Annotated in this window: 33 protein-coding genes and 1 rRNA gene (1 of these 34 running past the window's edge); 25 read left to right on the forward strand and 9 right to left on the reverse strand. The window is 43.0% G+C overall.

Annotated elements, in window-relative coordinates; all coding sequences use genetic code 11:
* The 16 genes from rrf to ACIQCO_RS03360 form a co-directional block, all read left to right on the forward strand.
* A 5S ribosomal RNA gene (rrf, locus tag ACIQCO_RS03285) occupies window positions 1-95 on the forward strand; the annotation flags it as partial.
* Window positions 96-208: 113 nt separating this feature from the next.
* Window positions 209-664, forward strand: a complete 456-nt coding sequence (locus ACIQCO_RS03290; protein WP_400425931.1) for a DUF4183 domain-containing protein — start codon at window positions 209-211, stop codon at window positions 662-664.
* Window positions 665-729: 65 nt separating this feature from the next.
* Window positions 730-1,065, forward strand: a complete 336-nt coding sequence (locus ACIQCO_RS03295; protein WP_400425933.1) for a DUF4183 domain-containing protein — start codon at window positions 730-732, stop codon at window positions 1,063-1,065.
* Between the two features lie 1,027 nt (window positions 1,066-2,092).
* Window positions 2,093-6,709, forward strand: coding sequence for a type VII secretion protein EssC (gene essC / locus ACIQCO_RS03300; RefSeq protein WP_400425935.1), 4,617 nt, complete (start codon window positions 2,093-2,095; stop codon window positions 6,707-6,709).
* The gene (locus ACIQCO_RS03305; protein ID WP_400425937.1) at window positions 6,702-6,953 is read left to right on the forward strand and encodes a methyltransferase; all 252 of its coding nucleotides are present in this window, start codon (window positions 6,702-6,704) and stop codon (window positions 6,951-6,953) included. Before essC ends, ACIQCO_RS03305 begins: the two co-directional genes overlap by 8 nt.
* Before the next feature lie 97 nt (window positions 6,954-7,050).
* Window positions 7,051-7,722, forward strand: coding sequence for a hypothetical protein (locus tag ACIQCO_RS03310; RefSeq protein ID WP_400425939.1), 672 nt, complete (start codon window positions 7,051-7,053; stop codon window positions 7,720-7,722).
* Window positions 7,723-7,727: 5 nt separating this feature from the next.
* On the forward strand, window positions 7,728-9,182 hold the full coding sequence (locus ACIQCO_RS03315; RefSeq protein ID WP_400425941.1) for an Mbeg1-like protein: 1,455 nt from the start codon (window positions 7,728-7,730) through the stop codon (window positions 9,180-9,182).
* Window positions 9,183-9,200: 18 nt separating this feature from the next.
* Window positions 9,201-9,392 (forward strand): hypothetical protein, encoded by a 192-nt coding sequence (locus tag ACIQCO_RS03320; protein ID WP_400425943.1) that lies wholly within the window; start codon window positions 9,201-9,203, stop codon window positions 9,390-9,392.
* Between the two features lie 82 nt (window positions 9,393-9,474).
* The gene (locus tag ACIQCO_RS03325) at window positions 9,475-9,777 is read left to right on the forward strand and encodes a WXG100 family type VII secretion target (RefSeq protein WP_387317984.1); all 303 of its coding nucleotides are present in this window, start codon (window positions 9,475-9,477) and stop codon (window positions 9,775-9,777) included.
* 243 nt (window positions 9,778-10,020) lie between these two features.
* Complete coding sequence (locus ACIQCO_RS03330; protein WP_400425945.1) at window positions 10,021-10,323, forward strand: pore-forming ESAT-6 family protein; 303 nt, start codon at window positions 10,021-10,023, stop codon at window positions 10,321-10,323.
* Between the two features lie 87 nt (window positions 10,324-10,410).
* Window positions 10,411-11,742, forward strand: a complete 1,332-nt coding sequence (locus ACIQCO_RS03335; RefSeq protein ID WP_400425947.1) for an FHA domain-containing protein — start codon at window positions 10,411-10,413, stop codon at window positions 11,740-11,742.
* A gap of 121 nt (window positions 11,743-11,863) precedes the next feature.
* Entirely contained in the window at window positions 11,864-12,652 is a 789-nt protein-coding gene (locus ACIQCO_RS03340) for a PP2C family protein-serine/threonine phosphatase (RefSeq protein ID WP_400425949.1), read from the forward strand.
* Window positions 12,649-14,604, forward strand: coding sequence for a protein kinase domain-containing protein (locus tag ACIQCO_RS03345; protein WP_400425951.1), 1,956 nt, complete (start codon window positions 12,649-12,651; stop codon window positions 14,602-14,604). The genes ACIQCO_RS03340 and ACIQCO_RS03345 overlap by 4 nt, the downstream gene beginning before the upstream one ends.
* Before the next feature lie 2 nt (window positions 14,605-14,606).
* On the forward strand, window positions 14,607-15,236 hold the full coding sequence (locus ACIQCO_RS03350) for a hypothetical protein (RefSeq protein ID WP_400425953.1): 630 nt from the start codon (window positions 14,607-14,609) through the stop codon (window positions 15,234-15,236).
* A gap of 15 nt (window positions 15,237-15,251) precedes the next feature.
* The gene (locus ACIQCO_RS03355) at window positions 15,252-19,685 is read left to right on the forward strand and encodes an Ig-like domain-containing protein (RefSeq protein WP_400425955.1); all 4,434 of its coding nucleotides are present in this window, start codon (window positions 15,252-15,254) and stop codon (window positions 19,683-19,685) included.
* A 221-nt stretch (window positions 19,686-19,906) separates the two neighbouring features.
* A complete protein-coding gene (locus ACIQCO_RS03360; RefSeq protein WP_400425957.1) occupies window positions 19,907-20,776 on the forward strand; it encodes a processed acidic surface protein in 870 nt (289 codons plus the stop codon).
* 210 nt (window positions 20,777-20,986) lie between these two features.
* Here ACIQCO_RS03360 and ACIQCO_RS03365 read toward each other — a convergent pair whose 3' ends face one another.
* The 7 genes from ACIQCO_RS03365 to ACIQCO_RS03395 all read right to left on the reverse strand — a co-directional run bounded on the left by ACIQCO_RS03365 (window position 20,987) and on the right by ACIQCO_RS03395 (window position 35,055).
* Window positions 20,987-23,842, reverse strand: coding sequence for a GAP1-N2 domain-containing protein (locus tag ACIQCO_RS03365; protein ID WP_400425959.1), 2,856 nt, complete (start codon window positions 23,840-23,842; stop codon window positions 20,987-20,989).
* The gene (locus ACIQCO_RS03370) at window positions 23,839-25,107 is read right to left on the reverse strand and encodes a TRAFAC clade GTPase domain-containing protein (RefSeq protein ID WP_400425961.1); all 1,269 of its coding nucleotides are present in this window, start codon (window positions 25,105-25,107) and stop codon (window positions 23,839-23,841) included. The genes ACIQCO_RS03365 and ACIQCO_RS03370 overlap by 4 nt, the downstream gene beginning before the upstream one ends.
* A gap of 11 nt (window positions 25,108-25,118) precedes the next feature.
* Window positions 25,119-25,757: a beta-mannanase gene (locus tag ACIQCO_RS03375; protein WP_400425963.1), complete on the reverse strand. Its 639-nt coding sequence runs from the start codon at window positions 25,755-25,757 to the stop codon at window positions 25,119-25,121.
* Between the two features lie 36 nt (window positions 25,758-25,793).
* Window positions 25,794-27,068 (reverse strand): vWA domain-containing protein, encoded by a 1,275-nt coding sequence (locus ACIQCO_RS03380; RefSeq protein WP_400425965.1) that lies wholly within the window; start codon window positions 27,066-27,068, stop codon window positions 25,794-25,796.
* Window positions 27,069-27,081: 13 nt separating this feature from the next.
* Complete coding sequence (locus ACIQCO_RS03385; RefSeq protein WP_400425967.1) at window positions 27,082-29,442, reverse strand: hypothetical protein; 2,361 nt, start codon at window positions 29,440-29,442, stop codon at window positions 27,082-27,084.
* 366 nt (window positions 29,443-29,808) lie between these two features.
* Window positions 29,809-33,201 carry a tubulin-like doman-containing protein gene (locus ACIQCO_RS03390; protein ID WP_400425969.1) on the reverse strand — a complete coding sequence of 1,131 codons (3,393 nt, stop codon included), beginning with the start codon at window positions 33,199-33,201 and terminating at the stop codon, window positions 29,809-29,811.
* 78 nt (window positions 33,202-33,279) lie between these two features.
* The gene (locus tag ACIQCO_RS03395; protein WP_400425971.1) at window positions 33,280-35,055 is read right to left on the reverse strand and encodes a VWA domain-containing protein; all 1,776 of its coding nucleotides are present in this window, start codon (window positions 35,053-35,055) and stop codon (window positions 33,280-33,282) included.
* Window positions 35,056-35,275: 220 nt separating this feature from the next.
* Between ACIQCO_RS03395 and ACIQCO_RS03400 the strand changes: the two genes are divergently transcribed.
* Genes ACIQCO_RS03400 through ACIQCO_RS03410 form a run of 3 tightly spaced genes read left to right on the forward strand, consistent with a single transcriptional unit; the run spans window position 35,276 to window position 38,154 of the window.
* The gene (locus tag ACIQCO_RS03400) at window positions 35,276-35,431 is read left to right on the forward strand and encodes a hypothetical protein (RefSeq protein WP_156351169.1); all 156 of its coding nucleotides are present in this window, start codon (window positions 35,276-35,278) and stop codon (window positions 35,429-35,431) included.
* Window positions 35,409-36,356: a hypothetical protein gene (locus ACIQCO_RS03405; RefSeq protein WP_400425973.1), complete on the forward strand. Its 948-nt coding sequence runs from the start codon at window positions 35,409-35,411 to the stop codon at window positions 36,354-36,356. Before ACIQCO_RS03400 ends, ACIQCO_RS03405 begins: the two co-directional genes overlap by 23 nt.
* A gap of 16 nt (window positions 36,357-36,372) precedes the next feature.
* Window positions 36,373-38,154 carry a hypothetical protein gene (locus ACIQCO_RS03410; RefSeq protein WP_400425975.1) on the forward strand — a complete coding sequence of 594 codons (1,782 nt, stop codon included), beginning with the start codon at window positions 36,373-36,375 and terminating at the stop codon, window positions 38,152-38,154.
* 39 nt (window positions 38,155-38,193) lie between these two features.
* On the opposite strand, the gene ACIQCO_RS03415 is transcribed toward ACIQCO_RS03410, so the two are convergent.
* Window positions 38,194-38,496 carry a DUF4359 domain-containing protein gene (locus tag ACIQCO_RS03415; protein ID WP_400425977.1) on the reverse strand — a complete coding sequence of 101 codons (303 nt, stop codon included), beginning with the start codon at window positions 38,494-38,496 and terminating at the stop codon, window positions 38,194-38,196.
* Window positions 38,497-38,832: 336 nt separating this feature from the next.
* Here ACIQCO_RS03415 and ACIQCO_RS03420 point away from each other — a divergent pair, with 336 nt between their 5' ends.
* On the forward strand, window positions 38,833-39,750 hold the full coding sequence (locus tag ACIQCO_RS03420; RefSeq protein ID WP_400425979.1) for a CPBP family intramembrane glutamic endopeptidase: 918 nt from the start codon (window positions 38,833-38,835) through the stop codon (window positions 39,748-39,750).
* 55 nt (window positions 39,751-39,805) lie between these two features.
* Here the strand turns inward: ACIQCO_RS03420 and ACIQCO_RS03425 are convergent, their stop codons facing one another.
* On the reverse strand, window positions 39,806-40,402 hold the full coding sequence (locus tag ACIQCO_RS03425) for a hypothetical protein (RefSeq protein WP_400425980.1): 597 nt from the start codon (window positions 40,400-40,402) through the stop codon (window positions 39,806-39,808).
* Window positions 40,403-40,997: 595 nt separating this feature from the next.
* On the opposite strand from ACIQCO_RS03425, the gene ACIQCO_RS03430 reads away from it, so the two are divergent.
* The 5 genes from ACIQCO_RS03430 to ACIQCO_RS03450 all read left to right on the forward strand — a co-directional run.
* Window positions 40,998-45,269 (forward strand): S8 family serine peptidase, encoded by a 4,272-nt coding sequence (locus ACIQCO_RS03430; RefSeq protein WP_400425982.1) that lies wholly within the window; start codon window positions 40,998-41,000, stop codon window positions 45,267-45,269.
* A gap of 290 nt (window positions 45,270-45,559) precedes the next feature.
* Entirely contained in the window at window positions 45,560-49,954 is a 4,395-nt protein-coding gene (locus ACIQCO_RS03435; RefSeq protein ID WP_400425984.1) for a S8 family serine peptidase, read from the forward strand.
* Window positions 49,955-50,217: 263 nt separating this feature from the next.
* The gene (locus tag ACIQCO_RS03440) at window positions 50,218-54,408 is read left to right on the forward strand and encodes a S8 family serine peptidase (protein WP_400425986.1); all 4,191 of its coding nucleotides are present in this window, start codon (window positions 50,218-50,220) and stop codon (window positions 54,406-54,408) included.
* 222 nt (window positions 54,409-54,630) lie between these two features.
* Window positions 54,631-56,868, forward strand: coding sequence for a glucosaminidase domain-containing protein (locus ACIQCO_RS03445; protein WP_400425988.1), 2,238 nt, complete (start codon window positions 54,631-54,633; stop codon window positions 56,866-56,868).
* 161 nt (window positions 56,869-57,029) lie between these two features.
* Window positions 57,030-57,671 carry the beginning of a phosphotransferase gene (locus ACIQCO_RS03450; protein ID WP_400425990.1) on the forward strand. 1,239 nt of this gene lie beyond the right edge of the window, so 642 of the gene's 1,881 nt are visible here — the first part of the coding sequence; it begins with the start codon at window positions 57,030-57,032; the stop codon falls past the right edge of the window.

A 57,671-nucleotide genomic window follows, 5' to 3' on the forward strand; every position in this document is an offset into this window, starting at 1 on the left:
TCACACCCGTTCCCATACCGAACACGGAAGTTAAGCTTCTCAGCGCCGATGGTAGTTGGGGCAGGCGCCCCTGTGAGAGTAGGACGCTGCCAGGCAAAAAAAGAGACAACCTGATAAAGGTTGTCTCTTTTTTTGTTATATATAGGATAATTTCTCTTTCAATCCCCAATCGATTTCATACACTGATTATCACGGAGGGGATCATTAAATGACAAATCGGAAGAAAAAACTAAAAAAAGAGTTAGAAGAATGGCAGGAATTAAAAAATAGCATGAAAGTAAAGATTGAATGCAAACCCCATATTGAAGTGAACCCAACCATTATTGGCTGCTCCCCCATAACACCCTCTGATGTTTACATCATTCCCATCGTTAATCGCTATTTCTATATTTCCAAAGAGGATATTCAGTTGACGAATGGGACAGTCATTCCTAGCACATTGTTTTCAGGCGACGATGGAAACCTGGTGAAGGAATTCACCATTTTTAACCCGAATGGTTATAGTAATCTCTATATCAATGGTGTTATGCAGGAAGGAAAACTGTATGGGATTAGTCTCGATTCCATTTCATTCAGACCTGTTGCTCAAACGATTTTTGCCGGGACTCCGATTATTGTGGAATCCGTCGGCTTTATATGGAAACAGATTGGCCAAAATGGTTGAAAGAATCATAGGATAAGCCCGTCCCTTTACCTCTAGAAGTGCATTTACTAATAGGAGGTAAAGGAATGGAGGTGAAGAATATGGCACTTTCGCTTATTAATATCCATGTGAACGTCACTGGCACATCAACAAGATTTTTTGATGTTTTAGCAGCAACTTTAACGGTGACAAATGGGACAACCGTACCCGCAACAGATTTCTTGGATGACAGTGGTACTGCTGCAACTGCATTTCCTGTCGTAGCCAATGGATACTATAATCTATATATTAATGGTGTGCTGCAGGAAGGAGGTTCTTATACCGTTTCGGCAACAGAATTAACTTTTAATGGTGTAACCGGCACACTTTCTGCTGGTACTCCATTAGTTGTCGAAGCCGTTGAAGTGGCTACAGAGATTTAATTCAATAAAGAAAGAGACTGGTGTTTGTCAGTTAGCTCCCGAGTTTTTAAAATGGGGACCTGCTGTGTGAAAGAGTGGGATAAGCCCATCACCAATATATCTTGGTGATTATGGGGTTCGTCCGCTGTTTAGCTTCAGCGCCTGCCCAAAGGCGCTGAAGCTTTTCTTCTCCTCTTTGGTCCGCTTAAGCGTAACTATGAGCAGTTCGTTGTGGCAGTAGAGGAGAAAAAGCTATGAAATGGTAACCAATGAAGGTTATTGATGACCGAAACACCTGAAAAAAGGGAATGGAAATTATCTAGTGTAAATGATTTAATTACAAAATTTTAGACGTTCTCTTATGAACCGCTCTTATGAACCGTAACGACATGATTTCCTTCGAAAAGGGCTTTATAAACCGCTCTTATGAACCGTTACGACATGATCTCCTTCAAAGCGGGCTTTATGAACCGCTCTTAAAAAAGTAAAAAGTGGTAACCAATGAGGCCAATTGGAACCCGTCCGGCCTCGAAATCTAATAAAAAGGTATCCAATAGAGCCTATTGGAACCCGTCCGCCTCGAAATCCAACAAAAAGGTATCCAATAGAGCCTATTGGAACCCGTCCGGCCTCGAAATCTAACAAAAAGGTATCCAATAGAGCTTATTGGAACCCGTCCCGCCGAAAAATCCAATAAAAAGATTCCCAATTACCTTAATTGCAACCCAAACTCAGAGTTTTTTTACCCTTCACCATTACCCGCACCTTCACAAGCCCCCACCGATGACCTCTTCTCCCTTCAGCTAACAAAAAGACCGGTGTAAAAACGGTCCCTTAGTCCCATTACTAAAGGAATTTAGCCCTATCAAAAAAATGATATGATAAAGAAGTAAAAATTTAGGAATCCCAATTGTTAACATAAACATAATTCCAATGGACGGTATTGCAGCAAGGAGATACCTATCTCCATACGCCATTAAACCTATAAACAATGTGAAAATATACATTATACGATAATAGATTCAAGCTGACCGGGGAGAGATTTAATGTGATTTTAACATTATTTGACAGAAAAAAAGCACTCACCTTTGTATTGCCAGAGCGGGTGACAGGTCGTTATGTCCTTTCTACGGAAGATGAAAGTGGCAGCAAAATCGAGCTGATGGCGGTTGAGGCTGAAGACGGACAATGGTTCATAAAGTCCAATAAATATGCGTACATAAGTAATGCCGAGGGTCAAAAGCAAAACAAACAGCCGGTGGAACCATTCAAAACCTATACGATTAAGCGTGAAAATGAAAAGCCGTCGCTTTTATATGCAGAGCCATCGAAACAAGATCAATATATATATACAAAGCACTACGTTACTTCAAATGAGGTAAAAATCGGCAGGTCGAAAGACAGTCAAATTTGTTTTGCCAATAAATTAGTGTCCAATTCCCACTGTGTCATTGAATATGACAAAAACGGCAGAGCGGTTGTCCGTGATCTAAAAAGTTCCAATGGTACATATGTCAACGGAGAAAAGATCACCGAGCGCACCCTTAAAATCGGCGATTGTATCTACATAATGGGCTTAAAAATTATTTACAACGGGAAACTGCTGTCGTTAAACAACCCGCATCAGCTAGTTCTTTTGGAGCGCAATGCGTTTCAGCCGTTTGCTGCCGAAAAGCCAACAATAACGGAAGAGGAAGAGCTAGATGAATTTCAACAGGAGGAGGAAGCTGAAGAGCTTTTTTACCGCTCTCCTCGTTTTAAAAGAGAAATCGCTACGTCAGAAATCAAAATTGATCCCCCGCCACAGCCAGCGAACCCTGAAGAAACCCCGTTGATGCTGCTACTAGGGCCGTCGCTCACAATGGGAATGGCCTCTTTATTTATGGGTCTGTTTACTTTACAAAATGTCATGTCATCAAATGGGAACATCATTCATGCAATGCCGATGTTGGTGATGTCCTTTAGTATGCTTGTTGGGACGATACTTTGGCCGATTTTAACGAAACGGCATGAGAAAAAGACCAGGATAAAACGTGAAAAAATCAGACAGGAAAAATATCGCGCCTACTTAGTGGAAATGGCGAAGGTCATCGAAGAAGAACAGAAGCGGCAAAGTGAGATTCTGCATGAGAACCATGTCCCGATTGGGCATTGTATCGCTAGGATTCAAGCGCGGCAGCGAAATCTGTGGGAACGGACCCTTGGCCAGAATGACTTTTTAAAGCTGCGTTTAGGTCTTGGCAATTTGCCGCTCAATGCTGACATCAAGTTTCCGGAAAAACGCTTTACTCTTGAGGATGATGAGCTGCAAGCAGAGCTCTATAAACTGGCAGATACGCCTAAGGTCTTAACGGATGTACCCGTTACGTTCTCACTCTTAGAGGAAAAGGTCAGCGGGATTATTGGCAGCAGGGAAAAGGTAAAGGACTTTGTCGAGGGGCTGATTTTTCAATTAACAGCCTTACATAGTTATGATGAATTAAAATTGGTGTTTGTTTACGATAAACGAGAACAGGACATGTGGGATTTTGTAAAATGGCTGCCACATGTGTGGGATGATACGAAAACCATTCGCTTTATGGCCACTGATGCCAAGGAATTAAAAGAGCTGTCAGCTGTACTGGAAAAAGAAATTTCCCAGCGGCTCGAGCAAGCGGACGAATCAGCAGTCCCAAACTATGTTATTTTTTCGATGGATAAAAATTTAGCAGCAAAAGCGGAAATGTTCACAATGATGTTAAAAGCAAACCAGAGCATCGGCTTTAGTCTGATGACCCTTTATGATGAATTGAAAAACTTGCCGAAGGAATGTTCAGCGGTCATTGAACTGGATGACGAAGCGGCAAAGATTTTTGATAAAGATGATATTACAGGGCAATATACGGCATTTCGCCCCGATATCTATTTGCAGGAGGACCCGGAGAAACTTGCCATTCAGCTTGCAAACATCAAACTTTCTTCATTAAATAAGGCATATGCGCTGCCGGAGATGCTCACCTTTTTAGAAATGTTTGGTGTTAGTAAGATTGAGCATCTAAATGTGCTGACAAAATGGAAGGAAAATGATCCGGTAAAAACTCTGGAAACACCAATCGGGGTTGATCAAGCGGGGGAATTATTCAAGCTCGACCTCCATGAAAAATTCCACGGTCCGCATGGACTGATTGCCGGGATGACCGGATCCGGGAAAAGTGAGTTTATCATGACGCTTATTATGTCACTTGCGGTAAATTATCACCCAGATGAAGTGGCGTTTATTTTAATTGACTATAAGGGCGGCGGCATGGCGAATGCGTTTGTAAACCTGCCGCATTTAGCAGGAACGATTACCAACCTCGACGGAGCCGCTGTGAAACGTTCGCTGATTTCAATTCAAAGTGAGCTGAAGCGGCGCCAGGCTATTTTTAGCGAAACGAGCAAACGGGTCAATGAAAGCAATATCGATATTTATAAATACCAAAAGCTATACCGTGAAGACCGGGTCAGTGAACCGCTGCAGCATTTATTTATTATTTCTGATGAATTTGCCGAGCTGAAAACGCAGCAGCCGGAATTCATGGCACAGCTTGTTAGTGCAGCCAGGATTGGCCGCAGCCTTGGGATTCACTTAATTCTCGCGACGCAAAAGCCGTCCGGGGTTGTCGATGACCAAATATGGAGCAACAGCAAATTTAGAATCAGTTTAAAGGTGCAGGAGAAGGCGGACAGCATGGAGGTCATTAAGCGGCCGGATGCTGCCGAGCTCTCGACAACTGGGCGCTTTTACCTCCAAGTCGGATTTAATGAAGTGTTTATGCTCGGGCAGTCAGCCTGGGGCGGTGCGCCGTATTATCCAGAGGAAAAATTGGAGCAGCGCCGTGATGACAGCATCGTTGTCATCGATCATCTCGGCCGCGTTCTAAAGAGCGCCCGGATCGACAAGCGAAACACCCTGATGAAGAATCCGCCGAAGCAATTGGATGAAATCACGAATTACCTAGCCCATTTGGCGTCTCAAGAACAGGTGAAAGTGAAACAGCTCTGGCTCGAGCCGATTCCAAGTCAGATCTATTTGGAAAAATTGCTTGAAAAATACAACGTGCAATTTGAGCAAAGCTTTGCCTTAAATCCGCTGATTGGCGAGTACGATGACCCGGCAAATCAAAGCCAGCACATCCTGAGACTGCCGTTAACAGCGGAAGGGAATACCGTCCTTTATGGTGTCGCCGGCAGCGGAAAAACTACTTTCTTGGCGACGATGATTTATTCACTTATGGAAGAGCACACACCGGAAGAGGTCCATCTATACCTATTAGATTTTAGCAGTGAAACATTAAGCTGGTTCAAAGAAGCGCCCCATGTCGGTGATGTCGTGCTGTCACATGAAAGCGAGAAGGTTACCAACCTATTTAAAATGTTAACGAAGGAAATCGAACGCCGGAAAAAGTTACTTTCCAATTATGGCGGCGATTTCGGCACTTACAATCGCTCAGCCAATCAAGCGCTCGCTTCGATTGTTGTCGTGATTCATAATTACGCTGCTTTTTCGGAGATGTATGAGGATTATGAAGAAGCCATTTCTTTCTTGACACGCGAAGGACTCAAATACGGAATTTACTTTGTCGTTACTGCAGCAAACACGGGAGCAATCCGCTATCGTTTGCTGCAAAATTTCAAGCAGCTGTTAGTCCTGCAATTGAACGACACAACGGAATACTCAGGTGTATTAGGCAGTGTTGATGGTGTCTATCCTTCGAAATATAAAGGACGAGGCATTTTTAAAACGGGCAGTGTGTATGAATTCCAGACCGCTCTGATAACCGATGACACAACGGATATGTATCGCTTTATGACGAATTATTGCTTGGAGAAAAGCAAGGGGTGGCAAAAGGCGAGGGCAAGAAGGATTCCAATTCTCCCGGAAAAAGTCGATCGCGACTTTTTTGCCGCCGGCGAACTGAAAACCACTCAGCCGGGAAATGTACCAGTAGCGGTTGAGAAAAACACGCTGGCGATTTCTTATTATAACTTTAGCGACTCACTAGTCAATCTTGTGCTTACAGGCAGCAGTGATGAAGAATGCACTCAGTTTATCCAAGGTGCAGCCGAAGTGCTTGCGGCGAGCGGGGAGAGTGAAGTAATTGCGATTGACCCGTTACATAACTTCCGGACAGATTCGAACCGGAACTATCGCTATGTGACCGGAGCCCAAGCAATCGAAGAGACGGTTGTGTATCTATTTAACACCCTTGTCTACCGTAATAACACGACAAAGGATGCGGTCGCGGACGGTGCGGCTCCGCCGGTATTTGAGCCCATTTTCTGTGTGATTGATTCGTTCATTGTGATGAATAACAGCTTATCAGCAGATGGTAAGGATAAGCTGACGGTGTTTTTAGAGAAGGGCAGCTCGCTCGCCGTCCATCTCATCATTGGCGACCAGGCCGACCGTATCAACTCGATTTCCTATGAAAGCTGGTTTAAAACTCAGGTTTCGCAAAGCGATGGAATTTGGATTGGCAGCGGCATTACCGATCAATATGTATTGAAGACAAATAAGACCACGAGCGAGATGTATCAGGAAATACCGAACGACTTTGGTTATGTGATTAAGAAAGGGAAGCCGGTATTAGTGAAGCTGTTATCTTCGGCAGCTGTGAGTGAGGAGGAATTGATTTATGGATAAGGTGTTAGTGGAAGTATTTATCCCTGCTGCCAATCAAACATTTGATACCTTCCTCCCGCTCAAAAGCCCGCTTCACGAAGTTGTGCTGTTACTAGCGAATACGATGACCGAATTGTCACAAGGGTATTTTACCGGAACGGAACAGACTATTCTTTGCAGCCGGTATACAGGGGAAATCTTTAATATTAACAGCACTGTTGAAGAACTCGGCTTCAAAAATGGGACAAAGCTGATGCTGCTATGAAAAAAGAACTTGGGAAGGAAGGTGTCCGATGAAAACCAATAAAAGGATTATGATGATCATCCTACTAATCCTTGTCGTGATAGGAGGAACGGGTTGTATGAATTCAGAAGGCAAAATTCTAAATTATTTAGAAGATAAATATGGTGAAAAGTTTGTTGTTGAAGGTAAAAAAGAGGGCAGTATTTTATTTTCGAAAATGTATGGAAAAGATAAATTATTTGTTTATCCAAAAGGAAAACCTGAATTAATTTTTGCAGCGGGACAAAGTCGTTCAGATGAAGTTAACTATTATGATGGGTATATTTCCGCTGTTTGGGGAGATGAATTGACGAATAGCTTAAAAGAAGAGTTAAAAGGAAAGCTTCCTGAAGGAAGTGTTTATCGGGTTTTTGTCAATTCGCAAGAAGACGATCCCAGTATGAAGGATATGTCTATTTATGATTATCTAAATAGAGAAAACAAAAATCTCATGGTGGTTTTAGAGGTTGCGATTAAAACTACTAAGGAACCAAATTTAGATGAGTATCGTGATGGTTTATATCAGGCTTTTGAAATAATAAAGAATTTACAATCAAAATACTACACACTTTCCGTAGGGGTGGTTGATAAATCTGAAGATATTCAAGAATACATTAGAACTTCAAAAGTTAATAATATACCGTGGTCAAACCTTGATGCTAAAGTCTATGGCTATTTAGTAGTTGATGATTATGATGATATTAAAAGTCCGGAAGAATTGATAAGCAAGTATAAGCCCGTTAAGGAGTAAACGCTATGACCCTATCAAATTTAACGGATCAGGATAAATATATATTATTGCAACTTTCGTATCTAGATATTCCTAAATCTTTCTCAGATAATAAGAAAAAAACTTTGGATGAAATATTAAATAGGATGAGTACCTTAGATGATTATAAAAAGGATGAATCCTTTAAAGCAGTCTACAAATATATAACAAGCCCAAAAGGCAGCAACCTGGCCAATATTCAATTAACTGGTTACCAAAACAACAACCCATCATGGAAAGAGGCTTTTCAAGGTAAGTTTAATTCCGGCTTTGTCGGTTATGGTTTGCAGGATGAGGAAGGGAACGCCACCGCATTATTTAGAGGCAGTGAAAACCCCTTTAATCCACTGAATTTTTTGACAGACTGGACCTCCAATATTGAAGCAGGTATCGGCCAGGAAATCCAGCAGCAGAAAGAAGCAGCGCAATTCTATAAGGATTATATTTTAGGGGCCGAGGGCGACTCCTTTGTCATGGGACACTCCAAAGGCGGAAATTTAGCCAATTATGTGTTAGTTAATTATTTCAATAAGGATGAAAAACTCAAATCCTATGTTGTCAATGGCGCTCCGATTAACTGGTGGATTCTCTCAAAGGAACAGAAGGAGATTTTAAAAAGCGAGAGGAATATGTTTATCGTTCATGAAGACGATGCGGTTTCACAGCTAGGGCATGTACCCTATGTCAACAAGACGGTAAAAACAAAGAATAAGATGGGTAAATTGGCAGTGATCTCAGCAGTCCTTGCTTATGGTGTCCTTGCCCTCGATGCCCATGACTTGAAGGCAGTTGAGTTTGATGAATTCGGAAACTTCATTGGGGCATCTGACGGGGCATCTGGCGGCCGAATGGCTGGAAACTTTGTTTTTTCCGGGATTATGCTTCCCTTATCCTTTGAGGCTCTTACGGATAAAGCAATGGCATCCGTCAAACAGGCCGTGTTCCAAATGTTGATTGTTACAGGGGCAACAGCGGTGGAAATGAAGAACAAACTTGATGAGAAGCTGCTGCAAATCAAAATAGAGTGCATTCGCAATATTTTTACAGTCATGAAGGTTTCACAGAAATTAAAGCAGGAAATAAGCCAGTTTTTCGACCAATTCATTGATAAAGCAAAGTCGTTTGCTGCAACGCTATGGGGGAAACTTACCGGCGGTCACGGTTTTGCAGTGGAACCGATTCTAAAAGTTGATCTTTCGAGGCTCGCTTACTATTCTTCGAGATTACAAGCATTAAAGCGTAGAACGCAGCATGTGAACAGCATGATTGATAGTTTGTATCGTGAGGCCGATCTATTGGATTTGGGGCATGTGTTAAAGGCAGATATGCTCACGACCTTTCATTTCAGACTCAATGATAATATCCAGTATCTTAACAGGACAATGGAATTATTGGAAAAAGGCGAGGCGGCATTACTGAGAAAAGCAGAAGCGATTCGCTAGTTTAAGGGGTGTGTTTCTATGGATGCAAAGGTGAAAAATAAGATTGATAGCATTATTGCCGAACTTAATGCGCTTGCCCGGGAGCTTGATGATATCTCGCAAGGTATTAACCGGGAATTCAAGGGGATAGGTGCCGTTAATTGTGCTTCAAGTCTGCAAAGCGCGGCAGGGAAGTACAGGGCGGTTATTCATGAGTTGAGAAAGATGTAAGGAAAAGGGGCAGTATCGATACTTTGAGAATTGGCCAGCTCCAGGGCGCTTGCGCTTTTCTATTTGAAAGGAGGTGATATGGATGGCTCGATCGATTATGGTTGATCCGGCGAAGCTTGAAAAGGCGGCAACGGGCATTGATCAGCAGGCCGCTGATTATGAAAGGCTTTATAAACAGTTGTTTACAGAAGTAGAGGCAATGGGTGCTGCATGGCAAGGGGCAGATAATCTTGCTTACGTGACCCAGATTAAAGGATTTACCGATGATTTCATGAAAATGAAGGCAAAAATGGATGAGTTCTCTCATTTCCTGAAGACATCAGCAAAAACGTATCGCGACACGCAAAATGAGGTTATTAGCGGTGCGAAACGATTATCGAACTAATTTATCTTTGCATCTAATGGGTGTTTTTAAAATAGCTGTGTTAAAGCACATTGTTGATTTTGACCCGAATGTTGATTGGAGTGGAAGGCGCGAGACTCCTGCGGGAGTAGCGGGACAGGTGAGACCCCGCAGGCGCTTGATTCGCCGAGGAGGCTCACCGCCCGCCCCGCGGAAAGCGAAGCGCCTGGAACGGAAATCAACATTCACATCTAACACAGCCTTTAAAAAAAGGGGGTGGACCAAATGACGATTGAGGGAGTTAAAATTTCACTTGGTGAGGTTAGTAAAACGGCCAACCAAATCAGAAATTTAAACAACAACTTGTATGTTAGATTACAAGATATTAAGAAAGAAATGAATGCGCTGAGCCAGACATGGAATAGTGATGCATCCAATACGATTCGTGCCAATTTCAACGCATTTTCGGCACGGTTTGATAACTATCGTGAAGTGGTGGAAAGTTACTCGAAATTTTTGGATGTGACAGTCACCAATTACGATGCCACAGAAGCGGCGATTAACAATAACGCCAGCCAATTTAAGTAATCGTCAAATCCATGGAAGGGCAAAAGCTGTCATGAGCAAGCAGCCCTTCCATGCTAATAGGAATCCAACAAAAGGGGTCGGACAGCCTTGATCAAACAAATGAATTTAAATGTGGAGAATTGCCGTGAATTTTTATTTTTTAAGGTGGACGGCGATGTAGAAGTGGCCACGAATGAAATTGGCTTGCTGGAAAATAGCCAAGTCTTCGGTTTGCTGTCGATGGTTGTCATCGAAAAAGAGAAGGATGTTTATTTTAGGTATGATTTGTCTGCATGGGAAAATATCAGACCGCTATTTTTTAAAGGATTCTCAAAGGAACGGTTACACAGGTTTCTAACAGATATAGTAGAAACTCTTCTTCATTCAAAAAAAATCGGTCTGCAGCTGGGGAATATTGTCGCGGATAAAAGATATATCTATATCGACCCATTAGCAGGAAGACCGTTATTTTTCTATATGCCGATTAAAAATAACCAATATGAAACCGGCACCGTTAAGGACTTTTTAATAAGTTTACTTTGGATGGCACCGTATGACGAGGAGGACGATTTGTCTTTCTTTATGAAAATTCATAATTACCTTGTTCAGGCAGAGGAGATTGATTTGCTGGACTTTAAAGAAACGTTAGAGGCGCTTGCGAGTGTTCGGGACGAGTCTGTCCAGCCGCAAAATGATTATAGGGAACCTCTGGGGAAGAAATCAACTGGTGGTTCCACTGGAAAAAGCTCCCCTTCAAGGCCGGCAAAAAAGCAGCCCGCCGGAAAAAGGGCTAGTTTCTATAGCCCAGGCAAAGGTGAAGTTCTTCTTGAAGATCAAAATGAGGGTCAAGTCTCACATAATCGGAGTGTGACGCACGACAAGCAAACAGGCCAAAAGCTTGAAATTGAGGAAGAAATTCAATACAAACGGGTAACAAGAACGGAGCTTGGGGAAACTCGAGCCGCTGGGGAAGTGGCGGCAGCATTGGCTGCGACTCAAATTAATGTCGTTCACCAAAATGGGCAGGGAATTTTCGTTGAAATTGAACATCAGGATGAAGGAACAACCGTTTTAGGTGTGGCCGACGAAGAATCTCGTGTTTTAGCTGTGGCCGATGAAGGCACGACTACACTGGGAATCGATGCTCCCCAGCCGTTCCTATTAACTGTCGCGAATCGCGAGAAAGTCGGGATTGCTAAGGATGTATTTAAGCTTGGCCGTGATGCTAAGAATGTCGACTATATTTCTAATAATAAAGCGGTTGGCCGAGTCCATGCCCATATCCTAACCGAGGATGGGGAGTACTTTTTAAAAGACAACCGCTCGACAAATGGAAGCTTTGTCAATGATATCAAACTCGCCAGGAATGAAAAGGTGAAAATCAAGCATGACGACCGAATCACGCTTGCCAACGAAGAGTTTATTTTTAAGGTATATTAAAAAAATTTGAGCTTATTAGATCGCAGCTTCAGATTCGCCGATAGAACCGTGAAATTCGCCGATAGAACTGCTAAATTCGCCGATAGAACTCTATAATTCGCTTAAGAAAGGCGGTGAATGCATGTCATTTCAAATTGCTTATCATACAGACGCTGGAATTAAAAAGAAAACGAATCAAGATGCCTTGCTCATTAAAACAGCAAAATCGCCTAAGGGAAGAATCGGTCTGTTTGCCGTTTGCGATGGTATGGGCGGACTTAGCCAAGGTGAATTGGCGAGTGCCACTGTCATCAAGGGGGTGTCAGACTGGTTTGAAACAGAGCTTTCCGAGCTGCTCTTGTCAGACAACGAGCAAATTGAAACGGATATCCAGCAGCAATTAGCGGAAAGTGTAAAGGCGCTGAATCGAAAAATTTTAGCGTATGGAGATGAGAAGAGGATTAAGCTGGGAACGACAATCACAGCGTTATTGATAGTTGAATCCAAGTATTTTCTTTTACACGTCGGCGACAGCAGAGCCTACCGGATTCGAGACGGCCTTTTTCAATTAACAAACGATCAAACGCTAGTGGCCCGGGAGCTTGAACGCGGTAATATTACCGAAGAGCAAGCGAGAATTGATCCGCGCCGCAATGTCTTGCTGCAATGTGTCGGTGCCTCACCGGAGCTGGACCCTGTCATATCACAAGGTGAAGTAAAAGAAGGTGATCTGTTCATGCTCTGCACGGATGGCTTTTACCATGAAATCAGCGAGGATGAGATATTCACTAGTCTCAGACCGGCCCGTTTTTCAAAAGAGAAGCAGATGAAGGAAACGCTTGTCAGGCTGGTCGACTTGGTAAAGAAACGCATGGAAAAAGATAATATTTCCGTATTAATAACGAAAGTAACTGCGGGTGAAGTATCTTGATTAAAATCGGCACCATTATTGATGAACGTTATGAAATTTTAAAAGAAATCGGCCGCGGCGGCATGAGTATTGTTTATCTTGCGATGGATAACAGGCTCAAGAAATCGCTGGTCATAAAGGATATCCGCAAACGCGCCAATAAGAATGACGAATTACTTGTCAACAGTCTTGTCGTTGAGGCGAATATGCTAAAAAGATTGGACCACGGCGCCTTGCCGCGCATTTATGATGTTATTGACCGCCAAGGCGAAATTTACGTGGTGATGGATTATATTGAAGGCGAATCGCTGAAAGAGAAGCTGCATCGTGAGAAAACGGCTTCAGCTGATGAGGTCATTGATTGGGCGAAGCAGTTAAGTGATGTCCTCGGCTACTTACATACGAGAAAGCCAAATCCGATCATTTATCGCGATATGAAGCCCGATAATATCATGCTGACCCCAGAGGGGAAAATCAAGCTGATCGACTTTGGAATTGCCAGAGAGTTTAAAACAGAAAATACGACTGATACTACGAATCTCGGCACAAAAGGGTATGCCGCTCCCGAGCAGATATCCGGTGCTCAGACGGATGCGAGAACCGATATTTATAGTTTAGGTGTGACCCTCTACCATTTAGTGACAGGAAAAACCTTAAATGATCCGCCCTATGAATTAAAGCCGATTCGAACGTGGAATTCTTCTCTGCCCGAGGGGCTTGAGCATATTATTTCTAAATGTACCCAGGCAGAGCCGGGGAATCGTTATCAAAGCTGTGAAGAGCTAACCTATGATCTAGTGAATATCAACAAATTAACACAGGGCTATAAACGGAAGCTTTTTAAAAAATTGGCTGTCTTTCTGATTCCGGCCGTTCTGTTCCTCGGATTTTCGACGACCTCTGTCATGGGCTATAAAGGGATGAAGAATGAACAGCTCCAAGATTATTTAAGTTTAATTAATGACGCAAACAGCTATCTCCAAAACGGTCGCGATTCGGATGCGATAAAAATTCTTGAAAATGCCATTAAGCTAGATAAGAGCAAGGCCATGGCCTACAACAATTTACTAGATATTTATATTCGTAGAGGGGAAGCAGATAAAGGACTATCGAATATTGAACGATATATCGATGAAGGCTATGGCAATGTTGACAGCAATAACGAGGTTCTGTTCAAAGTAGGGATGACGTATTTCGATGTCGAAAAGGATTATTTCCGTGCCCAGGAATTTTTTAACAAAGTGGAGGTAAAGGCCAAGCCGGAGGTCGAGTACTACAGGTCTTTAGCGACAACGATGGGGAGTTTAAATATTGACTATAAAAAGTTTGCCAATGACTTGGACGATTTTGAAAAATTCACCGATAAAGCGCGCAATGATGCTAAAAAAATTGCCAACTACAATTCATTGGCAAATATTTACTTGTCCTATAAAGCACAAATTCCAAATGCGAACACAAGGGCGATTCAATTGATCGACAGAGCGAACAATGTGTTAGCGAAATTAGATGATGATGTCCTCGCTAATAAATATGCCCGCGATTTTGAACTGAAATTAGCACAGGCCTATTACAGCAAAGGCATTAATTCGGAGGATACAACGGCAGCCACTGGCGACTTTGAAGAAGCGATCCTACATTACAACAATCTCCTTGAGGATCGCGATGATTTAAATCAAGAAGAATACATGATTAAAATCGGGACGATTTATCAGGAAATGCGCATGCTTGAGCGGGCGGTTGAACAATTTGAGATTACAATCAAGCAGTTTCCCGCGAGTCTTAATGCTCATATTAAACTAGGAAACTTGCTGCTTGATATCGAGCAGCCGAAAGAAGAGGCTCGAAGGAATTATGCGTACGCCTTAAAGGTATACGAGCAGGCAGCGAAATTAAAGGATGCTGTCAAGGATGAGGGCTTCTTAAAGCTGAGAAAAAGGTATATGAATTTGAATCTGGTAGGGCAGGGGGGATAAAGGTGGAATATCAAACAATCTTTTATGGCGGCCTTGCCGGTGCCATCCTCTCTCTCATAATCTCGGTTATTCTTTTTATCAAATTAAATATTTCAGAAGTGATCGAGGATTTAACCGGATTTAGTTTCCACAAGTGGGTCAAAAAGCTGAAGGCCCACTCTCGTTCTAAAGGCGAACAGAGTGTTAAACCAATCACACGGGAGATTCAGCCCCGCCGCGATGTCGAATTGGAAGTAGCGGCGTCAGGTGAGGTTGATGCAACGGAACTTTTGACAGCAGCTGCCGATGACGAAACCGAATTCTTGGCGTCAGCTGACGCAGATGCGACCGAGCTATTGGAAGCGAGCGATACAGATGTGACCGAGTTTTTGGCTGAGGCAGATGCGACCGAACTCTTGGCTGCTGCGGCTGATACCAAGGTAGCTGAATTTTTGGCAGCAGCTGATGCAGATGAAACGGAGCTTTTGGAAGAAGCTGCAGCGGAAACAGAATTATTAGCAATCGGGATTGAGGAGACAGTGTTGTTGGATGTAGCGATAGAGGGGTCTTCCGTGTTAACGGGATCGGCTTCAGAAAGCAAATTTATTATAGAACGAGATGTGGTCATCGTTCATACGAATGCAGCTATATAAAAGGAGACAAATTAGATGGGAGAACTGATTAATAAAAGCTATAAGCAGAATAAATGGTTCGTGTGGATTAGCTTTGCCATCATCATGCTCAGCTTTGTGCTTTTGTTTACCAACCATGTACGATCACAAAATGAGACGAGCAGATATATAAAGCTGAACGGCAAAACGTGGGATATCGAAAAAGAGCCAAAACCGGAATGGTTTACGAACCAGCAAGACGTGGCGACTTTTACAATCGACCTGAAAGAGGATTATCAAAACTATCTTAGCTCCATTGAGCAGCCTGACGATGAGGGAACAGAAGATCCGCCACAACCACCAGCACCTGCAGATGTCGTGCAGCCCTTTACCATCGGCGCAACATACGATAGTAAAGCAGCAAACTCCATTAAGGTAAGCAAAATCAATGAGGATGCTGTTTTTAAAGGAGAGTATAAGGTTGAGGTTTCTTTGCCTTCCCAAAAAGATGGCCGGTTAGATGTAACTGTTGATTTTTCCGCCAATACATGGGGGTTCACAGGGAAGCCAGCAAGCTTCAGCATTGAAAGAGATACCGTCAAGCCGAAACTCAAGCTCTCCGGCATTAACAAATCGATTTACACTGATCCGGTTGAGTTAAATCTCCTCGTTTCGGAGCAGAATTTTTTCCATGAAGATGTTTCTGTTCTCGTTGTTACGGATGATGAAGAGGGGAAAGGTCAGCCGGCTGAAATTAGCTGGGATAAGAAAAACGCTAACAAAGGAACGGTCCCGTTTACCGATTCCGGGAAATACAGTGTTACGGCCTTCCTTGTCGATAAAGCCGGCAACGAAAGCGACAAAGAAACGGTTACCTTTACGATCGATAAAGGCGATCCGAAAATGTCTGGAGTCGAGAAAGAAGGATTATACAATCGGGATGTCGCCATTTTGTTTGAGGATGACGGACGCATTACAAAGGCAGTTGCCACATTGGTGCGGACGTATAACGGCGAACGCTTAGAACAGGAAATCGATTTTACCCCGAAACATCTTGGCTCGCGGCAGAATAGAAAAGCCGAACTTACCTTGAAGGAAGAAGGTTTTTACGAAGGAACGGTCACGATTACTGATAATCAAGGCCAGAATTTTAGCTATCAGCTGTCGTTTACGATTGATAAAACCGCACCGTTGATTTTGGTTACAGGAGTGGAGAACCAGCAGAAATATAACGAGAAAAAAGCGGTTGAAATCACAATATCGGAAGATCTTAAGCTTAATCCGGAAGCATCTGAAGTGAGCCTGCAAAAGAAATCGATAGGCGGCAAGCTTGAAAACCAGTTGTTAAATCTGGATTATTCTGCAGATGGCAGGACGGCCTCCGTAAAACAAGAGTTCGAAGATGGCATTTATGAGTTGACGATTTTAGCAAGCGATAGTGCAGGCAATAAAACGAAGAAAACGGTTCTGTTTACCATTGACAGCCAAAAGCCTGAGCTTGAGGTCCTTATCGGTGGAAAGGCCGTAACGGATCAAAAGCATTATGCCGATGGACAGCTTAGTGTCAAGATTACCGATTTGACTTTAGATATAAGCAAAACGATCTTGACAATCAACAATAAAAATGTGCCCCTGATAGTAGATAAATCAGGGACGATTGCTATGTTAAAACAAGATATGATTTTAGCTGACGGTGATTATCAACTTTCCTTAAGCTCGGCCGACGGATTAGAAAATAGTGAATCGTTCGGACCGCTAACTTTTGTTGTGGATACCGGAGCACCGGAAGTGGCGCTAACCGGAATCGAGCCGGGTGCTTTTGTTAAAAACGGTACGGTTACGATCCAAGTAAAGGAAAAAAATTATCAAACCAATCTCGTTACTTATAAGGTAGAAAAACGGAATGGCGACGGTCAATTTGCGGCCTATCAGGACGAGCGCTTCGCCAACTGGGAGAATACAGCTGAAATTTCCACCCTGGCACTTCCGTTTGGTACGAATGAAAAAGCCGATAGCCGCTATGACGGGGAATATCGTGTGACTGTAACAGCGAAAGACGCTGCCGGACATGAAGTGGAACAAACCGTTCAATTTACGATTGATGCGACGGCACCGAGGGTGGCAACGGAATTGAGCTCAGAGTTTAATAAAGGGCATTACGCTCCGTCCGGAACGGTTTCCATCATTGTCGATGAGCCGCAAGCGAATTTTGAGACGAACGATGTCAGGATTGATATTAAGAAAAAAGACGGTACCTTGTTTAAACAGGCAGAGGGTATCAGCGGAACCTGGACCCAGAGTTCGACGCGGGCCACTTACCGGATTGTTTTTACGGCAGATGCTGTAGACAATGAAGGCGATTATCTCATTACAGTTGATGCCAAGGATAAGGCAGGAAATGCAGCCGAGCAAAAATCGATTGGTTTCACAATTGACCATAGTGCCCCAGTGTTATCCATCGATCCTGAATTTTCCGGTAAGGTTTATTTTAATAAAAATACAAGCTTCAATTTTAAAATAACCGATCCGAACATCGATTTAACGGGTAATGAGTTAACAGTCCTGAAGGATGGTTCTGTTTTTTCCAAGGTAGGAAACATCAAGCTGCAGGCTGGCAGAAGTGATACAGGTGTCGGCGCGTACACGTTCAGTGAGGATGGCGATTATTCGGTAACGCTTGCTTCGACGGATAAGGCTGGCAATAAAGGCGCCAAAGTGGTCAGGGATTTCATCATCGACCAAACGCCGCCGAAGTTGACCATTTCCGGGGTAGACATTAATCCGAACCAGCATCATTATTATCCTGACCCGAAGCAAATCACGATTGCAGTTGAAGATCGAAATTTTGCCGTAGAGGATATCGATCTTAAGATCACAAAAGATGGTGTGCAGGTTCCAATGGGGGAATGGACGAAAGGCTACGAATTCACCAAAAGAGGCCGTTTACTAGTCAAGGCACTGGTGGCAAAGACACTTAGCGGGGATGGCGACTATACAATTGCCCTAAGTTTAAAGGACAAATCGGGCAACCGTTCGACGATTCCGGCCTTTGGCTTTACGATTGACCAAACAAGACCCACCATTGAGATTCAAGGGGTAGAACAAGATGCCTACTATAATACCGATAAGCAAATGGATGTAACGATCAAGGATAAAAACCTGAAACTGAACAAGATTCAGGTGACAAGGGACGGCAGCAGCTACAATGCCGGAAGCTTCCGTGTTAACGGCGATACGGCCGCACTCAGCCATCTGTTTAGCAAGGAAGGCACATACGAAGTGATTGTCGAAGCGGTTGACCAGGCAGGCAACAGCTTTAGCCGTAAAGTGAAGTTTACGATTGATAAAACGGCGCCAGTGATTACGGCTAAATTCAAGGGTGAAAATCGCGTGATTCAAGACGGAGAGTATATTAATAAAATTTTCACGCCGCAATTTGTCTTAGATCAGCCAGAAGATACGATTGTCTCAGTTACGCTAAACGGCGGGGCGAATATCAATGGTCATATTCCAATGGCGGCAACTGAAATGGAATACCACTATCATGTTGCTGCCAAGGATAAAGCCGGAAACGAAGCGATGTTTGATATTAGCTTTACTTTGGATATGACAAGACCGGAATTAACCATTTCAGGGGTACAAGATGGCTTTTTTAATAAGAATATCACGCCAGACGTCACGTATTCTGATCTACATTTAGATAGGGGCAATTCAACGGTTACCCTTAATGGGGACGAATTTAAGAAAGACCAGAAGCTTGAAGACGAACGCGATTATGTGTTAAAAGCGAACATTTTCGATAAAGCGAAAAATGTTCATGCACGAACCGTTGTCTTTACGATTGATAAAACGGCACCGAAGATTACCTTTAAGGAGCCGATTTCCAGTCAATATTTTAATAAGAGCATCATCCCTGGTCTTCTAATTGAAGACTTGAGTGACTACGATATTATTTCTCTGACTTTAAACGGTGAGCCGTATACAATCGGTACGCCTATTGAAACGGAAGGGAAGCATGTCCTTTTCATCGAGGCGAAGGATAAGGCTGGGAATATTCAGCAGATGAGTGTTGAATTTATTATTGATATGACGGCTCCAAAGGCCATTTTCGAAGGCGTGAAGGAAAAGAAGAAGTACTACGAAGCGGTTAAGGTCGGAATCCGTTTGGATAATCCGGAGGATACGATCAAATCCATCACCGTGAATGGTGAGTCCTTTACTGGGGATGCCATGACAAGAGATGGCTTTCAAGTGATTAAAACAACGCTTAAAGAGATCAAGCCCTATGAAATTAAAGTCCTTGCAGCCGATCAGGCGGGAAATGAGAGCACATCAACGCTTTCATTCGAAATCGCCGAAAAGAGTGCACTCGTCAAATACTACGAAAACAAACCACTCTTCGCCGGCTCCATCGCCGGGGCTGCACTCCTCCTAACAGCAGGCGGAGCGGCAGTCGTCATTAGAAGAAAAAAAGTTGAGGATGACAATTAACAAAACTTTTTAAGGAGCCTTCATTACCGTGTGGTTTACTTCCACTAAAGGTAGGGCTCCTTTTTATTATGTTTATTTTTCGGCAAGTTCATTCAAAAAAAGTATTAACTAAAATCGCCTGATGCCACCATATTTGGTAATGATTTTTCCTTTTTTTATTTTTCCTATAGGGAAGATTATCAAAAGGGTCCTAGAGGATTCTAGATAAAGGGGGCTTACATGTGAATTACCAAAAATCAATATTTGCTTGTATACTTACCTTGCTACTGATGGCCAATGTTCCTGTAGCAAATGCAGCACCACCCCAGAATGAACTAAACCAATACTTGACGAAAATCGGCTGGACAAAGCAGCAATTAGTGGAGTACCTAGATTATTACGAAATTCCATTAGATTCGTTTGATACTGTAGCGGAACTTGAGGATTTCTTGGGGACGCCAATAAATCCTACAAACTTACAGGAGTTATTAACCAAATACAATCTGTCGCAAAAGGAACTAAATGATCTTTTGGATCAATTTGGTGATTCATTAGCTGACTATAAATTTATTGAGGATTTAGATAATTCCCTTGCCTTTTATACGAACCACGACGAAAACTTTGGTGATATTAGCGGTCAATTAGCCCAATTTGGGATCACGGAGGAAGAATTACAGAAATTCTTTAATTACTTAGCCCAGGTTGAGGAAAACAAAAAAGATCAACTTGATCAAATGCAATCGCTGGATTATCGGATTGAACAATTTTTAGAAACCTCGGATCCAACAGAGCTTACTGATGAACAAATACAAGAATTGGCCGATATCTTTAACGATATCTTGAACGTATATGAAATTCAGGTAAAATTTAAATTAAATAACAAGGAGATCACCTTTAAGGACTTGCTCACCTTGAAAGAACCACCTGGAAATTTATATACATCCATTACCAGTAAATCAGGCGAACCATTACTTGATTTTACGATTCCAGCCGAATTCTTCCAAGGGATAATGGATGGATGGGAAGAATTAATTCATATTGGTGAACTGGCAAACGAATTTGTCGATTTCTTACATGATGAAAAATATGATGAGCTTCAACGGTATAAATAAAAGAAAACTCGCCAAAAAAATTAACGGGTCACTTTAGAGATACTAACAGTCAAAACACAGTCTAAAACACATTGAAATTCACATATGAAATATAGGAGGGTTTCATGCCCGAAAGGTGGAAAACGAGTGCAAAAGGGATGACTTTAATTCAGAGGGGCCGATTGTAGTAAAAAGGCGATGGATTTTTCCATCGCCTTTCATGTTCCAGCTTTATTGGTTGTTTTTTTGCTTTTCAAATGTTTTGCTTGCGCTTGAGTATTCGTGGACTATATCTTGACCATCGATTGGTAGAATAAGTTTTTTGTCAATGAGCTTTACATCCTGTTGTCCTTTAACCGTATAAATCGGTTTGAGGATAGCCGGCTCTTGCTTTAGCCCATCGGTATTAATGGAATAAACCCAGACATATGTTTCCGAGGTTCTATTGCTAGCCGCCATGACTACTTCCGGGATTTCATCGCCTGTTAAATCATATTCAGCTGCAGAAAATGAAAACCCCTCTATTAACATCCCATTTTGATCAAATGGGCTGGGATTGAAATCTGAGCCTAAATCCATTGGCCATGAATGGTCAGTACTATCAATCAAAAATAGACTTTGCGCACCACTTGGTTGAACTTGTCCGTATATTTTCTTTACTTGGCTTCCTTTAATGGCGATATCAAAAGACTTACCATCCACACCTACAATCGCCTTGGTAAATCCCGCCAAAGAAATCGGAAGGTCTTCTTTCCTATCATCAACAGGTGGCTTCATATTATCCGTTGCGGTCTCGATGGTTTTCGGTGCTGGTTTGTCCTTACCAAAAAAATAATCTAGTCCAAACCAAGCCCCGCCGCCGACGCCGCCAAGGATGACAAGGGCCAACCCCAATTTCAAGCCATTCCTTTTCAGAAATTTTACCAACGGGCTGGCCGTTTCGGTTTCAACATCCTTTAGTAATTTTTGCAGGCTGTAGTTTTTGATATCCTTCAGCTCATTGCGCAGCGCTCTATTTTTCCAAATCGATTTTGGATGCGTGATTAAATATTTTCTTAGTGACCGTTTATAGCTCGGGTCAGATTCAACCAGTCTTGCATTCCCGCGAATAAAGGCAAGCATCATCTTTTCATTACTATGCTTTACCAGGTGTTCGAATAACCCTTGATAATCAAACCCGTCATATTCCGAGCCAAAGGCAATCAACAGCAGGGGAATTTGTTCAGGAGCAGGATTATTTCGTAATATCCGCAACAGGACATCGCGCAGCTGTTCGCGCTCTACGACAGTTAACAATCTTAAATTGATCAAATCGGCTTGCGACGGGCTGCTGATGAGCTGATACAGGACATTGGCAACCTGATAGTTACTCTTAACCTTCGCATCTTTTATGTCGATTACATTTAATTTTTTCGGAAAAATTGTCCCAAATGACAGAATGTCCTCTGTTGAAATGTCCCGTAAACGAATCGAACGCAACAGGGCCATCTTAACATTGGCAAGCAATTTATTCTTAAATTCCGCAAACGGAGCACTTTGTTGCTCGATTTTAAAATCGTTCACGGCCAGCACCGCCTTAAAGGGCTTCTTTTCATTGCTGATCGCGGAGATGGCCTTTTTAATTGCCGTCGTTTTAAATTTCTCGATACTCAAAAGATAGGGTGAGCCCAGCATTATTTTCAGTTCGTTAAGGATGTCTCCAATGCGGACAAGCGGTTTAAAACGTTTATCAAGATACAGCTCAAGGAGGACGTCATAATCTGGATGCTCATTAATATACATCAATAACGCCTCATGGCAGAGCTTGTCCTGTTCAATCGCTTTCCATAATTTATCGAACAACGGATCATGTTGATAGTACTCAAGCGTATCAAGGATGAAGGTGAGCGCCTCATCGCAGCGCAAGGATTTGTTGATGGCAATGACCGCACCGATGTAATCGAGCACTGACCCGGGATCTGCCGCTAATTTCTCCTCCGCTAACAGCTGTAAAAATAGCTGAACCAACTCTGGTTTCGCTTCAATTTTAGCCTGGAAAAATTTCAGCAAACTATGTAAAAAGCCAATTTTATTCTTCTGATATAAAGAGAGATCGCCATAGTTTAGCGTTAAATAAATAGCCGTTAGCTGGTAATAGCTTGCTAATTCCAGTTTCTGCTCAATGCCCAAGCCTGATAACGCCATCTCTGAGAACACAAGAAACTCATCAATTCGCTTCGATTCAGAGAAATGATGGAGGGCAAAGTCCAAATACTCGTGCTCCTGGCCATCGATCTCAACCCCGGAAATACGGCCGCCGCCGGCAAAATCGAAAATAAACTGCTTTTCAATTGAACGATCGGCGACATTTAACGTGCCCGGCTCATAAAACATTACATGCAGATAATTCTTCCCTGCCGGCTCACTCGAAAAAGTCAGCGCCCCTAATTTCCTCCGGTGGGCATACGGTAAATACAGATAGATCAGCTCTAGTAACTGCAAGGCATATTTCGAATATTCCTCCACTGGCACGCCAAGCGAAATGAATACCTTTTTCTTCCCGGCAATCGACGACATCACCGCGAACAATAGCTGCTTAAAATGCACTTCAGTAATTCCTAACACATCAAGAAGGGTATTTTTCACGGAAAGAATATCCATCCCGCCATGGTCAACAGTCTCCCGTTCCGCCAGAACCTTTCCTAATCCGACATCATAGGAGGTTTTAAAGTCATTCAGTTGAAAAATCATATCAGGATGCTTGATCCAGTCATCCTTCATTCCTTCCGGAATAATATAATTATGCGTGAAGAAGGTGCTCCGCTGGCCAGTGAAATCGGCGGGCACGAACACGGACTGACCGATAACAAGCTCACCGGTTTCCGGCTGAAAAATCGTCACGGCCTCCGGATAGAGGGAAGCATCCTTTTCACCGCGCTCGGTTAATGTTTTGGGTGCATGATACATACAAAAAGGATGCAGATACTTCTTCACCAACGCTTTATCAAGCCCTTCGGAAATCGCAATCGTGTCGTAGCCGTCGGTCGCGTGGAAAATCCCGCCCCGTTCCCGGGTATATATCTGTTGTTGAATGAACTTTTCGGTCACTGCTCATTTCTCCCTTCAATATACCCCAGCTTATAAAGCAGCCAGATAAACGGTTCATCGACACGGATCGGACTAATAATACCGCTGACCTCCTGGTCGACCGGGTTGCTTCCAAGGGCGGATACCGCAAAATAGGATGTATCCTTAAAATAAACATCAAGGGCATTCACAAATGGAATATCGACCTTTTGCAGGAAGCGTCTGATTTCGCCGTTGATATTTTCATATTCATCGAGATTCAGAAAGCCCCGATGGGTGACATTATGAAAAACATTGCTGTTATTGCGGATATATTCACCATCTTCGTGTTTTAGGGCATTTAAGAGATCGCTCTTCGTTAACACGACGGCGGTTGGGATATCGGTCTTACTATTTTCAAGATGGGCAATGAAATCGCCAAACAGCGAAATCACGACCTCGCGCGGTTCATCGGCTAAGCCAACAATCTTCCCGGGATTTTCACCCAATTGATGGATCAACTTTTCACGGATGGCGCGAATCTGCATCGGATCAACGAGGAAGAGAATGCCCGCTGAATTTTTGATATGGGCCGCATGAAGCTTGATGTATTCCTTGTCGGTCATTCCCTCGCCAGCGACATCGAAAAATACGAGTGTCAGCGGCGCCTGGTCCTCATCCTTAAAGACAAATTGAAAAATAAACGGCTCCTGGCGGTTCGTTGTTTCCGTCGATTTAAGTAATTTCCCATTTTCAAAAAGCGGAATCTCGTACTCCCGGCGGAATCGCTTACTGATTTCATTATCGAGCGGAATACAAGCCGCATCGAAATTGTTCGCGGTCACATGCTGCAGCGTATGAATCAGCGACGTCATGTAAACCGATTTTCCAACGCTTGTAGCGCCAACAATCGAGACAATATTGCTTGGATGCTTGCCCGCGGTTACCGGAAGGTCGTTATGACAGGCCGGGCATAAGCGGTTCCTAGTCACGACCGTATATTTATCGGAGACACCCATAAGAACACGGTCAGAATAAATTTTATTCTCCTCGGGAATCAGTGATGGATAAATAATCGCCTCAAGTTCATCAATTGGAGCGAGCCCAAATTTCTCCCGATAATTGTTTAGTAGTTCATCTTCCTGAAGCGCAAGGGCCTCATCATCGTCACGATGGTGGGCCGCCCGAAAGACGACGTCTTCATGATGAAATTTTGAAAAACAGTACGGACAGACAATATCGTAAAATGGCAATCTTTCTTTCGGCGGTTGTTTTTTTTCAAAGATTCGTTTAAGTAATGCAAACATGTATGGTCCCCCTATTCAGGTATCAGCTCGAAATACTGCGCTGATGTCCTTCCGTTGCTAAAAAAGATGCGAATAAACTCATTTTTGTCGATTTCAATTTCCGGCGCCACCGTTTTCCCTGAGGGGAAGCCGCGCACAAACGGGTAGACCGTCCCGTCATCAATCGAGCTTGGAACGCCGCCAGTTTTTTTCACATATACGAGCAGTTCTTTATCAAGCTCAAGCTCAGACATGATCGAAATTTTTACCTTTTTCCGAGACTGAAAGAGTTTATTTTTATAGGTGATGGAAAAATAAATCTTCGCTTTCGAGCCTGATATATAAATAAGATTATCGTCGTTCTCCTGCCTGTAAATGACCAGCTGGCCGTCCCGCTTCTGGCAGGGGAAGATGCGAAAGGCAGTACGGCCGACGCCATCGATTCTGCCATGATACCCCTGGTTCGCTTTATATTCCTCGCGCGTGTAGAGCGTCAAATCCTGTTCTCTGATTTCGCTGATTGTTCGGAGGCCATCGGCCGGAGCTTTGTAAATATAAACAAAGTCAATCTCGTTGGACCAAAACCAGGTGAGATGAACCTCAGAATCACGGACGGCCTTGCGTAAGTCTCTTATTTCCTGGACAGGGGAAGTAATGGGTTCCCAGTTCACCGAATATCACCTCCAACTCTTTAAAACGTAAGCGTGTTAAAATCCTTTGTTATACTGATTTCTTTTCGAGGACGCATCACGAACGGAAACATCCGACCCGCCGGAATGTCGCCCCGGACGTCCGGCAAATTTCTCGCGAATCGGGATGATCATCGTCCCGAGGGCAGTCAGCGCAGTTAATAATATCGCCGCTGCCATGCGGTAAGAGAATCCTGACATCAGGCTGTCCTGCAAACCAAGCTCAAGCACAAGCCCGGCCAATAGTCCGGAAATCAAGCCAGTGATTCCATAGCTTTTTGCGAGATAACGGTTGTCAAAGACGATTCCGAGCGCGAGACCGAACAGTCCGCCGATTAACGTCATCAACACAACACGGAGCACAGCAAGATAGAGGCTGTCTTTAAACAAGCCGTGCCGTTCTGTGACGAGCAGACGGTCCTGGTTTTCTAAATAAATTTTTTCAAACACATTTGTTAACTCATCGGCTTTTTTGACATCATAGAACGAACCGCCCGTACGCGATGCAATCAATTTGAGGAGCTGAGCGCCGCCGCGGTCAATTTGGCTCATCCCAATCGTATTGATGATGATGCCCTTGCTTTGATAGGGCTTGGCAACCGCATCGAGGTCGAGCTCACTGTAGCCGTCAGAAAAAAGAATCACCATTGATTTCCGGCCTGACTGTTGATTGTCGTCAATCTCGTGAATGGCCGTGTCCAAGGCATGGCCAATATCAGTGCCCCCGCTGTATTCCAAATGATTGATTTGGTCGATGGCATCTGTCCGTTCTTGTTGATCACCAATGCTAAACATCGATTTTGTTGTAGAAGCTTTCTCATTAAAAGAAATAATCGAGGCACGATGCGTCGGCTCCATATTGGCAATCAGCTTACCAGCAGCCTTCAGGCTTTCGCGGCCAGGGTCGGTTTCATTCATACTGTCAGAAATATCCATGACCATGACAATGTCGTCCGGCGGTTTAACATTTGAGAAATTAAGAGAATATAAGAATTGAAAAATAAGTCCGGCACCAAACAGCATCACAAGTGTCGACGGAACTAGAAACTTCCAAGAAAGGCCTGAGTATTCTAGGCGCCAGCTCCGGCCGTTAATGACCGGGCTGATGATTTCTGCCAGTAGAACAAGCAGGCCGGCAATAAAGGCCAGCTGGCCAAAATAGGCCCCCATTAACAGGATATTGGGCCAGACGCCGTAATAGGAATCCAATAACCATTCGCCAATCACAGCGCCGATAAATCCGGCAATAATACTAAAAATAAAAAAGAGGAAACTAAACTTTCGAACCGGCATCTTCACAATCTCCTTAAGAAATAGAGTTGGTTTTCACGGATTCCGCATGGAACTGATAACCATTTTCGCAGTAGGCTTTGTAGTAACGTTGACCGTTACGGTGGTACATTAAGTCTTTTAGCTGGAAGCCTCCCATCAGCGCCAGCTTTTCAATGCCGCTTGATTTTTTCTCATGGGCGCAGCCCGCCTTGAACTGCCTTGTTTCCTGTTCCTTTTCTAAGGCGAACTTCATGAATTTGCTGTAAAAATCGCCAAAGAAGTACCTTTCCTCATAGCGGTGTTCTTGTGTATAGTTATAAACTTCAATATGAATCGCCGAATTTTCTTGCAGGCGCGCATGCAATTGCTTGAACAAGTCCTCTTTGGAAAGAACATCCCGGTTGTCATAGCGCGTCATAACATTGGCCCGCTCTAACAGCTCATCTTCAAAGCTGCGGTGGAATTCATCCTGCGTTAACACATTGCGATTGCACAGGAGCAGGACTCTTTCTAACAAGGCAGCTGTGCCGTTTTCGAGCAAGGAAAGCAGGTTTCCGAAGAAGCGCTCATCCATCAGAAAATTAGGCCCCCGTTTTTCCTTCAGCTTTTTGGTTATCGCGCTAATAATCTCGCCATAGTATTCGGCAATATTTTGATCCAAATAATCATCGGCATCATAAAGACTCTCAAGCGCCGCTTGCTTCAGACAGGATTGAACCTCGTCAATAATCGTCATTTTCTTCCGGATATAGAGGTGTCTCGCTTCTAACACCTCTAGGTATTGCGTTAAGATTGCTTGCTTTACCTTCAGCTTGAGAATTTCGTATTTTGTCCCGTAAACCGTATCGAAAAAGTAGTCTAAAAAGCTGTTTAGGTTTTTCTTATCGGCAAAAGGGAGGTAGCTCTTTTTGAAATCACAGCTGTCAACCATTTGCTGGTAGAGCTGTCCGAGCTCCGCTTCTGCTGTTAAGCGGTCGTTTTTTGTGCTTCGGAGCAGTTTTTGGATTTCAGCGATGACGCTCACCTCAGACGAGAAAGAATCCGGGGCGGTCCATAGATAGGCACAATATAAGCCGTATTTTTCATGATTGATCACATTGTCAGCGAGGCTGCGTTCGATATGCTCTTTTAAGTTCAGTGATTGTAAATTATCATGAACAGCGTCTTCAAAGTTAACGGTGAAGAAGGCTTCCGTACCGCCTTCATACAAAAATTCTTCCGCTTCCTTAACCGACATTCTTTTGACGGTTTGATAGGAATGGGAGACCGCCATTAAGCTATTCATGTCTGCTAGTTTTTCATCAGACGGCAAATAGGTTTGAAAGTATTTTTGAAAAGATGCCTCGGATAAACCGAATAGGCTGAGTACTTTTTCAACCGGTTCCGCACTGGAAGCTTTTAAAGATGTAAGCACTTCAGTGAAAAAATGACTTGCCGCTTGAAGGGCAATCGCCTTGTTGGGGCGGTTCACCTTCGCAAAGCCCGCGGACGCATAAACCGGTTCCGCTGAATTCCCCCTGATGCCTCTTTTGAAATCCTGATGATTATAGCTGTCCATCTTTTCATGGTAGTCGGTAATCATTTTCCGGTTTTTTAAGAGATTAAGATTGCTGATAATCTCATAGTTTTGCCGTCCGGCATCACTTGAAATTAACCCATCTTCATTTTTGTCGCTTAATACATAGACCAGGTCAAAGAGTGGGGAAGGAGGGTGACTAACCGGCAGCTTCAGGTAATCCTCTGTCAGCTGAATGTCCTTTTCAAAGCTGTATTCATCGGCTTGATAGCCATCTAATTCGTTGAAAAAACTAATCCCGAGCGACGCGGACAGGGCAAAATTATCGCCATCTTGCTTCTCCTTGATCAATCCATATAAATCGACCTCAACAAGTCGAAACGACTCCTTTAGAATACTTTTCAATAGCAGCGTAAATTCCTGGATCAGGATATTGGCAGGGTCGTCGACGGCCGTCACGACGCAAACATTTACTTTTTGCAAGGAGGAATAAACCTTGCCGTATTCTGCGACCTTTGACGACAGCTTCCGAAAGCTTTTATTTAGTTCAATCAACAAATCTTCATCACGGTAAAAGGCATCGTAAATGCCCTTGCGTTTGTATTTACGGTCAAGTCCATGGCCAGGGATCTGAATGGATAACAGGTTATCCCTCGTAATGGTGTCTGTTTGATGGGCGTGAAAATATAAGACACCCGAGCTGTTATGCCATTTCTCTTCATTAATCGTCATGACCGACTGGAGTGCATCCTTAACAGAATCACCCAAAAATAAAAAGACAATCGGATGGTTGACACTGCGCTGCTCATTTTCTTCAAGTGTCATTTTCTCAAGCTGGTTAGCATAGGTGTTGGCATACTGTTGTAGAAGTTCTCGCAAGCTGTTCCCCCCCAAGCTGGGTATGATAAGATGGCAGGCCACAGCAAATCCCGCATGTGGCCTAAATAGTTGCTTATATAATAGAAAATTGGCCAGACGACAGTTGGAGGCCGCCAAACGACAGTTGGCGCCAGCCACGCGACAGTTGAGCACCGCTAAACGACAGTTGGCGCCAGCCACGCGACAGTTGAGCACCGCCAAACGACAGTTGGCGCCAGCCACGCGACAGTTGAGCACCGCTAAACGACAGTTGCGCGCGGCCAACGACAGTTGAGCACCGCCAAACGACAGTTGACGGCAGCTTCGCGACAGTTGAGCGCCGCTAACCGACAGTTGGTGTCACCCACCCGCCATATTGACTAGCAATTACGATTTCAACTGCCGTAGCATTTCATTAACCTTTATCATCATTTCTTTATAGAAGCTGTACAATTCTTCACCGTTGACAAGGTCCTTGTAGTCGTAATCAAGGGCTTCTTTTTCCTTTTGATAGGCTGCCGCCATTTCCTCTAATGCCGCAGTCAGCTCTGCCGCGCTTTCTTGACTAATTAAGTCATTGCTGCGCCGCTCTGATTTCTTTTCAAGCTGGTCCATCTGTTTCGGACTTAGCGCTCTAAAGGCTTGAAAAATCTCGAAATCAACAAACTTCGTTGTCTTCATTAAGTTAACAAACGGTTCCCACGCATCTTCCTCAACCTCTTTATCGTAGACGTAAAGGGCGCCGCGTTTGCGGATGGTTTTAGTGTAAACGGCCTGGATGAACTGATTTAGCGATGCTTCTTTTTCATTTTGTGAGGCAATAAATTGCTCAATCTCAGCGATTTTTTCACGAATCTCGCTGTACTTTCTAACTTCCAATTTCACCTTTTCAATCAGCTTCGGCGAACGGATGAAGTTTTCCTTTGCCATCTCCAAGTTCGTACTGCCGAAAATATCACTGGCACCAGCGGATTCGATAGCGCCGGCCATCATTTCTTTCAGCTGGCGGTGGACCTGCTTCAAATTCCCAAGACTCGCTTTGTCTAGCTGTTTTGCATCCACTTCATGCGCCGCAAATAACTGCTCTAGGTTTACATCTTTTGTAAACCTGCACGAGAAGCGTGCACTCGTGTTTTGATCGGAAGTCTTCTCGCTAATCGTACCGAACTCCACAGCTTGATCAAACATGGCGCGGATCCTGGCATTGTACGCTTTGACGCGCTGGTTTTCGTACGTATCTCCCCATGATTTTTCTGGAATCGGTGAAGGGAGGTAGGCCCAGTTTTCCTTATCCGTTTGGACAAGATGGCGGCCGACGCCTTCTTTTTCTAAAATCGTTTTTTCATACGAATTTTCGTAAATTGGCAGCGGCGAGTAGGCGAACAACGGAATCCCGTTTTTCGTGTTCAACCAGAAAATTCGGTTCTTTAGTTCACTTTCTTTCACAGTAAAATGAGATTGGCTGATCGAATGCTTCTGGAAATTCTTGATTCCTGCTAATATCTTCGGTGCCTTCACGGGAACGGAGACAAATCCCCACTCAGGGAAGTGAAGCTGGCCGGTGCTGTTAGCAAGATGGAACACCGGCAGGGCATCACGGTCAAGCCTTGCTGCAATTTTCTCTTCAATAATCCTGTCAATTGGCTCCTCTTCGCCATATTTGAGCCTTAAGAAGTCTTCCATCGACTTGGTAATCAATTCACCGAACTGGTCAGTCAAAAATTCGGAAACGGTGCCGACAACATCCACATCTGATTCCTTCACCCAATAGGCTGATTTTTCAAGGAGCATTTCCGACCATTGCTGCACGAGGATTTCGCCGTCCTTGGAATCAAACATTCGCTGAATTTCGCGGGCAACATCCGGGACACTGACTAAATGCCAATAATAGGTGACATTGTCTTCCTGTCTGACTTCTTCGCCATCGACAAGAATATCGGCATTCTTTTCAAAAATACCCTTCAGCGTTTCGAGAATTTCCTTATACACTTCATAAATCTTATTATTCTGGTTATTGAGGAGCTGGTACAAATCCTCGTAGAATTCGATCATTTCCTCAATCCGCGCCTTTTCAGCTTTTGCATACACTTCATTCAGCTTTGCCTCGATATAGGCATTCTTTTTCTTCTCTTTCGAAATAAAGGCGCTTCTTGCATCCTCAAGACGGTTGAGGGCATACTCCTGTTCCCCTTGAATCGCTTTAGGCAGCCGCTCTAAGCGGTCGCGCAGGCCATCCATATATACCTGTAAGGTTTTTAATAGACAAAAGCCATCGTTTGAGTGAATCAAGCGTGATGCAAATATTGGCCCTTTTTTCGGGTGCAGGAACAAGCGCTCAATTTGGCGCCGGAATTCTTCCATGATTTCTCCAGGAAGCTGACGCTTGCATTTGCGGTACTCTTCTCTGGCCTTAACTAAAAATTCCCGCTCTAACTCTTCATCTAGATTGATGACAGACGTTTTAATCACGTTGTTGTAAGAGAAGCGGTCGCTATTTTCAAAGCCGGATAATGGTTCCGGGACCCGCTCGTTGAAACGCTGATGGACAGAATCCGGGTCAATCCGGAGCCGTTCGGTAAATTGCTCCACCTCCGCTTGGTCGGGACCAGCATCAAACATCGTGTTCATTTTTTCAAACAGCTTGTAGCCGATATAGGTCGTCATTTCTTCGAGCGGAATCTCCGCCATCGAAGCGCCGATAATGTTGTACTGATAGTTAGCGGCATATGGCTTCGGCATGACCGCAATATTGGTGCGAATATTACTGATATAGTCGTGGATAGCAAACTCTTCGCCTGATTGTTTTTCTTCACTGGCCATGAAGTTGGTGATATTTTCAGCTGTGACGTTCATGCAGTAATCATACGCATTCTCGAGCCATTTGCCTTCAAGATTCGTTCCGGAAATTAAGTGACAGAGATTAAATGGCGGCATGGGCGAATTGACCTCTAAGATGCTTCCGTATTTCATTTTGAAGCGCTCATTTCTTTCATCACAGTTCATCCAGTAATCAAGCTCTTTTAAGGCTGCATAGCCATTTTTTTCAATGTATTCGGCGGTGTGCGAGCTTAGGCCTCGTTTTGATAAATTCACATCAGGCGTGAACAGATAGCCAAGCATGCTGACCTTATCGACACCGGTTGGACCAAATTTACGCTCCATGATGCCGCGAGTGATATAGGCAATATCGAGGTAGCAGCCACTCCCGGTTCCGCCGGAAAGTCCTGTAAGGAGGAAGACGTATAAGCGCTTCCCAGTACCTTCGAGCACAGCCTCAATCTTTTTCTCAATCGTTTTGACAACTTGATTGATTTTTGTAAAAAGGAGCAGGCGACCGGCCTGACGGACACCGGAAGCGCCGCTGATTCCATCGGTAATCGACAATTCCGGTGACAACCATTCCTTAATATAGGATTCAATTGTGCTCCGATTTGAAAGCAGACTCCCGATTTCTGGGTTGGAGAGCAGAACGAATTCTTTGTTCGGGTCTAGGCCAATCCCATTGTACTTTTTGTTGCGGTCATGCTCATTCGTTTCAAATGCCAGGAACTCAATATTATTTGGTTTTTCCTTTTTCTTTTTCGATAAAGGATCCTGGGGAAGCTTAAAACGGCGGTTTACTTGATATTTCAGCCTGAGCAGGGCATCAATCCCTGTGCCGCCGAGGCCGATTACGAGCATTGGATTATCAATCGTATCAACACGGATTTTCTCCGAAATAATGCCTCCGCCTAAGGAAACATCTAATTGCTGGATATGCTCTTTGACATTTGCTTTCATGCAAAAATTCCTCCCTGATGTGTTCTTTATGAGGGGTGTCAGGCACCGCTTACCGTGCCTGACACCCAATACGTCTATTTAACTTATATACTCGATATAGACTGATTTATTAACCTTTTTTAATACGATGCGCAGGCGGTCGTTTTTCTTCACATCAAGGCCGCGCTTTGCATCAACCGCCCGGCCGCCTTTTTCAATCGTGCAGTCGGAGTTATTAACGAGCCTCAAGGTATCACCGGAAGCCGGCTTGAAGATAATTTGTTCCGTTTCCGCGAACTCCGGCGCTAGCGACAACAGCTGATGCAGGCGGAATTTGCCTTTAAAGGCTTTCAATTTCTTAAATTGCGGATTGGTGCGTTCTCCTGTATCTTCATCCTTTATTTCGATGACGATTTGCCCGCTAAAGCCGCGGTTTTTCTCTTTCATTTTCGCCAAGAGGAAGTAAACAAGGGCCGTGAGTAAGAGGGCACCGATTACACCAAGGACGACATTGAGCCAAGGGAATGGTTTATCAACCTCCGTTTGACTTGGTTTGGTCACTAGAGAAGCCGCCTGGGTCTTTTGAACAGTAATCTTTTGCGGCGGTGACTCCCGGAAAAAGCTATTGTCCTCAGCCTTGACCACGACCTCATAGTTTGCAGCATTCCCAAGCTTGAATTGGCCTGCAAAGCCCTGATCATCCGTTTGTAAGGCGAATTCCTCTGTTTTACCATTGTCGAGGTCTTTGACATACAGAGTCGCCTTCATGGATTGATAAATATCTTTGTCGCTAATCACTTTGCCGTTATCTTCAAAAAAGGCGCCAATCTTGACGGTTTCGCCAGCTTTGTAGCTCTGTTTGGCGAGCGGGGCCAGCTTCAGCTGCAAGTCATAGTTGAAGACAAGATTAATATCAATTTTATCCTTTGGAACCCCTTTGACCTTCAGTGTCCAATCGCCTTGAACAGGCTTCATCAGCTTGACCATGGAGTACGTCTTCGATTTCGACAAGAGGACTTGGTCGGATGGAATCGCCAGCTCTTTACCGGAAGGATCGATCAGCTTGACTTCAACCGGAGCGCTTGAAATTAACGAAATATTGGCTTCTAAGACATTCTCATTCGGAACATTAATTTTGATATCCTGGAATTGTCCGTTGCCAACGACTTGGTTAACAGGGACAATTTTTAACTTTAAATGGTTCGCAAAAATCTCACTGAGGATCGCCGGAAGCTTATCTGCTGAGCTTGTCTCAAAGAATTTCCCGTTCGTGCTTTTGGCGACATTTGTCAGCACATCCTTGTTGAGCTTCCCATCGGCGTTCAAGCCTATCGTATAGATGGGATATCCCTTGGCCTTCGCATTAGCAACTGCTTTGGCTAGGTCATCATCCGCCTGTTTCACCGTTTTCGGTTTCTTCGGGTCAAGTTCATTGTTGCCGTCGGCCAAGACGACAATCAGCGGAAAGTAACCTTGCTCATGGCTTGAATCCAGCACCTTGACGGCTTCCTTTACCCCGGTGGATATATCCGTATACATATATTTTTCAACTGAATCGATGAACTCTTTCAGATCGTTCTTGTCCTGTTCGGACTGGATTTTGACAAGCGCCTTTTCACGCATGACTTCATCGGAATAAGCAATGGCGCCAATCTTATCTCCTTTGAGGGAGGCCATATCAATAAACATCTTCATCGCTTCATTACTGATGTTGTTTGGGTCGCTGCTTTTCATTGAGTTACTAACATCAACTACGAGCATCCCTTCCATTCTCGATGTGGAACTTAATGGACTTGCGGCGTGTACAACTATGGAGCTTAAATTGCCGAAAAGCCAAGCGATGACTATCAAACTACTAAACCATTTTTTTAACATCTGTAAGAACCCCCACCAGCAGTTTCCTTTTTCGCGCAAAAGTAACAAGTTTCTGCGTGATATCCCCATTTTACCACCACTGCCAGAATATTCCCAAACAATAATTCCCTAGATATAATAAAAATTTCCTATTATAATATAAATTAATGTATTTAATGGAAAATCTATGTAACTTTTTGCCGAAAAATAGCTGGTATTTATCCGAATAGGAGGAATCAGAATGAGTATTTATAGTATTGTGTTTACTAGTATTCTAGTTGTAATCCTTATCTGGAAAACGTATAAATTATTCAAAAATAAACGGAACAGCGGCGACTTCGAAGGGATTGACGATGAATTAGTGATTATGCTTAATGAAGGTGATTCCATTGGCTAAACAGGCCGTCCAGTTATCCAAGAAGAAGCGGACGAAATATCACCATCAAAAGCTGAAAATGTGTAAAAAATGCAATCGTTATTCCGTTCTTAAGGATCAGAACTGCTCGAAATGCGGCTCCGCTTATGTTGGCATCGAAAGATTAGTCAAATCGATTTTTAAAAACCGTGTACTTACCGAAGCAATGTGGATTTTAATCATTGTAAGCATTGGCATTGTTGCCGCTCCAACAGTTCAAACCTTGTATTATTCCTTAATCGCTGGTTTAATTTTTTGCATCAGTTATGTCGTCCTGACGTTCGTCTTCATGAAAAGTGAGTTTTTCACCCAGCTAAAAAGGCTCCTCAGGGCCGATTTCAAAAGAATCCAATCCGGCATCCAGTTTGACAGTGAGCTTGCCAAAGCAGATGTCAAAGAAGAGCGGCTTGCTCCCGCCTATGAAAAGCTCCGCGAGATTGGCGATTTTATTCATAGTGATCAGCTGAAAATCCGCCGCGTGATGGTATTAAACGAAATTATCCTCAGAAGTGATATGGAGCTTGAGCTTGAACCGCTTATTCCTTCATCCTATGATAAGGATTTTGTGCAATATGCCCTTGAGGTATTAAGAATCAATCGGACGCTGATCACGAAGAAGTGCATCGCCTATTTTATCCACTATCGTGATGCGATTGTCATCGACTTCGGGATGGATTCGCTCATTGCTGTTGCTGGAACATCGTTACGAATGAAGCTGTACATCGTTGAATTTTCCGAGTTTATCGAAGAATTTCTTGAATACTTTCCAAAGGAACGTGTCCTTCGGCTTTGCAATATTCTCTATTCCAACCCCGAAGTGGACTGGGGCGATCTTTTAGAAAAGACAAAGCGATTGGTTGCGATGAAGTATAATTACGACCCTGATTTCAAGCGGTTTGTTTCATAGAAAGGACACAAGCGCCATGTTTAAATTGACAGTTTATAAAAAAGTGAATATGTCCCGGAATTTTTTCTTGCTAATCCTCGTTTTTCTGCTCGTGCTTGTCGGTGGAAAAATTATTATGGCCCATGAGAAAATCACTACTTATAAGGAAGCGATGCAGTTATATAACTCTGGGAACTTACGAGCGGCAGAAAAGAAGTTCCGGGCAGCCAAGCTGAATGTAGCGGTTACAGATCATAATCAGGATATCAATCAAAAGCTGTCGATTCTTTCACCCATTCGCGAAGTAATCGATGATCTAGATGAAAAAGCCGCTGGCTATTACAAACAAAACGACCTCGACAAACTCGTTGATATGTACGACAGATGGCAGGAGAGCCGGAAAAAATGGGTGTCAGGCACCGTGATTCAAAAGCAAATGTATGAAGAAATGGTCGCATTTACGAAGCTTGATCATGATATGCTGGGATATTTTTCAGAGATTAAGCAGACGAATCTAGCAAAATTACAAAATTATTCGCCAAAGAGCAGTGCTGAAGAGGAAGAGGTTTTTAACAGCTTGAATCAGGTGCCTGCTGAATATTTCGGCGGCGACACTAAAAAAACGAAAGAGATTCAAACCTCCTTCCGAACGTATTACTCAGGCAAGATGAATAAATTAACCGCAGCAAACGCTCCGGTTGTCGATATTACTGTCGAAGGCGAGCGCCAATTCGGGATGCTCGCTAAGTTTTCGATTGATTCCCGCTGGCTTACGGACACCCTTGACAGCCATTTGGTCAAAGTCCTTTCCGCGGCGCTTACAAAGAAGGATTATTCCACCTTTGCCGAGCAGGCCAACACCGTGAAGAGACTGTCAGCGAGCATGGGAGCGGCTAGAGTTTTTCCGTTTATCGAAAAATCAAAGGCTGACTTACTTGCCAATGCGAATAAACTCGTCGCGAGCAATAAGTTCGCAGATGCCATCAGTATTTATGAAGCCTTAAGGCCATTAGAAAATACCGATCAGCTTCTCACCAATGCCAACATCGCCTGGGATAAATATGAACCGATTCGCGTGCTCCAGCGTCTGTATCCTGGAAAGGAATTTCCTCATTTCGTGAACGCGAAAAACAAATGGGGAGCGGACAGTGTGATTGCGGCCATCTCCAAAGACGGCGGGATTTATCTTGGCAAGCTTAAGGGGGAAGAGGCGATGGTAGTTACGGAAGGAAGTCTCCAGGGTTCGCCAACGATAAGCAAGCTCACCTTCCAGAGTAATTTGGGCCAATCCGACTACCCGGTTATTTACATCGAGGCAAAATCTTCGGAACGGAAGCACCGTTATATTGCCTATGAAGTCCGCGCCAATTCAATGGGGAAAATTCTGGATGTTGAGGCAGATAACCTTACCATTGAAGCAAAGAATGTTTTATTGGCCTATAATCCGACCGGTTCCGGGGCTGGCCAGCTGGCCTACTATGAGCCGGGCAGCGACGGAGACTACCAGTTTACAAAAATAAAAGTAGACTACGTTGATATTTCCGTACAGGATATTGCCCAGTACTACGGGAAAAAGGTCCGCTTCACTGCCTACACGACAGTGAATCAAAACGGCGGCGCCCTGGTTACCTTGTCGGAAACCTATAACTATAGTACCAATCGCTGGGATAAAACGTATTTATTGCTAATGGGGCAATCAACACTGATGATCTACAGGGATTATACCGTTATCGGAATGTTTACTAGCTACGCAAACATAACCGATGATTATGGCGAACAAATACGCGTTCCTGTTTTCCAGATTGAAAAAATCGAATAATAGCAAAGGCCGGTCTTTATAAGGGACCGGCCTTTGTTATTATTCTTCAGTGCCTGACAACGGGATAAAATGATTGAAAATCCCAATCGAGGTGACTTTCCCCATACCCACCTCGGAAAAATCCGTTTTGTAGATGGAAAAAATAAAATAATCTTCTTTTGTGGTTCCAGCATCAAAAATGGATTTCCCGGCAAGTGTTAGAATGCCTTTTTCCAGCAGCGTTGAGGATTTATCGATTGTCTTGTGATTAATCCATTCGAGATAGTCCGAGCGTTCAGGATTTGTTGCTGATAATATGAGTATTGCTGCGACCAAGAGAATGATGGAAAAAAGACGCTTCATTTAGCCAATCTCCTATTCATATAGTATGTAGCTGTTAATTTTTATATAATAAAGTATAAATTGGAAGGTAAGTTTTGTAAATAATCACACTTTTTATTTTCACGGGAAACGGTGAAAAATGACGATTGATATGTTAAATTATTACTATTGAAATCTCGTAAAAGCAACAAAAGGTTCAGGGCAAATAAATTTGAAGGAGACAAAATCGTGATAAGAAAATGGAAGTGGGCGCTTTTCTGTTTCCTTTTCCTGCTGTTTTTAAATGGGTTTGGGATACTAGCGGTAACTATTATAGGAAGATAGATCGACCAAATAAAACTAGCAGGGAATGACGTTATGACAACGAATTTAACAAGACCGATTTCAAAGAAGCTGCTTTTTTCCATCCTTGTTGTGACCATTGGCGCGGAGGTTCTTCTCTATCTAACCAGGTACAGTTCGATGGCCGGCACCCTGTATGATGCCCTTATGGTGTCCTCGTTTTTTATCGGTTTGAAGCTTTACCGGCGCCTCGGCCGTCCAGAGGACAAAGCGAAAACAAAACGGCAGCTAATGCTTCAATTCACAGGTGCATTTCTGATATTTTCCCTTGGAAGTACGTTGAATAATGTTTATTCAACTTTCATATTCCAGGACTTTAGCGATGATTATGATCAGTACGTTCAAGATTATGCCGACATGCAGGCGTATGACCCCGGAGATGTACAAACGACGACAGAACCGGTTTGGGCTTTTTTCGAAAAGGTAGACTTGGTGGGCTACGATATATTCGCAGACATTCTCGCAGGTTTAGAAGAGGTTTGGCGGCTGGCCTATATCATTTTCTTCCTCATGATTTTTAAACGAATTTTCCGGAAGCGCTGGGAGAGCGGCAGAAGAGACCTTTTCCTGATGGCGGCCCTATTTCTTACATCGATCCTGTTCGGTATCGACCATACATTAGCTGCCGAACAGCCATGGTCAATCAAAATTGGTGCCATCATCACGTTCGCCAACATGGGCCTCTTATTGGGCTTCATTCTATTATGGACACGAAACCTGTGGGTGATCGTGCTCGTCCATGCCCTTTACGATATAACAGCCACGCTGTCATGGTATTATGTCGAATACGCTGTCGAACGGTTTGCCATCATCATATTTGGTGTCCATCTGATCCTGTTTACGCTGGAAAAAGTGCACCAAAGACGATTAAACCGGGAGATGCAGACGATTGAGCTGCAGCAAACGGCCGAAGTTTTTCAAAACGCCGAATAACCAATCGCCAACCATAGAAAGAGCTGACGCCATTATTGCTTGCGTCAGCTCTTTTTTAATTAATTTGATAGGATTTGGAATTAATCCAATATTGAACCGTGCCATCATCCTTGACGACATATTCAATCTTTTCCCGTTCAAAAGCTTTTCGTAAACTATCGGCGGCCAATTCTTGCTTCACATCCAGCTCAATTAAATATTTATTAAGCCGAACTGGGTCAATATTTTTACCTGCTAGGTAGCTAAGGATAGTAAGTCGTTGTTCCATAGCAGCAATCATATCCTGATGATGGTTCTTAAAGCTGGCCGGGGCCTTGACATCCCTTTCCTTAGATAAAAACGTAGCTTGTGTTTCTTTGGCCATCTGGAGATCAAGATTCCTTTTTTCAAGAATGTCATTCAGTAATTGCACGCTTTGCTCGGTATAATTTTGCTCTATTGTTAAGTAGGAAACGATTTCTTCATGATTGGAAAACGAAAAATGTATGATCATAAACGAACAAAATAACAGGACTCCGATTAGCGAAAAAATCCATTTTTTCATCGAGCGTTTGTTGTCAGGAGAAATGCGCTCTTCTTCCTTTTGGAAAAGGCTGTTAGATTGCAGTTCCTCCAGCTCCTGCTTCACTTTTTTTTGGGCGGCGGTCAGCATCTTCAGCCCTCCGTTTGTAATAGAATGGAAAGAAACTATTACTATCCTACTACAAAAAGTGACAAAAAATCTATTAATTCCCGAGTTTTTCAGTAAATGTTTTGCTGAGTAAAAAGATTTAGGTCGTTCGCTGCTATTCTATCATCAGAAACAGGAACAGTTATTTTTTTACGATAAGACTATTATTCTTTAAAAATTGCATTTAAAAAAATTTATATCAAGTAAACAGATGGGAGCCGGCAATCTGGACAGAAAAGAATGGCTGTCCTCCGAGGTTTTTCTCTGATTTCCTACAAAAAAATTACCAGTAATCCCGCAGTTTTCTGACATCAATGTATATAAAACCTGAAATCATTTTTCCACAACCCATTTGAACGCCCTTTGGAACCGAACGCGACAATCGACATAGGTCAAATTGTCGAATATTGCGAAAGTTTTTTCTTCGTTTCCCGAATTAACTGTTGACCTTCACTAGTAAAAAATACTAGAATTATATTTGTATATTTCGACTTTTCAAACAAAAAGGGAGAATATACACGATGAAAGGTTAATAGTTAAATTTTCTATGACCATTTTAATAGGGGGGAAATCATTAATGAGCAATAAGAACCACAATAAGCAACGTAAAATTGCTACATATGCTTTAGCATCAGCTCTAGTATTGTCGAACTTTAGTTTAGTGTCTCAAGCATCCGCAGCCACGACCTATAAGCCTGGTGATTTGAATTCAAAGCTTCAACAATTAAAGCAGTATCAAACAGCAAAGCAGTCTCTGAAAGCAGCAGATTCAAAGCTAAATAGTGCAAAAGCATCCCTAAAGGCCACTGATAAGGTTCGTGTTATCGTCGAGGTAGACGGCCAAACACCTGTTGAATATGCAACAAAGCAGGGAAAACTTTTCAAAGAATTATCTGAGGATACTAAATCTTCACTTGCCTCAAAGGTTGACAGCCAACAAAAGTCTGTTAAGAGCAAAATTACCTCCAAGGGTATTAAAATTGATTACAAACAGCAGTATGCAACAGCATTCAACGGTTTCAGCGGCGAGGTTGCCTATGGAGATGTGGCCAAGCTTGAAGCGATTGCAGGCGTAAAAAAGGTATATCTCACCAATTCCTATAATCGTCCTGTTCTTGAACCAAACATGAAAACAAGCCATAATTTCATTCAATCACGTGATACATGGTCCGATTCCGGATTTAAGGGTGAAGGAATGGTTGTTGCTGTTATTGATACGGGCGTGGATCCGTCCCACCGTGACTTTAAAATAACAGACACTTCTAAAGATGATTTAACAAAAGATGGAGTAGCAAAGGCTGTTAAAGATAATGGCTTAAAAGGAAAGTTCTATACAGACAAAGTTCCTTACGGCTATAACTATTATGACCAAAACAATACAATCCTTGACCTTGGACCTGGAGCAAGTATGCACGGAATGCACGTTGCCGGCACGGTTGCGGCCAACGGTGACGAATCGAAGGGCGGTATTAAAGGGGTTGCACCAGAAGCACAGGTTCTTGGGATGAAGGTATTTAGTAATGACCCGCTTTTCCCTTCAACAACATCTGATATTTATCTGGCGGCGATTGATGATTCCATCAAGCTTGGTGCCGATGTATTAAATATGAGCCTTGGTTCAACTGCATCCTTCTATGAAGAAAACAGTGCTGAGGATCTTGCCATTCGACGAGCAACAGCAAACGGGATTGTTTGTGCGGTTTCTGCAGGGAACTCACAGCATCTTGGATACGGCTGGGATGATCCATTTGCGAAAAACCCTGATATCGGCGTAGTTGGAGCGCCTGGATTAAATCCAGATACCATCTCTGTTGCGGCAGCTGGAAATGAAGCCTACTTGTTCCAGCATGCGATTACGTTAGAGGGGAATACAAACTTCTCGGCTGTAGGTAAAGGTATCGATGATTGGAATAAGCTTGTGGCCGATAATGGCGGCAAACTTGAACTTGTCAGCCTTGGAGCTAAACTTGGTACCCCAGAGGATTATAAAGGTCTTGATGTGAAAGGAAAAGTTGTCGTTGTTCCACGCGGAAGCTTAACATTTGTTGATAAAACGACAAACGCGGCTGCTGCCGGCGCAGCAGGTATTATCGTCTGGAATGCAACCAACGGAGTTCCTTACGACAATCAAGGCGGCTGGGATGCGCCATTCATGTTTATCTCAAAAGCTGAAGGGGAAACGCTCAATACTGCGATTGCGGCTGGCCAAAAAACCCTTAAAGTTTCTCAAATCAAGAAATCTGAAAGTCCTGAAATGGGCCGGATGACAGACTTTACTTCATGGGGAACAACACCATCCCTTGAAATGAAGCCGGAAATTACCGCACCAGGCGGCAATATTTATTCTACTGTAAACAATGATAAGTATGCACTTATGAGTGGTACTTCAATGGCAGCGCCACACGTTGCCGGCGGGTCTGCACTCGTTCAAGAATACCTGCAAGCAGATAAGCGCTTTAAAGATTTATCTGTAGCGGATCGAACACACGTGGCAAAAGTATTATTAATGAATACGGCTAAGGTGATCGATGATTTAGAAGGACAGCCATTCTCACCACGCCGTCAAGGTGCTGGAATGATGCAAACCCATTCTGCTGTGACTACACCTGTATATGTGGTCAACAAGTCCAATGGTGAACCAAAGGTAGAATTGAAGGATTTCCAATCGAAAAAATTCGAAATGACTTTCACGGCTAAAAACGTTACAGACAAAGCTGTTACGTATGATGTAAATGCAAAAGTCTTAACAGATACTTTCTATCAATATGAAAAAGATGCCCCGGATTATAATGCTTTAGAAGCTGGTGACATGAAAGATGCCAAGATTGATGCACCGAAGACAGTAACGGTACCTGCTGGCAAGTCAGTCGATTTCACTGTTAAAGTTGATTTATCAAAAGCGAAAATTCCTGGCTATGATCTAGACGGTAAAAAAGTATTCCGTGATCTTAAAGAAGACATTTTCGTTGAAGGTTCTGTGAATCTTAAAGCGCAGGACGAAAAAACGCCTAACTTAACAGTTCCGTATGTAGGTTTCTACGGGAAGTGGGACAACCCTTCCATCCTTGATGGCTTTAAAGATTTAGGTGAAGACAAATTCTTCGATGCAACTGGTATGTTTGGAGCAAACCAACCAGTTAACGATATGTTGATCGATGATTGGTTCCAAGCACCAATTCCAGAAAAGAATGTATGGACGATTTCACCAAATGGTGACGGCTACAATGATGACGTCAATGCGTTCCCGGCATTTTTACGAAATGCCGCTGAAGTTCAATTTAACATCTTGGATAAAGATGAAAAATTACTCCGCCGTGTTAAAACAGAAACGCAAGTAAGGAAAAACTACTATGATGGCGGCCGTGGCACTGTTTATAACTATGAAACAGACAGAGCATGGGATGGTAAAGTCGGCGGCAAAACAGTAAAAGACGGCTTGTACTATTATGAAATCAAATCTGTTGTCGATTATGCCGGTGCTAAATGGCAATCGAAGAAAGTTCCAGTATTAGTTGATAACACAGCTCCAAAAGTGGATGCTACCTACAATCCAGAAACAGGTGCCGTTACTTGGAAGACATTTGAAGAAGGTTCCGGCGTTGAAATTTACGCAATTTTTGTTAACGGCAAACTTGCCGATGTCTTAGAAGATGGCAAGGCCACTTCCTATGTCATTAAGAACGCACCGGCAAAAGCAATCGTTGAAGTACTTGCGATTGACTATGCGCAAAATGCTGCTTCAGATACAGCGGCAATTGGTGATGTGGAAATGCCATTAATCTTTATTACTGATGGTAAAAAAGATGCGAATGGCAACTATGTGTCTAATTCACCTGAGGCGTATGGTGCTTATAATTCCCGAACTGTACCAGTAAAAGGGATTGTGACAGATGATATCGGCATTAAATACGTTAAGGTTGCTGGCAAACAAGTTCCAATTGTAAAAGACGCCAAAGGCAATTTAACGTTCTCAACTGAAGTGACGTTTGAAAAAGACGGCCTGCAAGGTATCTTTATTGAAACAGTCGATCATGCGAACAAGCCGTTCTCAATTTCTCGTTACGTATATATTGACACCACTAAAGGTGAAATCAATGTTACCGCGCCGGAAAGAGTCGATGCAAACGTTAAAGAAATCACTTTAGACGTGAACTTGAAGGATAACCACAGTTACCTTGATTTCTTCGTCGATGATAATAACCTATTAAAGAAATCTTCGGATAGCGAAGTTGATATGCAGAAAGCAATCAGCCAAAATGTGAAAGTGACCCTTCCATTAGAACTTGGCGACAACAAGTTTACCTTGAAGCTAAAAGACATTGCAGGTAACGAAACAATCAAGGAACTTGCTATCAAACGTGCCAATGCTGAACCATCCGTATGGAAACTTGAAAATGGATCTTGGTTCTACTATGTTGACAGTAAAAAGGCAACTGGCTGGGTACAAGATGCCGGTAAATGGTACTACCTTGCTAAAGACGGCAAAATGCAAACTGGCTGGGTGAAGGACGGTAATACTTGGTATTACTTGAATAAATCAGGCGCAATGGCAACTGGCTGGCTATTAGATGGCGGCAAGTGGTATTTCTTAAATAAATCAGGTGCGATGGCAACTGGCTGGGTGAAGGATGGCAAAACTTGGTATTACCTAAATAAATCAGGCGCAATGGCAACGGGCTGGCTGCTAGAGGGTGGCAAGTGGTATTACCTCAATAGTAACGGTGCCATGGCAACTGGCTGGAAGTATGTGAACGGCAAATGGTATTTCCTCAATAGTTCTGGTGTAATGGCAGCTAACACAACTGTTGACGGCTATAAGCTTGGCAAGGACGGAGCTTGGATTAAATAAGCTTGGTTTCTACTAGAATAAGGCGAACAGAATCATTCTGTTCGCCTTATTTTTACTAGATTAAAAGAGAGCAAAAAAATGATTAATTCATTTAGGCCAATGGTTGGATAGGAATATGTCGAAAAATGCGAAAAGAATTTCCCTATTTTCTGAATATTCTATTGACCAATACTAAGCTAAAAGACTACTATTATATTTGTAATATTCATTTTTTTCGATTAAATAGGAGGGAAGTAGACAAAAAAACAATTTTTATGCTAGTCATCTATTATTAAGGGGGCAATACGTTAATGGGTAAAAAGAATCAAAAAAGTAAGCGTAAATTAGCTACATATGCACTGGCTTCAGCGCTTGTATTATCCAATCTTGGTTTCGTTTCGTCAGCGACTGCAGCCACGTACAAACCAGGCGATTTAGAATCAAAAATCAAGCAAATTAAACAGTTTGAGGCAATGGATCCTGCTGCCTTTACCGCAACAGATTCAAAAGCAGTTAAAACAAAAGCAAATCTTAAAGCAACAGATAAAGTTCGTGTGATCGTTGAAGTAGATGGGCAAACACCTCTAGAGTTCGCCACAAAACAAGGCCAATTATACAAAGAATTATCAGCCGATAAAAAATCCCAGCTTACTACTAAGGTAGAAAATCAACAAAAGTCTGTCAAAGACAAAATTAAAGCTAAGGGAATCAACATTAAATATAAAAATCAGTTTTCAACCGCCTTTAATGGATTTAGTGGTGAGGTGACCTATGGAGACCTGGCTAAGATTGAATCGATTGCAGGTGTAAAAAATGTTTATTTAGCGAATGAGTACTTACGTCCACAAGCAGTACCGGAAATGAAAACAAGTCATAACTTTATCCAATCCCGCAGTACATGGGCTGACACTGGCTTTAAAGGCGAGGGAATGGTTGTCTCCATTATTGATACAGGGATCGACCATACGCATCGTGACTTTAAATTAACAGATAAGAGCAAGGAAGATTTGACTACCGATAAAGTTAGCAAGATTGTAAAAGATAATGGCTTAAAAGGGAAATTTTATACTGATAAGGTACCATATGGCTATAATTATTACGATCTAAATGATACCGTCATTGACTTAACCACAAGTATGCATGGTATGCACGTAGCCGGAACTGTTACAGCTAACGGTGACGAAGCGAATGGCGGAATTAAAGGGGTTGCGCCTGAATCACAAGTTCTTGCAATGAAGGTATTTAGTAATGACCCAATCTATCCTGCTACATGGTCTGATGTATATCTAGTCGCCATTGATGACTCCATCAAACTTGGCGCTGATGTGCTAAATATGAGCCTTGGTGATGTCGCCTCTTTCTACACTGAAAATAGTGCTGAAGATTTGGCGATTCAACGGGCAGTCGACAATGGGATTGTTTGTGCCGTAGCTGCCGGGAACTCAGGGCATATCGGATATGGATTGACAGGTACAACTGGAACTCCACTCGCACAAAACCCTGATATTGGTACTGTCGGCGCGCCTTCCATTTATCCGGAGGCTCTCTCTGTTGCCGCATCTAACAACGGTGTTATCTTGTACAAGCATGCTCTTTCATTAATAGGGAATTCTACATTCAAGAGTGAGGGTCTTGGTCAAGACGACTGGACAAGGCTGGTCGCAGATAAGGACGGCAATCTTGAGCTAGTAAGTCTTGGCGGCAAGCTTGGTTATCCGGAAGATTACCAAGGTGTAGATGTTAAAGGAAAAGTGGTCGTTGTAAAACGAGGAACGGTAACCTTTGCTGATAAAACGAAGAATGCCTATGCAGCCGGAGCGGCAGGTATCATTGTTTACAATGATGATAATGCCATCCAAAATAATCAGGGCGGTATGGAAATTCCGTTTATGATGATTCCGAAAGCTGACGGTGCAGCACTGGAAGCAGCAATTGCAGCAGGCAATAGAACATTGACTGTAAAGTCTGCGGTAGTAGAAACCTCTACAGTAGGAAAGATGACAACCTTTACTTCATGGGGAACAACTCCATCCTTGGAAATGAAACCTGAAATTACTGCTCCAGGTGGAAGTATCTACTCGACAGTAAACGCTGATAAATACTCTACTAAGAGCGGTACTTCAATGGCAACTCCACACGTTGCCGGCGGTTCTGCATTAGTACAGCAATATTTGCAGGCAGATAAGCGTTTCGGCCAGCTTTCAGTTGGTGAGCGCACAAAGCTTGCTAAAGTCTTGTTAATGAACACAGCGAAAGTTATCAATGACGTTGATGGTCATCCGTACTCGCCTCGCCGTGAAGGTGCAGGGATGATGCAAACCCTTTCTGCTGTAACAACACCAGTATATGTTGTCAATAAGGCAACCGGTGAAGCGAAGGTAGAATTAAAAGATTTCCAATCGAAGAAATTCGAAATGACCTATACAGCGAAAAACGTTTCCGATAAAGATGTTAAGTACAAAGTAAACACAACCGTATTAACTGATGCGGTTAAAAAACAAGCCAAGGAAGGCGCACCGGATCTGAACGCTCTTGCTACCGGTGATATGGAAGGTGCGAAAGTAGAAGCACCGGATACCATCACTGTCCCAGCAGGAAAATCAGTCGACTTTACCGTGAAAGTAGACTTCTCGGATGCTAAAATTCCTGGGTTTGATAAAGACGGGAAGAAGATTGCTCTTGACCTACATGAAGATATTTTTGTAGAAGGATCCGTTAATTTACAAGACACTAATTCAAAGGCACCGAATCTGACTGTTCCATATCTCGGCTTCTATGGCAAGTGGGATCGTCCACAAGTTGTCGATGGGTTCAGAAGCCTTGGTGAAACAGCCTATTATGATTTAGCAACCATTACAAGGAAGTTCCCTAAAGATGTCCAAAACATGCTGACGAATAATGATAAAAATTACCTTGCTCCTGTTCCGGGTAAGAATTTTTATCCGTTTTCACCGAACGGAGATGGTGCGCTTGATAATATCAACGTCTTTCCATCCTTCCTTCGCAACGTCGAAGAAGTTCAATTTAATGTCTTGGACAAGGATGGCAACTTCCTGCGCCGAATGAAAGCAGAAGCACAAGTGATCAAGAGTGCTTACGATGGCGGCAATGGTGATCCGGCATCTCAAAAAGCAGATCGTGTATGGGACGGAAAAGTAAAAGGTCAAGTTGTTAAGGATGGTTTGTATTATTACGAAATCAAATCCCTTATCAGCTATAAGGGTGCAGAATGGCAATCGAAGAAGATTCCAGTCTATGTTGACACCACAGCGCCTAAAGTTACAGCCACTTACGACCCAGCTAAATCTGTTGTCGCCTGGGATGCAGTAGAAGAAGGAACAGGCGTTAAACAGTATAGTATTTTCGTAGACGGTGTGCTTACTGGTACAGTCGATGGCAATACAACTTCATATCAGCTTGTAAATCCACCGAAAAAGGCAGTTGTCGAAGTAGTTGCCCGAGATTATGCTGATAACTATGGAGCCGACACGGCTGCAATTGGCGATGTAAGTCTGCCGAAAATTTACCTTGATGATTATGGCCCAGAACCATATGCTGGTTACAACACCTTTGAAATTCCTGTTAAAGGTTATGTAACAGAGGATGTTGGTCTAAAATCGTTCAAAGTAAATGGAAAAGTAGTATCAACAACGAAGGATTCAAAAGGGAACTTTGCCTTCTCGACGACAACTACGTTTGATCATGAAGGGTTAGTTGACGTCATCTTTGAAGCAACTGATCATTCCAACAAGACATTCTCGATTTCTCGTAAAGTCTTCTTGGATATAACAAAACCTACTATCAATGTGACAGCACCGGATAGAGTGGATAAGAATGTTAAAGAGGTTACAGTTGATGTCAACTTACAAGATAACTATCACTATATAAATTTCTTTGTTGATGAAAACCATGAGTTTGAAACACCATTCATCAGCCCGGTAGATTACTTGGCTCCATTGAATAAGAACTATAAAGTAACAGTTCCATTAGCGGAAGGCGAAAACAAAGTCGCTCTAAGAGCAGTTGACTTTGCCGGAAATGAAACAATTAAAGAAGTTATCATTAACCGTAAGGATGCAGATCCAAAACCGGATCCAGATCCAAAACCAGATCCGAAACCAGATCCAGATCCAAAACCAGATCCAAAACCGGATCCAAAACCAGATCCAAAACCGGATCCAAAACCAGATCCAAAACCGGATCCGAAGCCAGATCCAAAACCAGAAGTGAAAAACGGCTGGAGCTTAGAAAACGGTTCATGGTACTTCTATACGAAGGATGTAAAAGCTACCGGATGGGTACAGACTGGCGGCAAATGGTATTACCTTGCTAAAGACGGCAAAATGCAAACTGGCTGGGTGAAAGACGGCAACACTTGGTATTACCTGAATAAATCGGGTGCAATGGCCACTGGCTGGGTGAAGGACGGTAACACTTGGTATTACCTAAATAAATCAGGTGCTATGGCCACTGGCTGGGTGAAAGACGGCAACACTTGGTATTACCTAAATAAATCGGGTGCGATGGCTACTGGCTGGTTATTAGATGGCAGCAAGTGGTATTACCTCAATGGTAACGGTGCCATGGCAACTGGCTGGAAACTAGTCAACGGCAAGTGGTATTACCTCAATAGTTCAGGTGTAATGGCTGCTAACACGACTGTTGATGGCTATAAGCTTGGCAAGGACGGAGCTTGGATTAAATAAGATCAGTTTCTTCTATTATTAAGGCGAACAGATTTCGGTCTGTTCGTCTTTTTACTATTTTTTGGCCCCTTCAATGGTGCCTGACACCATCCCGCCAAAATTTCGCTACTATTTCCTACTATTCTACTAAAAAAACATTGACCGTTTCCCTGCTCTCTACTAAAATTGGATTAGCATTTAGATTTTTCCTACAATTCTGGAAACGAATTGCTTGAGTGAAATAATTTAAGTATGCTAGTTATTTTAGAGGGGGAAGCAAAAGCATGAGCCTAAAGTCATGGAAAAAGAAAAAGAAGATGACTTCATATGTGTTGGCATCAGCGCTGGTATTATCAAATGTCGCTTACGTGGCACCAGCTGCTGCAGCATCGCCAACACCAACGGCAAAAAAAGATTACGCTTCAATGGTCAATCAGTTTAAACAGCATCTAAAAGTAAACAATCGCCACAAGCTCAGCGAGAAACTTAAAGACAAGTTCAAAGCGACAGAACAGGTTCGGGTCATTGTTGAAGTAGAAGGGGAAACACCCGTTGAGTTAGCAACAAAGCAAGGAAAACTTTACAAGGATTTATCAGAAAGCATCAAAGACTCCATGACTGTTAATCTTGAAAAACAGCAAGCAACGGTGAAGGATAAAATTAAGGCCAAAGGTGTTAAGCTTAAATATAAAAACCACTTCTCAACTGCCTTTAACGGGTTCAGCGGTGAAATCGCATTTGGCGATATGGAGAAGCTTGAAGCCGTCGAAGGTGTAAAACACGTTTATTTAGCAAATGAATACAAGCGTCCGGTAAAACCTGACCTGAAAACAAGTAAATCATTTGTTCAAGCACCTGAAACTTGGGCAGATGCAGGATTAAAAGGCGAGGGAATGGTAGTCGCCGTCATCGACACAGGGGTGGACCCAAGTCATAAAGACTTTGTTTTAACAGATGCTTCAACAGCAGGATTAAACAAGAATGATGTTAATCAAATTGTGAAGAAGGATAAATTAAAGGGGAAGTTTTATACCAAGAAAGTACCATACGGCTATAACTACTTCGACCAAAATGACACGATCATTGATAAAGGATATGACACTGGCATGCACGGGATGCATGTCGCCGGGATCGTTGCCGCAAATGGTGACGAAGAACATGGCGGTGTTAAAGGGATGGCTCCGGAAGCACAGGTTCTGGCGATGAAGGTATTTAGTAATGATATTCTTTTCCCTTCGACCTGGTCAGATGTGTACCTTGCCGCCATTGATGATTCGATCAAGCTTGGTGCCGATGTATTGAATATGAGCCTTGGTGAAGTGGCTTCTTTTTATTCGAAAGATAGTGCAGAAGATGTAGCGATTACCAGAGCAACCAATAATGGGATTGTGTGCTCAATGTCTGCCGGAAACTCAGGAACGATTTCATACGGCTGGGGTAATCCGTACTACAAAAACCCGGATATCGGAGTCGTTGAAGCACCGGGATTAAATCCGGATGGAATTTCTGTTGCAGCGGCGAATAATATTTCAACCCTATACCAGCATGCGATCACGGTTGACGGATTCACTGGTGTTGGTTATGGGACGGACGATTGGACGAATGTGGCAGCTGTAAGTGAAGATTTACAAGTAGTCAGTCTAAACGGAGGATTTGGTGATTGGGAAGATTATGAAGATGTCGATGTCGTTGGCAAGGTGGTTCTTGTTCAACGCGGCGAAATCTCATTTGCGGAAAAAGCATGGATTGCCGCTGAAGCAGGTGCTGTCGGCATTATCGTCTATGATACCGGAAGCTCAACATTCTATAAAAACCAAGGCGACTTTGATATTCCGTTTATGTTAATTTCGAAAAAAGAAGGTCAGTCGCTGGAAGCAGCAATTGCAGCCGGACATACTTCTTTGAAAATCAAGCAGCTGGATAAACAGCAAAACCCAGACTCAGGAAGAATCACCGAGTTTTCCTCTTGGGGAACAACACCGGGCCTTGAATTAAAACCGGAAATTACAGCACCTGGCGGGAAAATCATTTCAACCTTAAATGATAACCAATATGGTGAAATGAGCGGTACATCAATGGCGGCTCCACATGTAGCCGGCGGCGCAGCCCTTGTCCAGCAATACCTGCAAAAGGACAAGCGCTTCACAGGTCTTTCAGTCAGTGACCGTACTCATTTAGCTAAAACATTATTAATGAACACAGCAAAAATTATTGACGATGCAAATGGGCAGCCGTTCTCACCAAGACTCCAAGGTGCAGGAATGATGCAGACCTACAATGCGGTGAACACACCTGTATATGTTGTCAATAAAAGCAACGGTCAAGCAAAGGTAGAATTAAAAGACTTTACGTCGAAACAATTCACCATGACACTTACCGCTAAAAACGTATCAAAGAAGGATGTAACATATACAGTAAAAACTGATGTATTGGCCGATACTCAAAAGCAAAATAAAGATGGGGAAGCAACTAATGCCCTAATCGCCGGTAATCTTGAAGGGGCACTCATTGACGGTCCGGCAACAGTTACCATTCCAGCCGGAGCAACGAAAGATATCACCATCAAGGTGGATATTAGTAAGGCAAAGGTTCCTGCTATTGACACGAAAGGGAACAAAAAGACTGTTGCCCTTAAGGAAGATATGTTTGTTGAAGGCTTTGTTAGATTAATAGATGCTGATAAGAATGTGGCCGGCAAGAAAGAACTAAGCCCTGACCTGACCATTCCATATGTAGGCTTCTACGGTAAATGGGACCGCCCATCGATTCTTGACGGCTTTAAAGATTTTGGAGAATCGCGCTTCTATGATCTTCAAGGCATGTTTGATTGGGAAGATGAAGATGGGAATAAAGAAGAATTTCCTGTCCATGATATGTTGTCAGATGACTGGTTCACTGCGCCTGTTCCTGACAAAGGTTTTTATGCCATCTCACCAAACGGCGACTGGATGCAGGATGATATCAATGTTCTCCCAGCATTTTTACGAAATGCAGCCGAGGTTCAAGTTAACATTCTAGACGGTAACAAACAATTACTTCGTCGGGTTAAATTGGAGAAGAACGTATTTAAGACCTATTTTGATGATGGGTACGGTATGCCATTCTCCTATAATTACGATCGCATTTGGGATGGGACTGTAAAAGGCCAAGCGGTTAAAGACGGTTTGTATTACTACCAAGTGAAATCAGTGATTGATTACAAAGGTGCCGGTTATCAAACAAAAGACATTCCAGTTTACGTTGATACAACTGCTCCGGAAGTAACCGCAAGCTTCGACCCGAACACCTCTCGTGTTAAATGGAAAACGGTTGAGAAAGGTTCTGGCGTCCAAGCCTATGGTATTTTTGTAAATGGCGAATTCATAGATGAATTGTCTGGAGATGAGAAAAGCTATAAGTTAACCGATGTTCCGGAGGGATCTTCGATTGATGTTCTTGCCGTTGACTATGCTTATAACTTTGGCGGCGATACCGTTACTTTTGGCGATGTAGAAGGGGACCCAATCATTATCAATTTTTCAACCACGCCATATGGTGCCTATAATTCGAAAGAAGTTCCTGTTTCAGGCGTGGTAATTAATGAAGTAGGACTAAAATCATTGACGGTTAACGGTAAAGAGACCAAATTCACCCATTCGGGACCAGGAGGGTATGAGTTTTCAACGACAACAACATTTGCGAAGGATGGTTACTACGACGTCATCGTCAAGGCCGTAGATAAATCGAACAACACATCATCGATTTCCCGTAAGGTGTTTATTGATACGACTGCACCACAAATCAATGTGAGTGCACCAACGGTTGTTCCAGAAAAAACCGATAAAGCTACCCTGAAGCTTAACCTAAAGGATAACTTCAACTATCTTTCATTATTCGTTGACGATAATCATGAATATGAAAAAGCAATCGTCGGTCCTGTAGATGTTCTGAAACCTGCCAATGATAATGTTGAAGTAAAAGTAGCGCTTAAAAAAGGCGTCAACAAAATTACCTTAAAGCTTCTTGACCTGTCAGGCAACGAAACAGTCAAGGAAATCGCGATCAATCGGGCAAATGTCACAGGCTGGAAGCAAGAGGACGGTTCATGGTACTACTATAAAAACAGTGTCAAAGCAACCAAATGGTTTAAGGAAGGCAATAAATGGTATTACCTTGGCCAAGACGGAAAAATGCAGACAGGCTGGTTAAAAGACAATAACAAATGGTACTTCTTAACCAAGAGCGGCGCGATGGCTGAAAACCAATGGGTCCTTGACCGCGGCAAATGGTATTATCTTGGCTCTGGCGGCATAATGAAAACCGGCTGGGTTGCCCTAAAAGGCAAATGGTACTACCTTAACGCAAATGGTGACATGACAACAGGCTGGAAACTGGTTGGCGGAAAATGGTACTATCTCAACAACTCCGGTCAACTAGCTGTCAACACAACCATCAACGGCTACAAAGTAGACAATAACGGCGTTTGGATTAAATAATACTGGTGCCTGGCACCTTCTTCCATTAAAAGGGAAAAGGTGCCTGACACCCATGTAGGCGGGCAGAGCAATCTGCCCGCTTTTTATGTTGAGGAGGGATACAAAATTACTAAAATCGACATGTTTTTCAAATTTTAGTTGAAAAATTGTCACAAAATGAGAGAATAGAAGAGTAGTAAAAAATAGTTTAAGAGAGAGAGAATTATTCTGGGAGGAAAAATAGTGAAGAAAAAACGTATCGCAGCTTTCGCTTTGGCAACCATGCTGTTTTCTTCAACAGCTTCCGGGGTTACCGCTGCTGGTAGTTATACATGGAAGTATCAGAACAATAATTGGTACTATCAGACCACTGCAGGCAAGAACGTAACAGGCTGGGTCCTTGATAATAAAAGCTGGTATTTTCTAGGCAGCAATGGTGTCATGAAGACAGGCTGGCTGTTAGACAAAAATCGCTGGTACTTTCTTGATAAAAAAAGTGGTGCGATGAAAACGGGCTGGCTGAAAGACGGTAATACCTGGTATTTTCTCGATTCAAGCGGTGCAATGAAAACAGGATGGCTGCTTAACGCCAATACGTGGTACTTCCTTCAGCCAAGCGGCGCGATGAAGACAGGTTGGTTATTAAATGGCGGAAAATGGTATTTTCTTAACACCAGCGGTGCAATGAAAACGGGCTGGTTAGCCAATGCGAATAACTGGTATTTCCTTGACTCAAGCGGTGCGATGAAGACCGGCTGGATTGAAGACAACAAATTAAAATATTACCTAAAGCCAAGCGGTGAAATGATCACTGGCCAAAAATATATTGACGGCGAGCCCTACGTATTTTCTGCCTCTGGGGCATTGAACACCAACCCAATCACAGGCTGGTTCCGCGACGGCTCCATTATCATCTATTTCGATAAAGATGGCAACAAACACAAAGGCTGGTTAGTCGACGGAAGCAATAAGTATTATTTTTCCGAAGAGGGCTTTATTCAAACGGGCTGGCTGACCGAAGGCAGTAATAAGTATTATTTTGGTCCCGATGGAAAAATGCAAACGGGTTTGCAAACCATTGATAATCAAATCTATTATTTCGGAACCGATGGGGCACTGCAAACAGCTAGTGGCTGGAAGCAGATTGAATCGAAGTGGTATTATTTTGGGAGCGAAGGAGCTGCCTATAAAGGCTGGTTGACTGATGGTGCGAAAAAGTTTTACCTAGGCTCTGACGGTACGATGGTAACGGGCTGGCTCTTAGATAATAACAATTGGTACTTTATGAACAGCAGCGGAGTGATGACAACTGGCTGGATTTTAGATAATGGGAAAAAGTATTTTTTGAACAATGATGGCATTATGCAGACCGGCTGGTTAACCGATAAAGCGGAAACGTATTATTTGAATAAAAGCGGAGCAATGACCATTGGCTGGCTGGACTTGGATAACAAGAAGTACTATTTTGATCCAAATGGAAAAATGGTGACCGGCGAGCAGGTTATCGACGGTAAGCTCTATAACTTTTTCGAGAATGGCATCTTAAATACTGGACCGGTTATCCAAACAACCAATTACAATCTAACCTTTGAGCAAATGCTTGATATCGAAATGAAGCAAAGTCCGCAAACAGATAAATATAGAAATAACAAAGCATATGTTAGTTCGGATTTTGTTTTACAAGATGCAAAGGATCCTAAGAAGGGTGTTGTGACAGGGACCTCACTAAATGTTCGCGAAGATACAAATAATAATGCCTTTGTTTACGGAACGCTGAAGCAAGGGGCGCAGGTAACGATTGTTTCACAAGTGGGAACTTGGTATGAAATTGCGTATGTTACTTGGCGGAATGCAAAATCGACGGATGTTGCTTATTATTTGAATCCAACTACCTTTAGCCCAACAGATCCAGAGTACTTCCAATTCCTTCTATTAAATAAAAGTGCTGGAACGACGGCTCAGGATTTAAATGCCAAAGTCCTTCTTGGAAAAGGCATCTTAGCAGGAAAAGGAGAGGCATTCCTGAAAGCAGGCAAGCAAAATAATGTGAACGAGGTTTACCTCGTCGCTCATGCCTTGCTTGAGACTGGCAACGGGAAATCGAATCTCGCTAATGGTATCGTTGTTGACACGGTCGATGGGAAGAAGCTTGATAAACCCGTGACAGTTTATAATATGTTCGGTATTGGTGCGATTGACACCTGTCCCGAAACATGCGGGGCGCAAACCGCTTATAAGAAGGGCTGGTTTACACCTGAAGATGCCATCATCGGGGGGGCAGCGTTCATTGGCGATGGCTATATAAATGCTGCAAAAGATCCGCAGAATACCCTTTATAAAATGAGATGGAATCCAAATGTCCCATGGCATCAATATGCAACAGATATTGGCTGGTCGGTAAAGCAGGTAAATAATATTAAAAAAGTCTACGATTCATTAAGTTCGTATACATTGTACTTTGATATTCCTGTATATAAGTAATATTCAAAAAGGGCTGTGCAGTCAAATGCGCGGCCCCTTTTTATTTTCAATTAAAGAGGCAAATACTATTCCTATTGGAAACTTTTTTATTTACAGTTTGATCTTGTTGCGCTAAAATGGAAATACATTCAATTATTGAACTTATCGGAGGGGGTTCCCCAATGGAACAACACTTATTTCAAATATTAGAGGCAATTAATAAAAATGCTAACTTGAATCAAAAGAAACTGGCGGAAATATGCGGTATTTCGATCGGCAAGGTGAATTACCTTATCCATGATTTAACGTTTGGCGACTATATTTTTAGCGAAAAAAAAGGCCGCAATATCAGCTATTTTCTAACACAAAAAGGAATTAATTTTCTGCAAAGCGGCATCGAGGCCTACCATCACAAAAAGGTGAATATTCATCAGGACCCTTTAACGGAAATTAAACAGGCTGTGATTTTAGCAGCGGGAATGAGAAAAGATTTCAACAAACCAGCAGGACTAATGGCGATTGATGAAATCACTTTGCTAAAAAGAAATATTGATATTTTGCAGGAAAATGGCATCAATGACATTGTTATTGTTACCGGCTACAAACCGGAAACATTCGCGGAATATCCTGAATTTAATCATCTGACATTTGTTGAAAATAAAAAATATAAATGGACCGGCTCGATGGCTTCTTTGGCGGCGGCCCAGCCCTATATTGCCAATGATTTTCTATTAATAGAAGATGATATTCTCATTGAAGAGCGGGCAATTAAGGAAATCCTTGCCCATCCGCAGCGCGACTGTGTCCTCATCACCAACGAAAGC

Source organism: Neobacillus sp. NPDC093127 (assembly GCF_044754175.1).
GTDB lineage: Bacteria > Bacillota > Bacilli > Bacillales > Cytobacillaceae > Neobacillus.

Excerpts from the sequence above, each read along its gene's own strand:
- ACIQCO_RS03290 (WP_400425931.1), top strand. The coding sequence starts at position 209 with ATGACAAATCGGAAGAAAAAACTAAAAAAAGAGTTAGAAGAATGGCAG.
- ACIQCO_RS03415 (WP_400425977.1), bottom strand. The coding sequence starts at position 38,496 with ATGAAGCGTCTTTTTTCCATCATTCTCTTGGTCGCAGCAATACTCATA.
- ACIQCO_RS03395 (WP_400425971.1), bottom strand. The coding sequence starts at position 35,055 with ATGTTAAAAAAATGGTTTAGTAGTTTGATAGTCATCGCTTGGCTTTTC.
- ACIQCO_RS03325 (WP_387317984.1), top strand. The coding sequence starts at position 9,475 with ATGGCTCGATCGATTATGGTTGATCCGGCGAAGCTTGAAAAGGCGGCA.
- ACIQCO_RS03320 (WP_400425943.1), top strand. The coding sequence starts at position 9,201 with ATGGATGCAAAGGTGAAAAATAAGATTGATAGCATTATTGCCGAACTT.
- ACIQCO_RS03435 (WP_400425984.1), top strand. The coding sequence starts at position 45,560 with ATGGGTAAAAAGAATCAAAAAAGTAAGCGTAAATTAGCTACATATGCA.
- ACIQCO_RS03390 (WP_400425969.1), bottom strand. The coding sequence starts at position 33,201 with ATGAAAGCAAATGTCAAAGAGCATATCCAGCAATTAGATGTTTCCTTA.
- ACIQCO_RS03420 (WP_400425979.1), top strand. The coding sequence starts at position 38,833 with ATGACAACGAATTTAACAAGACCGATTTCAAAGAAGCTGCTTTTTTCC.
- ACIQCO_RS03330 (WP_400425945.1), top strand. The coding sequence starts at position 10,021 with ATGACGATTGAGGGAGTTAAAATTTCACTTGGTGAGGTTAGTAAAACG.
- ACIQCO_RS03430 (WP_400425982.1), top strand. The coding sequence starts at position 40,998 with ATGAGCAATAAGAACCACAATAAGCAACGTAAAATTGCTACATATGCT.
- ACIQCO_RS03425 (WP_400425980.1), bottom strand. The coding sequence starts at position 40,402 with ATGCTGACCGCCGCCCAAAAAAAAGTGAAGCAGGAGCTGGAGGAACTG.
- ACIQCO_RS03410 (WP_400425975.1), top strand. The coding sequence starts at position 36,373 with ATGTTTAAATTGACAGTTTATAAAAAAGTGAATATGTCCCGGAATTTT.
- ACIQCO_RS03315 (WP_400425941.1), top strand. The coding sequence starts at position 7,728 with ATGACCCTATCAAATTTAACGGATCAGGATAAATATATATTATTGCAA.
- ACIQCO_RS03400 (WP_156351169.1), top strand. The coding sequence starts at position 35,276 with ATGAGTATTTATAGTATTGTGTTTACTAGTATTCTAGTTGTAATCCTT.
- ACIQCO_RS03405 (WP_400425973.1), top strand. The coding sequence starts at position 35,409 with ATGAAGGTGATTCCATTGGCTAAACAGGCCGTCCAGTTATCCAAGAAG.
- ACIQCO_RS03340 (WP_400425949.1), top strand. The coding sequence starts at position 11,864 with ATGTCATTTCAAATTGCTTATCATACAGACGCTGGAATTAAAAAGAAA.
- ACIQCO_RS03380 (WP_400425965.1), bottom strand. The coding sequence starts at position 27,068 with ATGCCGGTTCGAAAGTTTAGTTTCCTCTTTTTTATTTTTAGTATTATT.
- ACIQCO_RS03355 (WP_400425955.1), top strand. The coding sequence starts at position 15,252 with ATGGGAGAACTGATTAATAAAAGCTATAAGCAGAATAAATGGTTCGTG.
- ACIQCO_RS03295 (WP_400425933.1), top strand. The coding sequence starts at position 730 with ATGGAGGTGAAGAATATGGCACTTTCGCTTATTAATATCCATGTGAAC.
- ACIQCO_RS03440 (WP_400425986.1), top strand. The coding sequence starts at position 50,218 with ATGAGCCTAAAGTCATGGAAAAAGAAAAAGAAGATGACTTCATATGTG.
- ACIQCO_RS03305 (WP_400425937.1), top strand. The coding sequence starts at position 6,702 with ATGGATAAGGTGTTAGTGGAAGTATTTATCCCTGCTGCCAATCAAACA.
- ACIQCO_RS03370 (WP_400425961.1), bottom strand. The coding sequence starts at position 25,107 with ATGTTTGCATTACTTAAACGAATCTTTGAAAAAAAACAACCGCCGAAA.
- ACIQCO_RS03310 (WP_400425939.1), top strand. The coding sequence starts at position 7,051 with ATGAATTCAGAAGGCAAAATTCTAAATTATTTAGAAGATAAATATGGT.